Source organism: Ferrimonas sp. (assembly GCF_048263965.1).
GTDB lineage: Bacteria > Pseudomonadota > Gammaproteobacteria > Enterobacterales > Shewanellaceae > Ferrimonas.
In genome coordinates, this window is the sequence record NZ_JBLXDO010000005.1 from 112,005 (window position 1) to 168,818 (window position 56,814).

53 protein-coding genes (2 of these 53 running past the window's edge) are annotated in these 56,814 nt (G+C 59.4%); 22 read left to right on the forward strand and 31 right to left on the reverse strand.

Annotated features, from left to right (window positions below; genetic code table 11):
• Window positions 1-169, forward strand: the 3' portion of a protein-coding gene (locus ACN0RV_RS07015) for a hypothetical protein (RefSeq protein ID WP_417346838.1). The gene continues 986 nt to the left of window position 1, outside the view; the window shows 169 of its 1,155 coding nt (coding positions 987-1,155); the start codon falls outside the window, past its left edge; it ends in the stop codon at window positions 167-169.
• A gap of 5 nt (window positions 170-174) precedes the next feature.
• Here ACN0RV_RS07015 and ACN0RV_RS07020 read toward each other — a convergent pair whose 3' ends face one another.
• From ACN0RV_RS07020 to ACN0RV_RS07035, 4 genes are all read right to left on the reverse strand, one after another.
• Window positions 175-897, reverse strand: a complete 723-nt coding sequence (locus ACN0RV_RS07020; protein ID WP_417346840.1) for a hypothetical protein — start codon at window positions 895-897, stop codon at window positions 175-177.
• Window positions 898-1,074: 177 nt separating this feature from the next.
• Window positions 1,075-2,352 carry an FMN-binding protein gene (locus ACN0RV_RS07025; RefSeq protein ID WP_417346842.1) on the reverse strand — a complete coding sequence of 426 codons (1,278 nt, stop codon included), beginning with the start codon at window positions 2,350-2,352 and terminating at the stop codon, window positions 1,075-1,077.
• Between the two features lie 54 nt (window positions 2,353-2,406).
• Window positions 2,407-2,685 carry a tetrachloroethene dehalogenase gene (locus ACN0RV_RS07030; protein WP_417346844.1) on the reverse strand — a complete coding sequence of 93 codons (279 nt, stop codon included), beginning with the start codon at window positions 2,683-2,685 and terminating at the stop codon, window positions 2,407-2,409.
• A gap of 12 nt (window positions 2,686-2,697) precedes the next feature.
• The gene (locus ACN0RV_RS07035) at window positions 2,698-4,146 is read right to left on the reverse strand and encodes a reductive dehalogenase (protein ID WP_417346846.1); all 1,449 of its coding nucleotides are present in this window, start codon (window positions 4,144-4,146) and stop codon (window positions 2,698-2,700) included.
• Between the two features lie 476 nt (window positions 4,147-4,622).
• Between ACN0RV_RS07035 and ACN0RV_RS07040 the strand changes: the two genes are divergently transcribed.
• Window positions 4,623-5,558: a SphA family protein gene (locus ACN0RV_RS07040; protein WP_417346848.1), complete on the forward strand. Its 936-nt coding sequence runs from the start codon at window positions 4,623-4,625 to the stop codon at window positions 5,556-5,558.
• A 50-nt stretch (window positions 5,559-5,608) separates the two neighbouring features.
• Here the strand turns inward: ACN0RV_RS07040 and ACN0RV_RS07045 are convergent, their stop codons facing one another.
• The 8 genes from ACN0RV_RS07045 to ACN0RV_RS07080 form a co-directional block, all read right to left on the reverse strand.
• Window positions 5,609-6,505 carry a LysR family transcriptional regulator gene (locus ACN0RV_RS07045; RefSeq protein ID WP_417346850.1) on the reverse strand — a complete coding sequence of 299 codons (897 nt, stop codon included), beginning with the start codon at window positions 6,503-6,505 and terminating at the stop codon, window positions 5,609-5,611.
• Window positions 6,506-6,709: 204 nt separating this feature from the next.
• Window positions 6,710-6,892 (reverse strand): hypothetical protein, encoded by a 183-nt coding sequence (locus tag ACN0RV_RS07050; protein WP_417346852.1) that lies wholly within the window; start codon window positions 6,890-6,892, stop codon window positions 6,710-6,712.
• Window positions 6,893-6,970: 78 nt separating this feature from the next.
• Entirely contained in the window at window positions 6,971-8,359 is a 1,389-nt protein-coding gene (locus tag ACN0RV_RS07055; protein WP_417346959.1) for a DEAD/DEAH box helicase, read from the reverse strand.
• A 100-nt stretch (window positions 8,360-8,459) separates the two neighbouring features.
• On the reverse strand, window positions 8,460-8,999 hold the full coding sequence (locus tag ACN0RV_RS07060; RefSeq protein ID WP_417346853.1) for a carboxymuconolactone decarboxylase family protein: 540 nt from the start codon (window positions 8,997-8,999) through the stop codon (window positions 8,460-8,462).
• A gap of 119 nt (window positions 9,000-9,118) precedes the next feature.
• Window positions 9,119-9,679, reverse strand: coding sequence for a hypothetical protein (locus tag ACN0RV_RS07065; RefSeq protein ID WP_417346854.1), 561 nt, complete (start codon window positions 9,677-9,679; stop codon window positions 9,119-9,121).
• A 119-nt stretch (window positions 9,680-9,798) separates the two neighbouring features.
• Window positions 9,799-10,086, reverse strand: a complete 288-nt coding sequence (locus ACN0RV_RS07070; RefSeq protein ID WP_417346856.1) for a hypothetical protein — start codon at window positions 10,084-10,086, stop codon at window positions 9,799-9,801.
• A gap of 341 nt (window positions 10,087-10,427) precedes the next feature.
• Entirely contained in the window at window positions 10,428-11,651 is a 1,224-nt protein-coding gene (locus tag ACN0RV_RS07075; protein WP_417346858.1) for an NAD(P)/FAD-dependent oxidoreductase, read from the reverse strand.
• Between the two features lie 2 nt (window positions 11,652-11,653).
• Complete coding sequence (locus ACN0RV_RS07080; protein WP_417346860.1) at window positions 11,654-12,679, reverse strand: proline racemase family protein; 1,026 nt, start codon at window positions 12,677-12,679, stop codon at window positions 11,654-11,656.
• A 222-nt stretch (window positions 12,680-12,901) separates the two neighbouring features.
• Between ACN0RV_RS07080 and ACN0RV_RS07085 the strand changes: the two genes are divergently transcribed.
• The 5 genes from ACN0RV_RS07085 to ACN0RV_RS07105 all read left to right on the forward strand — a co-directional run bounded on the left by ACN0RV_RS07085 (window position 12,902) and on the right by ACN0RV_RS07105 (window position 18,403).
• Complete coding sequence (locus ACN0RV_RS07085) at window positions 12,902-13,816, forward strand: dihydrodipicolinate synthase family protein (RefSeq protein WP_417346862.1); 915 nt, start codon at window positions 12,902-12,904, stop codon at window positions 13,814-13,816.
• Between the two features lie 10 nt (window positions 13,817-13,826).
• Entirely contained in the window at window positions 13,827-14,828 is a 1,002-nt protein-coding gene (locus ACN0RV_RS07090) for a 4-hydroxyproline epimerase (protein ID WP_417346864.1), read from the forward strand.
• A gap of 15 nt (window positions 14,829-14,843) precedes the next feature.
• Complete coding sequence (locus ACN0RV_RS07095) at window positions 14,844-16,400, forward strand: aldehyde dehydrogenase (NADP(+)) (RefSeq protein ID WP_417346866.1); 1,557 nt, start codon at window positions 14,844-14,846, stop codon at window positions 16,398-16,400.
• 96 nt (window positions 16,401-16,496) lie between these two features.
• A complete protein-coding gene (locus ACN0RV_RS07100) occupies window positions 16,497-17,177 on the forward strand; it encodes a GntR family transcriptional regulator (protein ID WP_417346868.1) in 681 nt (226 codons plus the stop codon).
• A 134-nt stretch (window positions 17,178-17,311) separates the two neighbouring features.
• Window positions 17,312-18,403, forward strand: a complete 1,092-nt coding sequence (locus tag ACN0RV_RS07105) for a ketoacyl-ACP synthase III (protein ID WP_417346870.1) — start codon at window positions 17,312-17,314, stop codon at window positions 18,401-18,403.
• A 39-nt stretch (window positions 18,404-18,442) separates the two neighbouring features.
• Here the strand turns inward: ACN0RV_RS07105 and ACN0RV_RS07110 are convergent, their stop codons facing one another.
• Window positions 18,443-19,009: a hypothetical protein gene (locus ACN0RV_RS07110; protein WP_417346872.1), complete on the reverse strand. Its 567-nt coding sequence runs from the start codon at window positions 19,007-19,009 to the stop codon at window positions 18,443-18,445.
• Window positions 19,010-19,262: 253 nt separating this feature from the next.
• Here ACN0RV_RS07110 and ACN0RV_RS07115 point away from each other — a divergent pair, with 253 nt between their 5' ends.
• Entirely contained in the window at window positions 19,263-20,381 is a 1,119-nt protein-coding gene (locus ACN0RV_RS07115) for a hypothetical protein (RefSeq protein WP_417346874.1), read from the forward strand.
• Window position 20,382: 1 nt separating this feature from the next.
• On the opposite strand, the gene ACN0RV_RS07120 is transcribed toward ACN0RV_RS07115, so the two are convergent.
• Together ACN0RV_RS07120 and ACN0RV_RS07125 are read right to left on the reverse strand one after the other, a co-directional pair.
• A complete protein-coding gene (locus ACN0RV_RS07120; protein WP_417346876.1) occupies window positions 20,383-21,042 on the reverse strand; it encodes an exonuclease domain-containing protein in 660 nt (219 codons plus the stop codon).
• A complete protein-coding gene (locus tag ACN0RV_RS07125) occupies window positions 21,039-22,883 on the reverse strand; it encodes a DUF294 nucleotidyltransferase-like domain-containing protein (RefSeq protein WP_417346877.1) in 1,845 nt (614 codons plus the stop codon). The genes ACN0RV_RS07120 and ACN0RV_RS07125 overlap by 4 nt, the downstream gene beginning before the upstream one ends.
• Window positions 22,884-22,988: 105 nt before the next feature.
• Between ACN0RV_RS07125 and ACN0RV_RS07130 the strand changes: the two genes are divergently transcribed.
• Window positions 22,989-23,213 (forward strand): hypothetical protein, encoded by a 225-nt coding sequence (locus tag ACN0RV_RS07130; protein ID WP_417346879.1) that lies wholly within the window; start codon window positions 22,989-22,991, stop codon window positions 23,211-23,213.
• A gap of 92 nt (window positions 23,214-23,305) precedes the next feature.
• Here ACN0RV_RS07130 and ACN0RV_RS07135 read toward each other — a convergent pair whose 3' ends face one another.
• From ACN0RV_RS07135 to ACN0RV_RS07145, 3 genes are all read right to left on the reverse strand, one after another.
• Window positions 23,306-25,012, reverse strand: coding sequence for a sodium:solute symporter family protein (locus ACN0RV_RS07135; RefSeq protein ID WP_417346881.1), 1,707 nt, complete (start codon window positions 25,010-25,012; stop codon window positions 23,306-23,308).
• A 9-nt stretch (window positions 25,013-25,021) separates the two neighbouring features.
• The gene (locus ACN0RV_RS07140) at window positions 25,022-25,288 is read right to left on the reverse strand and encodes a DUF4212 domain-containing protein (RefSeq protein WP_028109806.1); all 267 of its coding nucleotides are present in this window, start codon (window positions 25,286-25,288) and stop codon (window positions 25,022-25,024) included.
• Between the two features lie 356 nt (window positions 25,289-25,644).
• Window positions 25,645-26,244 carry a thiol:disulfide interchange protein DsbA/DsbL gene (locus tag ACN0RV_RS07145; protein WP_417346883.1) on the reverse strand — a complete coding sequence of 200 codons (600 nt, stop codon included), beginning with the start codon at window positions 26,242-26,244 and terminating at the stop codon, window positions 25,645-25,647.
• Between the two features lie 218 nt (window positions 26,245-26,462).
• Here ACN0RV_RS07145 and ACN0RV_RS07150 point away from each other — a divergent pair, with 218 nt between their 5' ends.
• Entirely contained in the window at window positions 26,463-26,921 is a 459-nt protein-coding gene (locus tag ACN0RV_RS07150) for a hypothetical protein (RefSeq protein ID WP_417346885.1), read from the forward strand.
• On the opposite strand, the gene ACN0RV_RS07155 is transcribed toward ACN0RV_RS07150, so the two are convergent.
• The gene (locus ACN0RV_RS07155; RefSeq protein ID WP_417346887.1) at window positions 26,918-27,580 is read right to left on the reverse strand and encodes an SIMPL domain-containing protein; all 663 of its coding nucleotides are present in this window, start codon (window positions 27,578-27,580) and stop codon (window positions 26,918-26,920) included. The two genes, ACN0RV_RS07150 and ACN0RV_RS07155, sit on opposite strands and share 4 nt — an antisense overlap.
• An 83-nt stretch (window positions 27,581-27,663) precedes the next feature.
• Here ACN0RV_RS07155 and ACN0RV_RS07160 point away from each other — a divergent pair, with 83 nt between their 5' ends.
• Window positions 27,664-28,287, forward strand: a complete 624-nt coding sequence (locus tag ACN0RV_RS07160) for a helix-turn-helix transcriptional regulator (RefSeq protein ID WP_417346889.1) — start codon at window positions 27,664-27,666, stop codon at window positions 28,285-28,287.
• On the opposite strand, the gene ACN0RV_RS07165 is transcribed toward ACN0RV_RS07160, so the two are convergent.
• The 6 genes from ACN0RV_RS07165 to smc form a co-directional block, all read right to left on the reverse strand.
• Window positions 28,260-29,057, reverse strand: coding sequence for an NAD(P)H-binding protein (locus tag ACN0RV_RS07165; RefSeq protein WP_417346891.1), 798 nt, complete (start codon window positions 29,055-29,057; stop codon window positions 28,260-28,262). The two genes, ACN0RV_RS07160 and ACN0RV_RS07165, sit on opposite strands and share 28 nt — an antisense overlap.
• The gene (locus ACN0RV_RS07170; RefSeq protein WP_417346893.1) at window positions 29,057-30,307 is read right to left on the reverse strand and encodes an HD-GYP domain-containing protein; all 1,251 of its coding nucleotides are present in this window, start codon (window positions 30,305-30,307) and stop codon (window positions 29,057-29,059) included. Before ACN0RV_RS07170 ends, ACN0RV_RS07165 begins: the two co-directional genes overlap by 1 nt.
• Before the next feature lie 36 nt (window positions 30,308-30,343).
• Entirely contained in the window at window positions 30,344-30,766 is a 423-nt protein-coding gene (locus ACN0RV_RS07175; protein ID WP_417346894.1) for a DUF962 domain-containing protein, read from the reverse strand.
• A gap of 221 nt (window positions 30,767-30,987) precedes the next feature.
• Window positions 30,988-33,012: an NAD-dependent DNA ligase LigA gene (gene ligA / locus ACN0RV_RS07180; protein WP_417346896.1), complete on the reverse strand. Its 2,025-nt coding sequence runs from the start codon at window positions 33,010-33,012 to the stop codon at window positions 30,988-30,990.
• 236 nt (window positions 33,013-33,248) lie between these two features.
• Window positions 33,249-34,214 carry a cell division protein ZipA gene (zipA, locus tag ACN0RV_RS07185; protein WP_417346898.1) on the reverse strand — a complete coding sequence of 322 codons (966 nt, stop codon included), beginning with the start codon at window positions 34,212-34,214 and terminating at the stop codon, window positions 33,249-33,251.
• Between the two features lie 23 nt (window positions 34,215-34,237).
• Window positions 34,238-37,672: a chromosome segregation protein SMC gene (smc, locus tag ACN0RV_RS07190; protein WP_417346900.1), complete on the reverse strand. Its 3,435-nt coding sequence runs from the start codon at window positions 37,670-37,672 to the stop codon at window positions 34,238-34,240.
• Window positions 37,673-37,832: 160 nt separating this feature from the next.
• Between smc and cysZ the strand changes: the two genes are divergently transcribed.
• From cysZ to ACN0RV_RS07205, 3 genes are all read left to right on the forward strand, one after another.
• Window positions 37,833-38,594 carry a sulfate transporter CysZ gene (gene cysZ / locus ACN0RV_RS07195; RefSeq protein WP_417346902.1) on the forward strand — a complete coding sequence of 254 codons (762 nt, stop codon included), beginning with the start codon at window positions 37,833-37,835 and terminating at the stop codon, window positions 38,592-38,594.
• Window positions 38,595-38,687: 93 nt separating this feature from the next.
• Window positions 38,688-40,937: a carbohydrate binding family 9 domain-containing protein gene (locus ACN0RV_RS07200; RefSeq protein ID WP_417346904.1), complete on the forward strand. Its 2,250-nt coding sequence runs from the start codon at window positions 38,688-38,690 to the stop codon at window positions 40,935-40,937.
• 122 nt (window positions 40,938-41,059) lie between these two features.
• Window positions 41,060-41,572 (forward strand): GNAT family N-acetyltransferase, encoded by a 513-nt coding sequence (locus ACN0RV_RS07205; protein WP_417346906.1) that lies wholly within the window; start codon window positions 41,060-41,062, stop codon window positions 41,570-41,572.
• Here ACN0RV_RS07205 and ACN0RV_RS07210 read toward each other — a convergent pair.
• From ACN0RV_RS07210 to ACN0RV_RS07235, 6 genes are all read right to left on the reverse strand, one after another.
• Entirely contained in the window at window positions 41,560-42,129 is a 570-nt protein-coding gene (locus ACN0RV_RS07210; protein WP_417346908.1) for a hypothetical protein, read from the reverse strand. The genes ACN0RV_RS07205 and ACN0RV_RS07210 overlap by 13 nt on opposite strands.
• Before the next feature lie 74 nt (window positions 42,130-42,203).
• Window positions 42,204-43,070: a DMT family transporter gene (locus tag ACN0RV_RS07215; protein WP_417346910.1), complete on the reverse strand. Its 867-nt coding sequence runs from the start codon at window positions 43,068-43,070 to the stop codon at window positions 42,204-42,206.
• Window positions 43,067-43,522 carry a GNAT family N-acetyltransferase gene (locus tag ACN0RV_RS07220; protein ID WP_417346912.1) on the reverse strand — a complete coding sequence of 152 codons (456 nt, stop codon included), beginning with the start codon at window positions 43,520-43,522 and terminating at the stop codon, window positions 43,067-43,069. Before ACN0RV_RS07220 ends, ACN0RV_RS07215 begins: the two co-directional genes overlap by 4 nt.
• A 59-nt stretch (window positions 43,523-43,581) precedes the next feature.
• Window positions 43,582-44,160: a Crp/Fnr family transcriptional regulator gene (locus ACN0RV_RS07225; protein ID WP_417346914.1), complete on the reverse strand. Its 579-nt coding sequence runs from the start codon at window positions 44,158-44,160 to the stop codon at window positions 43,582-43,584.
• Window positions 44,157-45,395 (reverse strand): diguanylate cyclase domain-containing protein, encoded by a 1,239-nt coding sequence (locus ACN0RV_RS07230; RefSeq protein WP_417346916.1) that lies wholly within the window; start codon window positions 45,393-45,395, stop codon window positions 44,157-44,159. The genes ACN0RV_RS07225 and ACN0RV_RS07230 overlap by 4 nt, the downstream gene beginning before the upstream one ends.
• Entirely contained in the window at window positions 45,392-46,489 is a 1,098-nt protein-coding gene (locus ACN0RV_RS07235; protein WP_417346918.1) for an RDD family protein, read from the reverse strand. Before ACN0RV_RS07235 ends, ACN0RV_RS07230 begins: the two co-directional genes overlap by 4 nt.
• Before the next feature lie 217 nt (window positions 46,490-46,706).
• Here ACN0RV_RS07235 and cysK point away from each other — a divergent pair, with 217 nt between their 5' ends.
• The 8 genes from cysK to ACN0RV_RS07275 form a co-directional block, all read left to right on the forward strand.
• Window positions 46,707-47,678, forward strand: a complete 972-nt coding sequence (gene cysK, locus ACN0RV_RS07240) for a cysteine synthase A (RefSeq protein WP_417346920.1) — start codon at window positions 46,707-46,709, stop codon at window positions 47,676-47,678.
• Between the two features lie 160 nt (window positions 47,679-47,838).
• Window positions 47,839-49,341 carry a methyl-accepting chemotaxis protein gene (locus ACN0RV_RS07245; RefSeq protein WP_417346922.1) on the forward strand — a complete coding sequence of 501 codons (1,503 nt, stop codon included), beginning with the start codon at window positions 47,839-47,841 and terminating at the stop codon, window positions 49,339-49,341.
• Between the two features lie 226 nt (window positions 49,342-49,567).
• A complete protein-coding gene (locus tag ACN0RV_RS07250; RefSeq protein ID WP_417346924.1) occupies window positions 49,568-51,106 on the forward strand; it encodes a methyl-accepting chemotaxis protein in 1,539 nt (512 codons plus the stop codon).
• Window positions 51,107-51,223: 117 nt separating this feature from the next.
• Complete coding sequence (locus tag ACN0RV_RS07255; protein ID WP_417346926.1) at window positions 51,224-51,481, forward strand: HPr family phosphocarrier protein; 258 nt, start codon at window positions 51,224-51,226, stop codon at window positions 51,479-51,481.
• A gap of 23 nt (window positions 51,482-51,504) precedes the next feature.
• A complete protein-coding gene (gene ptsP / locus ACN0RV_RS07260) occupies window positions 51,505-53,196 on the forward strand; it encodes a phosphoenolpyruvate--protein phosphotransferase (protein WP_417346928.1) in 1,692 nt (563 codons plus the stop codon).
• A gap of 58 nt (window positions 53,197-53,254) precedes the next feature.
• Entirely contained in the window at window positions 53,255-53,761 is a 507-nt protein-coding gene (crr, locus tag ACN0RV_RS07265; RefSeq protein WP_028109830.1) for a PTS glucose transporter subunit IIA, read from the forward strand.
• Window positions 53,762-53,908: 147 nt separating this feature from the next.
• Window positions 53,909-55,486 carry an alkaline phosphatase gene (locus ACN0RV_RS07270; protein ID WP_417346930.1) on the forward strand — a complete coding sequence of 526 codons (1,578 nt, stop codon included), beginning with the start codon at window positions 53,909-53,911 and terminating at the stop codon, window positions 55,484-55,486.
• A 12-nt stretch (window positions 55,487-55,498) separates the two neighbouring features.
• Window positions 55,499-56,814 carry the 5' portion of an alkaline phosphatase gene (locus tag ACN0RV_RS07275; RefSeq protein WP_417346932.1) on the forward strand. The gene runs 340 nt beyond the window's last position, so only the first 1,316 of its 1,656 coding nucleotides appear in the window; its start codon is at window positions 55,499-55,501; the stop codon falls past the right edge of the window.

Below are 56,814 nucleotides of genomic sequence, written 5' to 3' on the forward strand. Positions count from 1 at the left end.
CAGCTATTACGACGATGAGTCTCTGTTTGTCGGCGCAAGCCTGAGCCACTCCCTGGCCGACGACTGGAGCCTGCTGGGCGTGATTCAGCACTTCGACGGCTGTGGCAACAGCCTGTTTGGCCAGTCGCCGGTCACCCTGTGGTACGCCCAACTGCGCTGGAGTTTCTAGGCTGGCTACACCAAGCGACAACGGGTCGCGTGCACCATCATCTGAGCGATGGTTGACGCGTCCAACACCTGCTTTAACTGCCCCACATGGTAATCAATGCCCCTGGGGGTCAGGTTCAGCTGTTCAGAGAGCTGAGCCCGCCCCTGCCCCAGCGCCAGCCCCTTCAAAATCAGGGCTGAGACCGGGTTGACGATGTTGTAGTCGATCAGCGGATTGAGCCGAGTGGCATACGCATCCTCTATCTGGCCAAACAGCTGCAGCAGCCTGGCCTCAACCCAATCCTGGCGCGACTGCAGCATCTCCACCTGAGACTGCTGCTCCAGCATCAACGTGAAGCGTGCACACAAGGGCTCGGCATCCCGACAGGGAAAGGACAACGTCACCAAGGCCGCGAGTCCGTTTTTGCTCATCTGACGCTGAACCGCCGTGGGCAACAAGCTCTCCGGCCAAACATAAACCCTCTGCTGAAACAACCCGAATAAGCCCTGACCGTCTGCAGCCAGGCAGTGGGTCTTTCTCAGCCATAGTGACATGGCCCGGTCACTGGATGCGAACAGCTGCCGGCGCTTTGCGAAGCTCTTCAGATGGCTCTGCCGGCCTTTCAGCCTGGCGCGCCACGGCTCAGGTGAGCAGATATCGTAACAGAAGCAGAGATCTGCCACCCCCAGGTCTTCGCTGGCCCCCTTCAGCAGGGTGCGCAGCTCCAATGCAAGATCGTATCGAGGCATAGATTTGTCTTCCCGCAGTTCGGCCCCCTCCCTGGAGCCACCGGCTAACCTGCCGGAGTTGATGAAACTACCAATCAGAGGCGTGATAACTGTTGCCAGAACGACAGCAGGATCACCACCAGAGTCAGGGCGAGCAGGGCCAGAGTGCCCCACTGCTCAGCCGGCCTGGCCGGTTGGTCACGCCTCGGAGCGGCGCTTTTCCGCGGTGATGGGGTTGCCATAGCCGGGCCTCCTTTGGGTGGATTGAGGTTGAGATGCGTCTCTTACTGCGATGCGCCCGCCCTTTTTGAACCGGGTCATCGCCCGGGCCCGCGCTTCAAGGCTGTAGTTGAGGAAGCGCCCCAGGGGACAGAGCAGGCGGCACCAGAAATCACTCACCAGGAAAGCGCCGAACAGGCTCAGCGGCAGTATGTACCACTGCACCCCTAAACCATCCAGGGAGAACAGCATGGAAAAGGGCTCATAGGAACCAATCGCCGGAGTCCTGGACAGGAAAATCAGCATCAAGGATAACCACAGCAAGGTGTTGGTCACCTGCTTGAGCCGCTTCTTCAGCCAGGGATGCAGTTGCAGGTTGAGTCCGCTCAAGCGATGCAGCCAGCGCTGTATCTGATGGAAGGGACAGAGTTGGCTGCAGTAGAGGTTACGCCCCATAAACAGGATCGCCCCCAGGGCACCGGCCAGCATGATGTACCACAACAGGTGCTGCTGGGGTGACGGAATGTAGCCGAGTAACAGAGAGCCCACCAGAGCCATGGAGAGGGCCGAATTGAGCCAGTAACCAATCAGCACTACAGACGCCACACCCAGTAGCTGGTTGAACCTGGCCTGGTGCTTTCTTGGTAGCCGTTTGTGCATGAAGGCAGCCACAAACAACAGAAACGCCGCCAACTCTTTGGCGCCCAGTACCAATTGCGGTTCTTGCCAGTCAGCAGGAAAACCGAATGGGTCGGCGGCAGCATGGGTGCCCTCACGAACCGCGGAGGTCAAGCCCCTGGATGTCAGGGTGGCCCCACTTAAGGCGTCGATGTCCTCTCCAAGCAGGAAATCATCATTGACCTGTTTACCGGCGAACTGCCGGTAATACTGACTCTCGTCGAACCGTGCCACATAGCCTGGGGTCTCTTTGTGCTGAAGCAGTTTTACCTCCTCCACCCGTCCCCGGTCATTGATGAGGCTGGCCACCAGCATCGGGCCACCATACCCCTGTGACTCGTTGATGCTCACCAGGTAGTGCTCACCTTTCAGAGACATCTGGTACTGGTTTGGTGTCTGCTCCTGGGGCGTTATCCCCCCCTTGGGGTAGGCCCCCTGAAGTAAGGTGGTGTAATCCGGCTGCTGCCAGATAAGCCCCAGAACAAAGGCCACCGCCAGGGAAATCCAGGCGGTGAGGCGCAGCCAGGGGATGCCTGAGGAGCGCCCTCGGGACAACGGATTAGGATTGGATCTTGTCATGGAACTCCTCGGGAAAGGGTCCCCGCAGGGCGGGGACACTGTGACTCAGACGGCTCAGGAACGTTTACCGGGTTGAATCAGGTGACGCCAACTCAGTGCCGCCACCACCAGGGTAGAGAGGCCGAAGCAGATCAGTCCCATGGCGCCGGACTGGGGTTCACCCTCGGCAAAGGATCCCCAGGACCAGCCCACACACAGCCAGGCCAGGACAAAGGTGCCCAACAGGGCCAGGTTGGCGCCGCTTCCCAGGCGATAGCGGCGACGCAGGCTGGCATAGCCCCAGATCGCTCCGGTGGTGGCCATGCCCATCAGGTACCACATTAATCCCATCATCGGTCAGTCTCCTTAAACAAAATCGCCACTAAAACCACTCTTCCAGAACTTGCGCACCGCCTCCTCATCGTTGACGTTGCCATAGCCGAACAGGATGTCCGCCTTGGTCATCAGCCCATGGACGGTACCGCCGGTAAAGGTGTTGGAGGCGTCAATCAGCCTGTGATGCCAGAAGTCAGGTTTGTTCCAGGGACAGGCCGCAATGCAGGCACCACAGTCACCGCCATTGTCTGCCCAGAATTTCAGGCACTTTTTCGGGTCACTGTAAAACTTACGCACGCCGGTATTGACGTCCCAGGTGTAGAGAGGGTCTTCACTGCCCGGATAGGTGGGCGCCATGGAGGGTTTGTCATCCATGCAGATGGCGCCGGAAGGACAGGCCTCGCCGCAGCGCTTGCAGTTCTCACAGAACTCCTGAATGCCATAGGTGCGGGGCGTGTCGTACGCCACCTCATCCAACTCCAGATCGGTGTACACCTTACAGATGCGGATTCTCGGACCCAGATTGGGGGCCACCATGGCGCCATTGCGAGAGCCCTCCCCCAGACCTGCGGCGATGCCATAGGCCACCGAATTTCCCAGGTCGTTGGTGGCACCCACCGCCTGGAAACCCAGACGACGAATGAACTTGGCCATCTGACCGGCCAGCATGGCGATGTTGCTGTACCCCTGCGCCGCAGTAGCGGACTGAGGGATGGCTGGCGCCGTGGACACCGCTTCATAATCCATGGGCACAATCATCACAATCACGCTCTTGGGCTCAAACGGGAAGTCCTCCTCCCAGGTCAGGGTCTTCTCGGTCAGCGCATGGTAGAGCGGGTTGTAGTCCCAGCGACGGTCACGCCGGCAGATCCCAACCCTGGCGGCGCCGAAAGTTCTGGCGGCGGTCTTGATGGCGGACACCTTTTCGACCGAGTCCTTAAAGGGGTACTGATGCTCATGGACATCGGACTGATCCCAGGTCAGGACGCCCTGCCCAGGAACACCGGCTTGCACCAGAGGCGCCAGAGACATGGAACCGTGCCAGCACGCTTCCTCCAGGGCAAAGTCCAACTGGGTGTAACCCACCTTGTCATTGTCGTAACGCTCTGCGCCATGCAGGAAGGTCATAAACGCTTCCCCCATGTGCATCGGCTTCTCTCCCGGTTGTATTGGGCCCAGACTCTCGATGCCAAAGTTGAGGTTTCGCTCCGGATGCGCCGCCTGCAACTTCTTACTCAGGGCATAGGTCTGGTTGACGTTCCGTTGGTCCATGGGTTTGAAATCGGCACTGATCTCATTGGGGAACTCCTGATGGACGATGCCGTCCATGCGATTCTTCACCCAGGCGCCAGCACCGGCCACCACACCGACACCGGCAACGGTACCGGCACTGAGCTTCAGCAATTGGCGGCGCCGAGCATCGACCCCCGGCGCAGCCTCTTGTGGCTGTTCAACACTTTGGTTCTCTTTCTGACTCATAGTTTTACCTTCTTTCTCAGAGTTTCCTGAAGCAGATAAAGTCGCTTTATTAAATAAATTCTAAATTTGAGCAGGAGAATAAGATATGCCAACGAATAGAATATGGGTTTGCAAATTTTGCAAACATTAAATCATGCTTGCACTCACTCATCACAATTTCAGAAAAACAGTCACGACGATCACACTTTCAACCTCGATGGAAACAAAGAGTTCACATGAGTAATAGGAATAAGTTGATTGCAAGCACATTGAGGTAGCCTTAGGATTTTACAGTCAAGATTCACTCCAAACGGGCTGTTATTGATCCTGATGAAAAGTTAACTATAGTCGTTTGCACCACCAGTCTTAAAATGGCAATTAGGCTAAGTGGCATCTTTTATATGGTTAGTCTTATTACTCTTTACAAAAACAGCTAACTGCAATGACAACAAAGGTTGATGAAACCGCTTAATTCCCAAAGCCGGAATTAACCAATTATGGATCTTAATATAAATACACAACAACAGATTCAAGCAGCATCTCTATTATTTGGGTTGGTTATTTCCACCACCCCTTACGCCGCAACCTCAGGGTCGCACTACCCCCTCGGGGGCGAAGGGGTTAAGGCCGCCTCAGCGCCACCTCCGGGAATGCACTACCGGCTGTACAACACCTGGTATAACGCCGATACCCTGACCGACAATCAGGGCAATGACTCAGGGGCAAACTTCGATCTGGAGGTGTACGCCCAGGTGCACCGCTTCATCTACGTCAGCGACTATAAGATTCTCGGCGCAGACTGGGCAATGAATGTGTTGGTGCCCATGAAGGACACCTCCATCTCGATTCAGCCAGCCGGCATCAGAGACAGCCAGTCATTCGCTCTGGGCGATGTGGTTCTGGAGCCCTTCGCCCTGTTTTGGCATGGCGAGCGTTACGATGCAGCCGTGGCATTGGCGGTTATTGCACCCAGCGGAGATTACGACGCCCATAAGCCGGCTTCACCCGGGCTGGGGTATTGGTCAGGGATGCTGAGCCTGGGCGGCACCTACTACCTGGATAAGCAACGCTCTTGGTCTATCAGCACATTAAGTCGCACACTGGTTAATTCAGACCAGGATGAGACCGATATTAAGCCGGGCGAAGAGTTTATTCTGGAAGGCGGTATAGGCAAGGAGTTTAACGTTAAACACACCTGGCTTTTTCAGCCCGGAGTTAGCTATTGTGCCTACTGGCAACTCAGCGACGACAGTAAAGATGGCCCCGGCGTGGTGGCAAACCAGAAAAAGCGCACCTTTGGCTTGGGTGCGGAATTAAATGTTTTCTACCTGCCATGGAAAGTTCAGGCCAACTTGAGATACGTGAACGAATTTGAGGCAAAAAACACACCAAAGGGCGAAAGTCTGGTGCTAACCATAACCAAATCTTTCTAATGTAACAAAATCAAAGCGGCGTCCTTCTGACGCCACTTTGACATACATTATCAGCCAATGTCTTTCATGCCATCTTTAAAGAATTCCAAAACAATTCTCACCCTCTGAGGCATATAATGCCGATTGGAGTACAGCCCCCAAGTCGTAATTGGCGTGCCATATTTGCCGTCAAACAGTATTTGAAGATCTCCGCTGTTTAATTCATCTTCGCACATGCAGGGGGCGACCCAAGCCACACCCAGGCCATCAACGGCCGCGGAGATGCAGAGTTCATTGATCTCAGAGTCAAGGGGGCCATCCACATCGATACTGTGCACCCTCCCCCCCTCGCTCCATAACCACCGCGTTGGCGGCTGTGCCCCTTTGGCACTGAGCAGGCAAGGATAGTGGACGAGCTGTCTTGGGTGAACCAGCTCAGGGTGATCTGCTATCCACGCTGGGCTGGCCATAAACTCACGACGGATCACCGCCAACTTCTGGGCTACCATGGCGCAATCCGGCGGTGTGTCGTGGCCGACAAACAGCACCAGATCTGCCTGCACTTCCATGGGATTTTGCCGACTCTGATAGGAGATGAACTTCAGCTGCAATCCAGGAAACTGCTCGTGGAACTGCTTCATCGCCGGGCGACAGACACGATTAATGAAATCCAGGGGTGCAGCAACCACAATGGCGCCCTCCGGGTTTCGCTGCAGCTTACCCACTCCGAGTTTCAACTCCTCCATCTCCGCCAGCACGCGCTTGCAGCTTTGCAGCACCTGCTCTCCGGCTTCGGTCAGTTCAAACCCTTTGGCCGTGCGCTCAAACAACTTGGTATTGAGTTGCTGTTCGATAATGGCCAGGCGCCTGCTGATCTTAGATGGGGGAATCCCCAATACCCGGGCAGCCTCACTCTGGCTGCCATACTCTACGACCGTATTGAATAGCTCAAGATCATCAATCTTCATCATTTCCCCCTGGATGCAGGCAGATGATGATCCATTCAGCGAACCGGGTCAGTGATCCAAGCCTTAAATTGATCAGCACTGTCGAAGCCAGTATGGCTGCGACGGGAACGGAGATCCCAACTGCCGAAATGGCTCGCAGATATCACAGTCTCCTGGGGTCAATACGAAAGGCAGGCGTAAGGTGGGAGACCGCCTTAAGGGCGGTCAACGCTCGGATTTAAGAATATCATTGCTTGCATGATCATCTTGAGGTTGCTCAGACGCAACGCCTGGCTCCCTCGCCTGTTTCTCATGCAGGGCTTCAATCAACTTACGGTTGTGCTCGGCGAAGTAGATATCCTCCGCCGCCTTAGCCCTGAGCCTCAGGCACTCCACAAAGTCCGCCATCTCTGCCCCCTCGCTCTCTCCTATACCTATCCATAAGGGTAGTCCAAGGGGAAGGAAGACAGGCGAACCCGAGTCAGATCAGGCGTTGCCTTGTGGCTTACGACGACGACGGCGTGGCTTGGGCGCAGCCTTGGCACCACTGCTGTCGCCCCCCTGGGGACGTTGACCGCCTGGGCGACCACCCTGAGGCTTGCGGCGCGGTGCGCGCTTAGTCTCTGGCTTTGATTCCCCTTCCTGACGAGGTTCGCCACCTTCAGTCACCGGCTGGGGCTTTTTCGGCTTCTTGGGCTTTTTCTTCTTGGGCGGACGGATTGGTTTGGAGTCCGCCAGCACGTTATGGGGTTCATGCCCTTCAAGTACCTCCCTGTCCAGGTGGCGCTGAATCAGCTGCTCGATGGCCACCAGCTGCTCATGCTCATCCTGGCAGACCAGTGAAATCGCATGACCACTGGCTCCGGCGCGGCCGGTACGACCGATGCGATGCACGTAGTCCTCAGCCACCTGGGGCAGATCGAAGTTCACCACCTGAGGCAACTGGTCGATGTCCAGGCCGCGGGCGGCGATGTCCGTGGCCACCAGTACCCGGATGGCGCCAGACTTGAAGTCCGCCAGTGCCCGGGTGCGCGCTCCCTGGCTCTTGTTGCCATGGATGGCCGCGGCGCTGATCTTAAACTCTTCCAGGTAACGGGTCAGGCGGTTGGCGCCGTGCTTGGTGCGAGTAAACACCAGCACCTGTTGCCAGTTGCCCTTGCCGATCAGCTCGGCCAGGGCCAGAGGCTTGCGCTTCTTGTCCACCGGGTGCACCACCTGCTCCACGGTTTTGGCGGCAGCGTTGCGCGGGGTGACCGAGATCTCCACCGGGTTGTGCACCAGGCCTTTTGCCAGGTCACGAATCTCATCGGAGAAGGTGGCGGAGAACAGCAGGTTTTGCCGTTTGGCCGGCAACAAAGCCAGAATCTTCTTGATGTCGCGAATAAAGCCCATGTCCAGCATACGGTCCGCTTCATCCAGAACCAGAACCTCCAGCTGATCAAAACGCACCGCATTCTGCTGATAGAGATCCAGCAGACGACCCGGGGTCGCCACCAGCATATCGACACCGCGACTGAGCGCCTTCATCTGAGGGTTGATGGAGACGCCGCCAAACACCACGGTAGAGCGCAGAGGCGTGTTCTTACCGTAGTTGTCGACACTCTCCTGCACCTGGGCGGCCAGTTCACGGGTGGGGGTCAACACCAGGGCACGGCACTTGTTGCCGCGCACTCTCTGGCCACCGAGCAGACGCTCGAGAATAGGCAGAGTAAAGCCGGCGGTCTTGCCGGTTCCGGTCTGGGCTGCGGCCATCACATCCTGGCCCTCCAGCACGGCGGGGATCGCCTGGGCCTGAATAGGAGATGGTGTCTCGTAGCCAAGGTCTTCAATGGCGTCCAGGAGGGGCTTGGAGAGGCCCAGATCGGTAAACTGCATCGGCATCTTCTGTATGAATCGGCTCACCCCTGTGGTGGCCGGGGTGCGCAGTGTACCTGAAAGCGCTTGGGTCGCCACCCTTTTTTCATGTTGCTCATGGCTAACTGTAGGGCTCAAATGCCTTATCCAGTGGCGTGTGCGCCAAATGATTGGTGTAATTGCTCATCACTTTCTGCCCAATGGCCAGCACCATATCCAACAGATTCGCCTTAGTGAATCCGGCACTGAAAAAGGCCTGAAGCTGAGCATCGCTGAGCCGGCCTCGCTCCCGAACCAGGGCCAGGGTGGTATCCCTGAGCAGCTGTAATCTGGGATCATCCAGTGGCGCACCAAGCTTCAGAGCATCGATCAGTCCCGCGTCTACCCCCATCCCATGAGCAATGGCAGTATGGGCCGGCAGACAGTAGTGGCACTCGTGGAAACCGTTGATGGTCTGCCAGACTATGGTGCGCTCCACATCATTGAAGCTGGACTCACAGAACAGCTGGTGCGTCATCTTGTAGGCCTGCAGCAGTTGTGGTGATTCCGCCATCACCGCATGCAGGTTGGGAATCATGCCAAAGTCCCTGCGAGAGTCCGTCAGCAACGACTTGCTCTTGCTGGGGGCATCGCTATCGGAATAGAGAGTAAAACTGAGCATCACACCTCCCGGGCAGATGATAAAGGGCCAACCCGAATTAAGCTGGGTGGCTGGCCCTGTGTCAGGACAGGAGCGCCATTAAAGCGAGGGCAGTCTCAAGCTCAGCCCCCCAGCGGTCATCAGTACAGGTCGATAACAAACAGGCAGTCAAATGCGATGGGATCACCTGGATTTCCGCCAAAACTGGTCATATCCACCATGCCAGACAACCTGACGGTGCCCATGGCCCCGGCAAAACGGCCACTGCCCCAAAGGATGGCGTTACCGGTTCCCGCCGCTCCTGTGATGTGAGTGATAGCCTGTCCCGACGGCGTCATGGTGTTGTGGAGAACAGGTTGAACCGAGGTATTACCCCGTGTAACCAGGGTACCTTGAGGAAGATGAAAGTAGGTGGTTCCCACCAGGGCCACCCCGGTTCCCACCGGAGTCACATTCGACAGACAATCTGTTGCAGTGCCGATGTGACGGCGGTTGTGGGCATCCATCAGCTGCACATCAAAGCAGATCGCATCATCTTCCATGCCATCACCGTCAATATCCGGAACCGTACTCTGATACATATCACCGGACCCGACCAGGTTCAGCACCAGATGATTGCCTGCCCCCTGATCTTTGGCCAAGGTTGGCAAAGTGACCACACAAAGCAACGCAGCAACAGCCGTACATAGAGAATGTTTCATGGGTTTGCTCCTTGGGTTGCGAGTCCGGATATGGACCAACAAGGAAAGTTCATCTACCGCAAGGAATGAGACTAGGTCACAGGGACTGAGCCGACCATGGAAAGTTGTAATAGAAGGCTTCAAAGTCGGCCAACAGCGAAGCTGTCAGATGGCCCTCCTCCCACCTGAATTCTCTCCCGAGGGCAATCGGTCCAAAGAAACACTGCTCTGCCATCGGCGCCAACAAAACGGTATCCACGCAGAGTCTGGGTGCAGATGCCGTCTGAGTCGCACTGCTGTCTCAGCTCCGACGCCATCTCATCCGGGCTGAGTACACCGGTACAAAGCCAGGGGCCACCGGCGATACAAAGGCGTTCTTGTCCCAGGCAGAGCAGCTGATCAATCTCGGGGGGAGCAAACAGGTTCATGACCGGCTCCAGTCTCTGAAGAAACCGATGCAGGCAGGGATAGAAAGGCAATCTTGCCTACGCATAGCAGCGATAAAGGCTTCTGACACGAGACGCTCCTTGTCCAATCAGAACTCACTTGTGAGAATAGCACCCGGCTCAAACGAACGCCCCAGATTAAGCAAAGTTAATTAAGCAATTTGAGCTGGAGAAAGTGGATTCGGGATCTGGAGCTCGCCTCTGGAGGAGCCTGGGTGAAAAGTAGGCCCACAAATGCCGCCTTGATAAAAACGTCGGCGAGGTGTCGGCAAACAACGTTGAGGCCGCCCACAAGCCAGCCTCGAGGCATAGAGTAGCACCGCTCAACTGAAGCGATCGATACGATAAGGGGAGAGATCCACCTCTGGGGAATGGCCCAGCATCAAAGCACAGACCAAACGGGCACTGGTGGCCGCCTGGGTCAGCCCCAGATGCTGATGGCCAAAGCTGAAGTACACCCTAGGTGAACTGGAGGCTGAAAGCACCGGCAAGGAGTCCGGCAAAGAGGGTCGAAAACCCATCCAGGGCTCTCCCGGTAGTCCAGTCATCTCGGGCAACAGTGCCTTGGCGTGGGGCAGCAGTATCTCGGCACGTTTTGGGTTCATCGGGGCCTGAAGTCCGGCGAACTCCACCGTGCCCGCCAGCCGGGTTCCCTGGGCCATAGGGGTGACGATGAATTTTCGTTCGGCACTGGAAACCGGGCGAGTGAGCCCACTGTCGGCCTGAACCATCAGGTGGTAGCCCCGTTCGGTATCCAGGGGGACGCGATGACCAAGCTGAACGGCCAATGGCCGGGACCAGGCACCGGCACAGACCGCCACTTTGTCCGCCTGCAACTGCCCTCCCCCTTTAAGGGTGACCACGCCACCGGCATCGAGGGATTGGGCTTCCCCCTGGACAAAATGAACTCCTTTCTTTGTCAGGGCCGCCACCAGCGCCTGACAGATGGCGAAGGGGTCGACGCTGTGGCCGGTGTCCGGGAACAGCAACCCGCCGGTCAATGAGGGCGACAGGGCAGGCTCCAGCTCCTGAAGCTGCTGGGCATCGAGCCACTCCACCCGAACCCCCGCCTGCCCAAAGTTTGCAGCCATCTGCTGCTGCTCTGCCAACTCCGTGGACTCAAACACCAGCAGGCTGCCCCGCTCACTCATCAGCGACTGCGCGCCGATGGAGGCCAGCAAGGTTCGCCAGTCCGCCATCGCCCTGTCGTTGATGGCACTCAGGGCGTGCTGGTTGCGACGGCGGCGACCAGGGGTCATGTTGACCAAAAACCTCAGCATCCACGGCAGCGCCCTGGGCAGGTACCTAAGTCGAATGCGAAACGGCCCCAGGGGATCGAGCAGCATGCTGGGGATCTGAGGCAAAAGCGCAGGATCGGCCAGGGGAAAGACCTGCTCGGTGGCAAAGTGACCGGCGTTGCCAAAGGAGGCGCCCCGGCCAGGCTCATCCCGCTCCAGTACGGTGACCTCCCTCCCCTGGCTCTGCAGCTCCCAGGCCAGGCTCAAACCGATGACACCCCCACCAATGACTAGAATCGACTCACTCATGCTCACCTCAGGAAAAAACCCTGACTAAAGGGATCGGACGGCTCCAACACGAATCGGTGAGAGCCGGTGATCCAGGCCCTGCCACTGACTCTGGGCAGCACAGACTGCTTGCCGTGGTACGCCATCGATTCGGTGGCGGTCACCGTCATCTGGCCGCCCACGATGCTCTCGATGGTCAGACTCTGACCCAGCTCCACCTCCCCCTTGGCATGAAGCAGGGCAATCCGTCCCGCCACCCCGGTTCCGGTGGGACTGCGATCCACTTCACCATCGGCGAAGACACACACATGTTTGCTGTGATGCCCAGGGGAGCAGTGTGCTGAGGTAAAGATGGTGCCGTACAGAAAGCCCAGATCCTCCTCCAGCGGATGACTGAGGCTGTGGGTCGTCATCACCGCCTGCTTAATGGCCCTGCCGTGGCGAATCAGGGCGGCGACATTGTCTGCACTGCAGTCGATACCCAGGGCATCGGCATCCACATAGGCGTAATAGGCGCCGCCAAAGCCGATGTCATACTCCACCGGCCCCAGTCCGGCCACGTCCACACAACCATTGAGGGACTCTGCCCAGGAGGGAACATTGAGGAAATCCGACTTGATCTCCCCCTGATCCTGCCAAATTCTGGCGCGAATCAGGCCTGCCGGGGCATCGATCCTGATCTCCCTGGGGGTTGAGCTTGCCTTGATGACACCACACTTTGCCGCCACCTGGGTGACCGCCAGGATGGCGTGGCCGCACATGCTGGAGTAGCCTTCGTTATGGAGAAACAGCACACCAAAGTCCGCCCCCGGGGTCACCGGTTCAGTGATCAGGCAGCCATACATGTCTGCATGGCCCCTGGGCTCATGCATCAGCAGGGTGCGATACTGGTCCAGGTGTTCGGCCAGATAACGCCGCTTCTCCAACAGGGTTCGGCCAAATATGGGCGGGTAACCACCAGTAATGATTCTCAGGGGCTCACCCTCAGTATGAGCATCCAGGGTGGTGATCCCCTCCAGGGCCAACTCCTTCGGCACGTCAAACTTCATTCCATTGCCTCCATCTCCTTAATGCAGGTTGTCCTTTGGCACCATGGAAACCATCACCAAAGGGCGCCCTGCTCTCTAAGGGTATCTTCCCCGATCCTTGCCGATTCGTTAACCTTAAAGTAACATAAATTTTGATATTGCATACAATATACATATCAGCCATGATGATTTCCAGGCTGATAGTCAGCCCTGTGTATGGAAAACAATAAGGAAAGATTCCCCATGAAGGTAACCTGGAACGGCGTCTATCCGGCGATCTCCACCCAGTTTCACGACGACGGCAGCATCAACTTTGAGTCCAATGCCCGCATGCTCAATCAACTGATTGAAGATGGCGTCGACGGCATCATCGCCCTGGGTACAGTCGGCGAAAACTGCTCCCTGAGCCCACAGGAGAAGCGGGACTTTCTCAAACACACGCTGGAGGTGGCCGCCGGCCGCATACCAGTGATCAGCGGCTGCGCCGAGACCACCACAGAGTTCGCCAAAAGCTTCGTCAAAGACGCAGAAGCCCTTGGGGTAGACGGCATCATGCTGTTGCCCGGCATGGTATATCGCGCCAACCGTGAGGAGACCCTGTATCACTATCAGCAGGTGTCCCGGGCCACCACCCTGCCTATCATGATCTACAACAACCCGGTGACCTACGGCGTGGATGTGGACCTGGAGATGACCCAGGTATTGGCCAAGGAGAGAAACATCGTCGCCATCAAGGAGTCCACCACAGACACTCGCCGCATTACCGAACTGCACAACCAGTTTGGTGACAGGTTTATTGTGTTTTGCGGTGTCGACGACATCGCCCTGGAGAGCGTTATGCTGGGTGCTACAGGCTGGATCTCCGGCTTGACCAACGTCTTTCCCAGAGAATCTGTGGCCATCATGAAACTGGCACGAGCGGGTCGCTATCAGGAGGCCAGGGAGATCTGGCGCTGGTTCCTGCCCCTGCTGCGATTGGACACCGTGCCCCACCTGGTCCAGTGCATCAAATTGGCCGAGCAGTTGGCGGGAAGAGGCAGTGAAAACGTACGGGCGCCCAGGCTGCCCCTCTCCGGCGCCGAGCGAGCGCGGGTGACTAAGGTTTATGAAGACGCCATCGCCACCCGCCCCGATCTGAGTCAATTCAATCTGGACTGAGGAGGACGCCATGTTAAAGGGAACCTTTGCCTGCATCGATGCCCATACCTGTGGCAATCCGGTGCGACTGGTGACCAGCGGCCATCCGAACCTCAAGGGCAGCACCATGAGCGAGAAGCGCCAGGATTTCCTGGCGCATCACGACTGGATTCGCCGCGCGCTGATGTTCGAGCCCAGGGGGCATGACATGATGTCTGGCGCCTTTCTCTACCCGCCCTGCTCCGGGCAGGCCGATGCCGCCATCCTCTTTATTGAGACCTCTGGCTGTCTGCCCATGTGTGGCCACGGCACCATAGGCACGGTCACGGCTGCCCTGGAAGCGGGGCTGATCACGCCCAAAATCCCGGGGCAACTGATACTGGACGTGCCTGCCGGACAGTTGCAGGTGCACTACCGGCAAAACGCTGGAAAGGTGGAATGGGTCAGGCTGATCAATGTCCCCAGCTATCTGGCCCACAGGGACATCGAACTGACGGTGCCGGGACTGGGCACCCTCACGGTGGATGTAGCCTATGGCGGCAACTACTATGTCATCGTCGAACCCCAAAGCCAGTTTCCCGGACTGCGTCACTGGAACGCCGATGAGATCCTGCGCTGGAGCCCCCTGGTACGCCAGGCCGCCAGGGAGAAGCTGAAATGCATCCACCCTCTGGATACCACTGTACAGGGGATCTCCCACGTGCTCTGGGCCGGAGACCCCCTTAATGCCGACTCCGACGGTGCCAATGCGGTTTTCTATGGCGATAAGGCCATCGACCGCTCGCCCTGCGGCACCGGTACCAGCGCCCGTATGGCCCAGCGCCACGCCAAAGGCCTGCTGGCCACCGGCGACCAGTACGTGCACGAGTCGATCATCGGCAGTCAGTTTATCGGACGGGTGGAAGCCACCACCGAAGTGGGCCCCTACCCCGCCATCCTGCCCTCGATTCAGGGCTGGGCACGGGTGACCGGCCACAACACCATTACCGTGGATGACGAAGACCCCTACGCCTTCGGCTTTCAGGTTATCTAAGGAAATTTAATCACAATGAACCAGCTATCAGGACAGCACTTGATCAACGGTCAATGGACCGGGGAGCCCGAGGCAGGATTTTCAAGCTTTGATCCCGAGCGCAATGAGCCCCTTCCCTGGCAATTTTGCGAAGCCAACACAGAGCAACTTGAGGCTGCCGTCGGCGCAGCAGAGTCAGCTTTTCTGGCTTATCGCCTGTGGCCAGCAGAGCGCCGGGCCGAACTGCTGGACGCCATGGCCGACGCCATCGACGCATTGGGCGAAACCCTGACCCACGTCGCCACCCAGGAAACCGCCCTGCCCGAGGCCCGCCTCAACGGCGAGCGGGGCCGCACCTGCGGCCAGTTGCGGCTCTTTGCCCAGTTGCTGCGAGAGCCCAGACAGCCAGCCATCATTGACCTGGCTCAGCCGGACCGACAGCCTCTTCCCAAGCCGGATATCCGGCTGGATCAGCTGCCTTTAGGGCCGGTGGCGGTATTCGGCGCCTCCAATTTCCCCCTGGCCTTCTCCGCCGTCGGCGGGGACACCGCCTCGGCATTGGCGGCCGGCTGTCCCGTGGTGGTCAAAGGCCATCCGGCACACCCGGCCACCACAGAGCTGGTGGCCAGAGCCATGCTGTCGGCCATCGAGAAAGTGGGCGCCCCCAAAGGGGTGTTCAATCTGCTTCAGGGGCGTTCACCACAACTGTCCCAGGAGCTGGTCAGGGCGCCCGAAATACAGGCCGTCGGCTTTACCGGCTCCTTCAAGGTGGGCCAGCTGCTCAGCCGAATCGCCGCCAACCGCCCACAACCCATCCCCTTCTTCGGTGAACTTGGCAGCATCAACCCACAGCTGTTGCTGCCTCAGAAACTGGCAGAGAGCGCCGAGGCACTGGCCGAGCAGCAACATGGCTCCATGATGATGGGTCAGGGGCAGTTCTGCACCAGCCCGGGACTGGTCATGATGCTCAGGGGAGAGGGCAGTGACCGTTACCTGTCCAGACTGACCAGCCTGATAGAGCAGCAAGCACCGGGAACCATGCTCACTCCGGGCATTGCCAATGCCTACCGTGAAGCGGCCCACAAGCTGGTGTCGTCCGACGGCGTTCACCTGGCTGCCCAGGGGCTACCCTGTACTCACGCCAATCAGAGCCAGGCGCTGATCGCCAGCTGCAGCGGCGACACCCTGTTGGCCAACCCGGAGCTGCTGGAGGAGGTATTTGGCCCCTGCACTCTGGTGGTGACTTTCGACCACGCCCGGCAGCTGCTGGAGGCGATACGCACCCTGCCGGGCCAGCTCACCGGATCGGTCCATGGCACCGAACAGGAGATGTGCAATGAACGGACATTGATGGTGGAACTGGCCTACCGCGTCGGTCGGCTTATTGCCAATCAGATGCCCACCGGCGTTGAGGTGTGTCATGCCATGCAGCACGGCGGCCCCTGGCCCGCCGCCACTCACAGCCAGTCCACCTCGGTAGGCGCAGAAGCGATAAAGCGCTTCACCCGCCCCATGGCCTGGCAAAACCTGCCCCAAAGCTTGTTGCCCCAGCACCTTTGTGACCAGAGCACCACACCTCAGCTGCGTTACTGACGAGGTTCACACGCAGGCCCGACAACGGGCCTGCGGCTTTTCAATCTCAGTTAAAGTAGTTACCCTATAGTCTGTGTAATCAATAAGTAAGCAACTATGAGTCAGGCCACTCCCATCGTTCACAAAACCCGAACCCAGCTGGTGGTGGAGGTTTTACGTGAAAAGATCCTCTCCGGCGACATCAAGGCCGGTGAGCCTCTGAGGCAGAGTGCGCTGGCCGAAGAGTTGAACGTCAGCCGTATCCCCATTCGAGAGGCCCTGGTGCAGCTGGAAGCTGAAGGCCTTGTAAAATTCGAAGCCCATAAGGGCGCCACCGCCACCGAGCTGTCCGTGGAACAGGCCAGTGAACTGTTCGAACTGCGTGCCCTCATTGAGCCTGACCTGCTGGCCAAGTCGATTCCCAACCTGACCCAGGCGCAACTGGACGCCGCCGAAGCGGTGCTGGTCCAACTGGAATCCGCGTTTCGGGAAGAGAACGCCATCAACATGTGGAGCGAACTCAACACCCAATTCCACTCGGCCCTCTACCTGGGTGCCAACCGCCCCCAGGCGATGGAGGTGGTCAAGAGCCTCAACACCAACTCCGACCGCTACATCCGGCTGCAATTGCTGCTGACCGGCGGCATCCCCAGGGCGGAAAACGAGCATCGTGAGCTGCTGGAACTGTGCCGTCAGGGCAAGATCCAGGAAGCGGCCACCCTTCTTACCAACCATATCCTGCATGCCAAGTCCGGCGTTGAGCGCCTGGTGCAGGAGCACGTCAATAATCAACAATAATGGACGGGGCCAAGGTGCCCCGTCGCAGTATCCTGCCTTGGGGAGGACATCCTCCTTCACCGCTGGTATGATGCTGCAATTCCGAGTGGTGGTGTGACCAGTTGACCACACCCCGTGCTTTTTGGAGAGCGTTCATGCTACATGCCCAGATTACCGGCTGGGGCAAGTGTTTGCCCCCAGCAACCCTGACCAATGACGACCTGGCCACCTTTATGGATACCTCTGACGAGTGGATCCGCAGCCGTACCGGCATCGGTCAACGCCACATCAGCCACGTCAGCACCTCAACCATGGCCACCGTCGCCGCCAAACATGCCCTGGCCGCCGCCGGCATCGAAGGCAGCGATCTGGACATGATCATCCTCGGCAGCGCCACCCCAGACACCCTGGTGCCCAACATCGCCGCCACTGTGCAGGCTGAAATCGGTGCCCAGTGTGCTGCCTTTGACATCAATGCCGCCTGCTCCGGCTTCCTCTATGCCCTGGGGCTGGCGACGGCCCAGATCCGCAGCGGCCAGTGCCGCAAAGTGCTGGTGATTGGTGCCGAGCGCCTCACCTTCCTGCTGAACTGGCTGCAGCGGGACACCGCCGTACTCTTCGGAGACGGCGCCGGTGCCGTCATTCTGGAAGCGGTAGAGAGCGAAGAGCCGACCGGCGTACTGAGCTACGCCATGAACAACGATCCCCAGGCACGGGAGATCCTCAAGGTGGACGCTTTCGGCAGCGACATGAACCGCTGGAGCGAAGACGCTACCGACTTCAAGTTCCAGTTTGAAGGCCGGGAGATCTTCAAGCGCGCCATCGCCGGCATGTCCTCCCTGGGCAAGAAGGTGCTCACCGAGAGCAATACCCCGCTGGACGCGGTCGATCTGGTGGTGCCCCACCAGGCGAACGTGCGCATCATCGATACCCTGATCGGTAAGATGGGGCTGCCAGCAGAGAAGGCGTTCATCAATATCGAGAACTACGGCAACACCTCGGCGGCCACTGTGCCCATCGCCCTGTGTGACGCCCTGGAACAGGGTCGCATCAAGCCTGGTGACACCCTGCTTTCCTGCGCCTTCGGTGCTGGTCTCACCTCCGCCGCCGCAGTGATCAAATGGGGTGACCGGGTCACTCCGGTGAACACCAGCGACGCCGAACTGCCTCCGTGCGAACAGACCGGCCTGGAGATCATCGCTCCGGCTGTGGCAGCCGCCAAGGCCCAACTGGCCGAAAAGCAGTAACTGCCTGAAACGGAAACGGCGCCAACTGGCGCCGTTTTTTTATGTGGTGTCGACCCTCGCCAAATCCCAGTAGAGGTCGCTGTGATGAAGCTTTGCCAGTGCCCGGTTGAGGCCGCCAAAAGTGTCAAAGCTGCGCTGCTCGCCGGTCAGGCAGTACCAGACAAATCGATAGCAGTTATCTCTGAGCAGGTCATACTCACGATATTGATAGAGTGTGGTCGCCGCCCTCTCCACTGAACCAGGCATCACCAGAGGCCTGTGATGACGATCCACACAGACAAACAGCTTGCGCCCGGTTCGGCCATGAATGAAGCGCCTGGGAGACACGACCCGAACCAGGCCGCTGCCGTGGAGCTCGACAATCTGGTCGCGAGCCACCCACACCCCAACATGCTCCACCGCACCATACACATGGCAGGCCACCAAGGAACCCGGCTGAGGGACTACTCTCGCCTTGCCCTCATCCCATTCACTGGGACGCAACTTAAGCTGCGGCGAACGGCTGCGTTCGTGGTAACGTCGCTGACGGGTCTTCTCGCGGCCACGCTTATAATCTGCCGCAGCCAGACCACCGGCCAGGGCCGCCAGGATCCAGGGTAAGGCCATAGGCACCTCCAAACTGCTGACTTATCTATTCTATATCCTAGCAATGAACCCCTTTAGCGCCAGAGAGGGAAACTGTTACCGAATTTATTTTAAAAAAAACTTCAAATTATCAAGAGGGTGACCATCAGCTCACAAATCTGAAAATCACTGAAACCGTATGACGAAGAATCAAACAGACGGGACTAAAGTTTCCCTGAAACAAGGGCGACAATGGCCGTCAGCAACAATCGCCCCTTAAAGGAATACGGCTCAGATGAAGCTTCCCCTGTCACAAACCACTCTTATCCTCACCTTGGCTCTTACTGGCTGTCAGAGCACTCCCAAACTGGTCGAGCAGCAACAGGCTCAAGCCCAGGCCACCGAACACTACCTCAGTGCCCAGTCCCATCTGCAGACACTGGAATCCAGGTTCGCCGAACTCAATGGCAAGGGTCTCAGCCGTTTTGCCCCGGACCAGCTCAACGAAGCCAAAGAGGCGCTGGAAGAGGCCCGAGAGGAGTTTGATGACATACGCTATACCCCGGCGGAAGCGGATGAAGGGGACGTCGAAGATATTCTTCTGGCCGTCAATCAGGCCAATACCGCCCTGGACAGCGCCAGCCTGATTCGCGACACCGCCGAAAAGGAGCTGGCCCCGACCCTGGAGATGATGCAGATCCTGCAACAACTGGAGGCCGCCTCCTTCTACCCTCGTGAGATGAAGCGGGCAGAGTCAACCCTGGCGGATATGCTGGAGGATGTGGCCGACGGCGATCTGGACGATGCCCGGGAGGAGCAGGCCGAACTGCTGCTGTTACTGCAGGCCCTGGAGGTCAAAACCGTTGAGAAACGAGAGTTGAGCGGGCTGGTCAGGCAGTTGGACCAGATGAAACGCAACCGCATGGCCAAGGTGGTCCCCATCAGCTTCCAGGGCGCCGTCGCCAGCCTGGAGCTGGCCAAATCGGTGATCGCCGCCGACCCCAGAAACACCCTCGCCATCGACCAGGCGGTCACCAAGGCGGAGTTTGAGATTGACCACAGCCGTCACATCGCCCAGCAGGTGACCCACCTGCGCGCCATGGACAGCGATGATTTTGAGGCCTTTGTACTCAGAGCCGAAGGCAGACTGCACAAAATTGCCCAGGCTCTGGACGGAGTGGACCGGCGCAACCTGGCTCAGGATGATCAGACCGATTCCGTCACCCAGGCCATTGCGGCCCTGAAGCAGGCGATGGACGCACAGCAACTGGCCCTTTCCGAGGCCGAAGCGGCGGCTGCCGTTCAGGCAAAAGCCTTAAGCGAGCCAGCCGCACCCTCTGAAGAGGCAACCGCAGAGGCCGAACCAGAAGCCATTGTGCCGGAGGAGGAAAGGGGGTCGATCTCCTCCTCCTGATTCAGGGGCCCAGTAGCTCACCCAGCCCGGGGTTGCCGCCCATGGCGGCAGCCTGGGCCAACAGCAGCTCACCGCAAGCCAGGGCATCCACCAGGGCATCATGGCCCTGATAGTAGGGCAACCCGTGACGATCCCGGCAGGCGGCCAGGGTGAGGTCCCCGGCAGACAGGGGCTTCCCCTGGCGAATCAGCCGACGCTGTTCCAGCTCCAGGGTATCCACTGCCAGCAGCGGCGCTTCAGACACCCCGCACTCTTGCAGGGCCCGACGCAAAAAGGCCAGGTCCAGCTCGGCGTTATGGCACACCAGGATCTTGCCCTGCAGCAGAGGCCAAAGCCGCTTCAGTGCATCACTCAGCGCCAGAGCTTGCTCCAGCTGACCATCGACAATGCCGTGGATGGTGGCCGAGTGGCCGACACTGCCGTTGGCTTTCACCAACTGATAGAAGGCGCGACCGCACTGGATTCGCCCAGCGTCGATGGGCACGGCGCCGATGCTGATGATCTCATCCTCCTTGGGGTTGAGACCGGTGAGCTCGAGATCCAGCGCCAGCAAGGGCAACTGGTCAAAACTGGCGCCTATATGCTCGGTGGCAGGCACCGATTCTCCGCTGCGCCAGGCCTGCCAACGCCAGCGCCACAGCTTGCTGCTGAGCAGACTCACAGCTGCTTCCCATATTTGAGCTTCACCCCATCCTGGGCCTGGCCCACCACCACAAAGGCATCCTTGAGCTGATGGCGAACCAGTTGCGACAGGGAGCGCGGCTCCAGGTAGTTGCTGGCACTCTCCCCCGCCTGCCACTGCCGCTCATGGTTATCCAGCCGCTGCTGACGAATGAACTCCAGGGCATCGGCGATGTTGAGGGCGTCCTTTCGTGTCAGCAGGCCTGCTTCCATGGCTGCCTTGAGGCGCCTGGGGGTCTCCACCTCATCGCTGCCACAAGCCAGCGCATACAACCTGCCAATGTCGTTGACTATGGCCAGTCCCCGATGCTTGAGATCCACCCCCTCCTTCTGTTCGCCATCCTTGTCCAGCACCCACTGACGGAAGAACCCCAGGGGAGGACGGCGACTGACGCTGTTGCGCGCCAGGTAGGTAAGGAAAAAGTCCGATTGACTGGCCTGCTGCACCACATAGTGCTGAAGCTGCTTGGCCAGAGCCAGATCCCCGGCGATGCCGCGAATGTCGAAGAAGATGGAGCTGTGCATCACCGCCATGGGCTCGGGCTCGAGGATCCAGCGATCAAACTGCTGCTGCCATCCCTCCATGGACTGACACCATTTGGGGTTCATCGCCATCACCTCGCCCTTGCACAGAGTCTGACCGCAGCGATCCAAGCCCAGACAGACAAACTCTGCCAGCTTGAGGAAATAGCCGCGCTCCTCCTCATCGGGCTCCCTGGAAAGCAGCAACCCATTATCCTGATCAGACCCCACCACCTGATCCATCCGCGCCTGGGAGCCAAAGGCCAGCCAGCACCAGTTGATGGGCGCCGGCCCCAGCTCCTCCTTGGCCAGGTTGATCAGCCTCTCGGTGAGGCGGTCGGAGATGGCGGTCAACAACCGCCCCACCTGCTCGGCGGAGACGTCGGCAGCCACCTGGGCCTTGACCAGATTTGGCACCCCCTCCATCACCCGCACCAGGGCGTCCAGATCCTTACAGCGGTTCAGCTGCTTGATGATCAGCGCCGGATCCGAGTCCAGCTGACGCATCAGGTCGTTACTGGTCACCAACCCCACCAGCTTGCCACTCTCCGCCACAGGCAGGTGATGGATGTTGTGGCGCGTCATCATCAACTGGGCGTCAAACCAGGTGGCCTGGGGTTCGGCGCACAGGGGGTCGGCGGTCATCACTTCGCTGACACAGGCCGACACCGCCACGCCCTTGGCCAACACCCGGTTTCTCAGGTCCCTGTCGGTCAGGATGCCAACGATCCGCCCTTGATGGGTGATGGGCAGACAGGAGATGCGGTGCTCACTCATCCTGGCGGCAGCCTCGGCGATGCTCATCTGACCCTCGCCGCTGACCACATGGTCACTCATCACCTTGGCCAGCTTCATGGAGTTGGTGTGTCTGTGACTGTCGTAGCGCTCCCCCAGGCGGATGCGCTGGCCGTGCTGACGATTGAAGAAACGCTCGAACTCCTTGTGGTGATAGCGGAGCTCATCAAACATCGCCTGAGGAACCAGATAGAGCAGACCATCCTCGATGATGTGGATGTCTGCGGCGGTGGGCTCACCAGTAAGCAGGGCTCTAAAGCCAAAGCTCTGGTGACTGTCCAGCCGGGCCAGCAGCTCCCCCTCCTTGCTGCGCAGCTCAAACACGCCACTGGCGATGAGGTATAGGCTGGGATTGGCCGGGTCGAACTCGATCATCCGGTCACGGCGACTGGCGTAGGCGATCTCGATGCTGGCGGCGCAGCGCTCCCTCGCCTCTGCGGGGAGGGTATCGAAGGGCACAGTTTCAGACAGGAACTGCACCAGGGGGGTAAGACCATGATCCATTTCGGTCTCCTAAGGCGTGTTGACCTTTATCCTTTAGTCGTAATCGGCTCGTGCCACAGATCGCTCTTTGATAATCTCAAAGCACAACTGGCAAGGAGCCCCACTATGTTAACAATAATTGAGCCGTTCTTCTTACTCGGCGGTGCCCTTCTGGTGCTGACCGCACTCAGCCTCTACAGCAAGCGTCAGAAGCATCTGCATGGCTTCTGGCAAGTGTGGGTGGGCAAGCTCAAGGATTTCACCATCCGCGAGTTCCGCTTCTATCGTATGGGCGTCCTGCTTCTGTTTATCGGCATCATTCTGCGTATCGTCAACCTCACCATCATCTGACCCTTTAAAGTCAGTTGTCATTAAATGGCTTGCCAAAAAGCAGATAAAGAAAGGGGCGGTAATACCGCCCCTTTTTCTTTACTGGCTTTGGCTTAGTGGGCCTGTGCCTTACCAGATCCTTTCGGGAAGCGAATCTGTTCAACCAGATCCTGAACATCCTGAGGCACTGCACCAGTCACCTTGCTCACCGCAAAGGCCACGATGAAGTTCACCATCATACCCAGGGTGCCGATCCCCTCAGGGGAGATACCGAACCACCAGTTGTCTGGGTTATTCCCTGCGGGGTTGATGAACTTGAAGTAGATGATGTACGCCGCGGTGAAGGTGATGCCGGAGATCATGCCGGCAATGGCACCCTCTTTGTTCATCTTCTTAGAGAAGATGCCCATGATAATGGCCGGGAAGAAGGATGACGCTGCCAGGCCGAAGGCGAACGCCACCACCTGAGCCACAAAGCCCGGCGGATTGATTCCCAGATAACCCGCCACCACAATGGCGACGGCCGCAGCCACTCGGGCGTAGGTCAACTCCTGTCTGTCCGTGATATTGGGCATCAACGACCGTTTCAACAAGTCGTGGGACACCGAGGTGGAGATCACCAACAGCAGACCCGCCGAGGTCGACAGAGCCGCAGCCACACCACCGGCAGCCACCAGAGCGATCACCCAGTTGGGCAGCTCGGCGATTTCGGGGTTGGCCAGTACCATAATGTCGCGGTCGATCTTCATCTCGTTGCGCTCATCGCCGGAGTAGAACATGCGACCATCGCCGTTCTTGTCTTCCCAACTGATGAGGCCGGTGTCGCTCCAGTTCTTCACCCAGGATGGGGCTTGCTCGCCAACGATGCCGCGGCCATCTTCACCGTTAATGGTGTTGATCATGTTTACACGGGCAAAGGAGGCTACCGCAGGGGCAGTGGTGTACAGCATGGCGATGAACACCAGGGCCCAACCGGCAGACAGACGGGCGTCACTGACCTTGGGTACGGTAAAGAAGCGCACAATCACGTGAGGCAGACCGGCAGTACCCACCATCAAGGCGGCAGTAATGAAGAACACGTCAATGGTACTCTTCGACCCGTCCGTATATTGACTGAACCCTAACTCCGTCGATAGCCCATCCAATTTATCCAATAGATACATCCCCGACCCATCATTGAGCGTCGACCCGAAGCCCAACTGAGGCAGAGGATTGTTGGTCATCATGATGGAGATGAAGACGGCCGGCACCAGGTAGGCGGTGATCAGCACGCAGAACTGGGCCACCTGGGTGTAGGTGATCCCCTTCATGCCACCCAATACCGCGTAGAAGAACACGATGGCCATACCGATGACCACACCGGTCACAATATCCACTTCCAGGAAGCGGCTGAATACCACGCCTACGCCACGCATCTGGCCTGCCACATAGGTGAAGCAGACGAAGATGGCACAGACTACCGCCACAATACGGGCCACCTGGGAGTAGTAACGGTCACCGATGAAGTCCGGCACGGTGAACTTGCCAAACTTACGCAGGTAAGGTGCCAGACACAGAGCCAGCAGTACATAACCGCCGGTCCAGCCCATCAGGTAAACACCGCCATCGTATCCCATGAAGGAGATCAGACCCGCCATGGAGATAAAGGACGCGGCTGACATCCAGTCGGCCGCGGTGGCCATACCGTTGGCCACGGGGGGAACCCCGCCCCCTGCCACGTAGAACTCGTTGGTGGAGCCGGCCTTGGCCCAGATCGCGATACCGATGTACAGCGCAAAGGTCAGGCCGACGATAATAAAGGTGAGTGTTTGCAGATCCATGTTGCTCTCCTAGTCTTCCTGAACTTTGTACTTCTTGTCCAGGGCGTTCATCTTGGCCACATAGACAAAGATCAACGCCACAAAGACGTAGATGGCCCCCTGTTGGGCAAACCAGAACCCGAGCTTAAAGCCAAATAGCTTGATGCTGTTCAAGGGCTCCACCAGCAAGATGCCAAAACCAAAGGAGACCACAAACCAGATCACCAGCAGTGACAACAGCAGCCTGAGATTTTCCTTCCAATACGCTTTGGCGGATTCGGTGCTTTCGAATGCCATAATCGCTCCCCATGTTTCCATTCTTGTAGTAGTGATCGCCCATCCAATGCGCATCCGGCCTGTGCAACTGCTTCTTGAAACACAACTTCTGACGTTGGATAGATGTGAATTGACACAGGTAGCAACGCCAGGCCGGATGCAAAGTGTGATCGGCATCTCGTCGGTTCTAACCTAGCAAGGGGAGTGGCCTGCGCCTCGTAGACCTTAGTCTAAGCTTGCGCAACACCAGACAAGGGCTGAAAATTTAACCCTTTTTAATCAATGATTTAAGCAGTGAGCCGGCAGAAGATGCCAGCCGCTAGACTTTGGTCGAACGAAGAGGGAGGAGCTGGCCGGGCAAGGCCCGGCCGAGGGAATCAGGGGTTGGTCATCAGATACTCAACCAGGGCCACATAATCGGCCAGGGTGCGCCCGGGGTTCACGATAAGGTACTTGCCGTTCACCACCACCGAGGGTACGCCGGTGATTCTGGCCAGCATGGTGCGGGAATCACCGTCCGCCAGTTTCAGTTTCAGGTCCCCACTGCCGGCGGCCTTGCGGTAATCCGCGGCGCTGACGCCGTGAGCCACGAAAAACTGCTTGAGCTCGGCATCGGTATTAATCGACTTGCCATCGCGCTGAATGAGTTCGAAAAACGCCTTATGGGTCCGCTCACTGACCCCGAGAATCTCACTGATGTAGTAACCCTTGGCAGCCAGCTTCCAGCTATCGCGATTGAAGCTCACATGGGTCTTCTCTACGTGGATCTTGTCGCCCAGGGCCAGGGTAATCTGCTTGAACGCCGGATCGAATCGGTAGCAATGCCCGCAATAGTAAGAGAAAAACTCCCTAATCACCGGGGTCTTGGACTCGGACAGGCCATCCACCACCTTGTAGTTAACCCCCTCCTTAAACTCCTGGGCCGGAACCACAAAAGCCACCGCCATCAGCGCTAACGCGAACAGTCTCGCAATCACAACGTTATCCTCTTGAAAAATTCCGGGGTGGCAACGCCTTGCCTACCCCTTTTGCCGCCTGAGCCTGTGCAGGCTGACGTTCTTGACACATGTTAACCCAGGGGCGGGTCAATCCCAAATGGTTACAAAGTAAAGGTATTTCCGTCTGGCACACCCTTTGCAGACTTAGTCCTCAGTGATTACCGCTTCCCTAAAGAGCAACAACAGAGAGGACCATTATGAACATCAGCAACAGCCATGCCCGGCTGACCCAGGGACCCCAACCCGGTCTGGACCGTATCCAGCAGGCGGCCAGCGAGCGCAAGGCGCAGATGGACCAGGAACCGGCTCAAACCAAGATCACCCAGGCCAAGGACAAGGTCGGGGCGACCAGGGACAAGGTCCAGGTTCATGCTCAGGAGTTCGACGGAGAGCTGGCCAAACTGATGGAAGCCAATGAGGCCAAAAGCCAGGCCTTTATCAAGGAAGCCCAGGGACTGATGCAGGCCCAGGGTGGCGGCACCCTAAGCCAGGTGCTTGGGGGGAGCGCAGCGGATCTGACCAAGGCCGCCGACACCCTGAAAGAGGTGGAAACCACCCTGGGGGCACGTCAACAGCAACTGCTGGACAACCCCCAGGGCCTCAATGGCGGCGACCTGCTCGGTATGCTGAACCAGGCCCATTCGGCGCTGGTTTAGTCCTGCAGCTCGACCCGAATCAGCACGGTGGCCGTCATCTCCTGGCCACCGGGTTGATAGGCTACATCCGCTTCCATCCGGCTCATGGCCATCATGGGTCTGGGCATGCCGCCGCGAGACTCCTGAATCATCAGTACCTCTCCCAACTTATTGCCGCTGACTTTAGCCAGGCGCTTGGCCTTGTCCATGGCATCGTTGAACGCGATCTCCATCAACTGCTTTTCAAACTTGCCCCCTTCGCTGGACCAGTACCTGGGCTGATCCACCTGATTGACGCCGTTTTCCAGCAACAGCGCCAGCCATTTCCCGGACTCGGCCGCATCCAGGTTCAAGCCTATGCTACGGCTCGCACGGTACCCCACCAACTCACGGGTGCGATCGTCGTAGTGATACTCAGGGGTCACCCTCAGTGAGCCGGCGTCCACACTCTGCTTGGGGATGCGATGCTCACGAAACAGCGCCAACAGCTGAGCCACCTGGGCGTCCACCTGCTCCTTGGCGCTGACCGGATCCTTGGCCACCAGTTCGACGCGGGACTCAAGGTGCACCTTGTCTACCGGCAGCTGCCCCTGGGCCTGACCGGAGACCTCCACCCAGCGACCTTCGGCCATGGCACCGAAAGGAACCGCTATTAATACCGCCATCAACCAAGCCTTCATTTCGGCCTCCTTAAATAAAGCAATAGTTTGATATAATCATGGTTCGCGTTAGGATGAACTGAAGCATCAAAGAGATAACCTCTATGTCGTCAACCCAACAACTGCTGTTGTCCCTGCTCAAGCGCCTGGGCCCCAGCCCTGTCGCCCCTCTGGCCTCTGAGCTTCAGATGACCACCATGGGCGCCAGGCAGCACCTGGAGAAGCTGGAACAGCAGCAACTGGTTGGGCACTTTGATAAGAAGCAGGGCAAAGGCCGTCCCAGCCGACATTGGCATTTGACACGCCAGGGACATCAAAGTTTCGGAGACAGGCACAATGATGTGGCAATTCAAATGATTAACAGCATCGTTTCCCTCCAGGGAGCGGATGCCATCGACCAGATCCTGGCCCATCGAAGCGAACAGCAGCTGGCCGAGTACCAAAAGAGGCTGTCAGCAACGTCCAACCTGGCGGAGAGACTGGCTCTGCTGGCGGAACTGCGTACACAGGAGGGCTACCTGGCACGAGTCGAGCCGGAGGGAGAGCAGTGGCTGCTGATCGAAGACCACTGCCCCATCTGCAGCGCGGCGGCGGCTTGCCAGGGTTTTTGCCGCAATGAACTGACCCTGTTCCAGCAACTGCTGGCGCCGGCCCGGGTGGAGCGTGAACAGCACATCCTGGCGGGCGCCCATCGCTGCTGTTACCGCATCAGCTCCGGTAAGGCGTAGAGGTTGGTGTGGCGATAACGCCAGCCCAGGGCCTGGGTGATCTTCTCCCCCACCACCCATCTAGGCTGGTGGTGCTCTGAATCAAAGCTGGGTGCCGCCAGGCCAAGACAGTTGGCACAGTGGAGATAATACGCCTCACGGCTGGGGTGATGAGGCGACGCCAGATTAAAGGTCTGCCCCCAGAGATCCGCCTCAATCAGGGCCAGGATGGCGGAGATCACATCATCCCGATGAACCAGGTTGACCGGATCCTTCGACCCCAACAAACCGCTTTTCCCGGCAAGGAACCGTCCAGGGTGACGCTCGCCGCCAACCAGGCCAGCCAGACGCAACACCGTCACCTGCTCAAACCGCGCCTGTATCTCCTGCTCAACCTTAAGCATGCGCGCCGCCCTGTTGCCACTGTCCAGGCCGGCACTTTCATCCACCCTGCCCTGAACACTGCCATAAACGCTGGTGGCACTGGTAAAGATCACCTTGGTGATGCCTGCCTCGCGAGCGGCATCAAACAGCGGGGCCAACCGCTCATGAAACGGCGCCGCATCGGGCTGACGCCCGGGGGGCAGACAGAGCACCATCAAATCACACTCAGGCAGCGATGGGAGTGACTGCTGCAGATCCAGCTGCAAAGGGGTCGCGCCGGTCTCGGCAATCGCCTGCAGACCATCGCTGCTGCGGCGGGTGGCGGTCACACTATGGCCAGCGTCAATCAGTGCAGCGGACAGGGGCAGTCCGAGCCAACCGGCTCCGACAACAAGAATATGGGACATCAGGCCCCTCCGAGGTTAAGGCTGAGATAGTCACGAATGGAGGATGGCAGCTCCGCTTCCACCAGGGGTTCCTGAACCTTAAGGTCCAGGTCCAGCAAGCTGACCACCCGTGCCTCACGGCGAGGCACATTGGGATCGTAGATGATCACCCTGGGCGATTTCTGATCCCGTTCATCGACGCCCACCACTTTGGCCACGGCATCGTTGCTGAGTCTGACCATGGAGCCGGTAGGGTACAAGCCCAGAACCTTCACCAGGCTCTGCATAAAGTCCGGATTCAGCTGACCTCGTCGGAATTTAAACAGGTAGGCCAGCGCCAGGTGAGGTGACAGACGTTTGTGGGAGCCATTGATCAGGTGGTCATACTCATTGGCCACACTGAGCAGCTGGGTCAGGGTACAGATCTCCTCCCCTTGCAGTCCCTGAGGATAACCGCTGCCATCGAGCATCTCATGATGGTTGGCCACCATCTGCTTGATGCGCTTATGACCCAGAGCCGCCCCTTTAAGCATCTCCAGAGCCATCTTCGGATGAGCATCCACATAGGCCTGCTCAGGTTTGGTCAGGGGAACGCGTTTATTCAGAATACTATGAGGAATTCGCAACTTGCCCACATCGTGGAACAACGCCGCCATCGCCATCAGGCGGATATCCGCCGGGTCGAAATCGCAGGCACGGGCAAGAATCATCGCCAGAACACAGACGTTGAGTCCATGGTAGTGCAGCCCCTTGCCATCCTGGTTGGCGGAGACCTGAAGCAGCAGCACCTGTTCGCCATAGGCCTCCATCTGCTCCTGGGCAGTGGCTATCACCGAGCTGGCTTCCGCAAACGCCCGGTCGGGGGAAGCCGCCAGATAGCCATAAGCGGCCTTAAGCTGTTCCAGGGCTTTGTTGTACTCCTGTTCGCAGCGACGCACCTGGCGATGGTAGTCGATGGTCGCCTGACGCTCCTGCTCCTGAGCGCGCAACAGCGCCAGCTCCTCTTCACTGGGCTGTGGCGGTGCCTCTGGTGCCGGCGAATTCGCCAGGGAGTCAGCATCCAGGGATTGCTGGATGAGCTGGGCAGACGCTGAGTCTGCCTGAAGGAAGACATACTTCAGACCCAGCTTGGCGATGATCGCTATCTGCTGGGGGTCCTTGATGGTAAAGCGGCTGAACAGAAACGGATGCTCCTTCCAGGAGAGGGGCAGACGAATGGACTGGCCCACCTCCAGCTTTTCAACAGGTACCCGCACTTCAGAAACCGCCATAACCCCTCTCAAACCCGCCGGTCTGCGCCCTGCGCATCAATACTGCCACCCCTGCTTGCGAAAGATGAATCCAAGCAACCAGATGGGGCCGATCAGCAGGAACTGCACATCTTTAAAGAAACTGGGCTTCTTACCTTCGACATGATGTCCATAGAACTGCCCAATCCAGGCCAGGACAAAGATCAGCACACTCAGCATCAGAATCTGGGCCAGGTTGCTGATCACCCACAGCATCAGCGCGGCGATCGCCGCCATGGCCACCGCCAGCGGACGGGACAGTCGCAGATAGAAAAGAAGCGAGCACACCACAGCGGCCAGGGCCACCCAGGGTGACAGGGACCACAGTATGCCGAGGACGCTGAAGGTGATCAGCGGCACGCAGATCCAGTGAATAGTCTTGTTGGTGGGGTTGCGGTGGCTCTCGCCATACTCCACAAACCATTGCTCTACGGATTTCATCTGAGTTCTCCCTGATCTCATGAGACAGTTCTCAGGCTAGAGGAAATACCGCTACCTTAAGCCTTCCCGGCGGCCTAACCCCCGGGCGTCGTTATCTTTTGACTACAGCTTCATCATAACCCAACTCATCCTTTGAGGTGGAGAGGTGGGGGACTCGTGGTTAACCAGCTAAACAACCAACTGTTTTACAAAGGCTATTACACTGAGTCCCCGCGCCTAAGTCAACCGCCGAGCAGTGCGATCAGGCCCTGTTCGTCCATTACTTCCACACCCAGTTGCTGGGCCTTGGTCAGTTTGGACCCCGCCTTCTCACCGGCCACCACACAGTGGGTGTTCTTGGAGACGCTGCCGCTGACCTTGGCCCCCAGGGCTTCCAGTCCCGCCTTGGCTTCGCTGCGGCTCATCTGACTGAGGGTACCGGTAAGCACCCAGGTCTGTCCCTTCAGGGGCTGAGCCGACTCATCCACCTGAGCAATCTCCGGCCAGTGAATACCGCCGCGCTCCGGGTCCACCAGGGCGGCAATCACCTCCTGGTTGTGAGGCTGGCGGAAGAACTGGTGCACGTGACGGGCGACGATCTCGCCCACATCATCCACCTCGATTAGCTCATCCACTTCAGCCGCGGCCACCGCCTCCAGGGTGCGGAAGTGCCGGGCCAGGTTGGCCGCGGTAGCCTCCCCCACCTCTCGGATCCCCAGGGAGTAGAGGAACTTGGGCAAGGTGGTCTCCCGGGCGGCCTGCAGGGCGCCGACCAGGTTCTGGGCCGATTTGGAGCCCATGCGTTCCAGCATGGTCAGGGTGGAGGCACTGAGCTTGAACAGATCTGCCGGGGTCTCCACCAGCTCTTTGTCCACCAACTGCTCGACAATCTTGTCCCCGAGGCCATCCACATCCAGCGCCTTGCGAGAGGCGAAGTGCTTGATCGCTTCCTTACGCTGAGCCTGGCAATAGAGGCCGCCGGCACAACGTGCCACCGCTTCCCCCTCCAGGCGCTCTACGGTGGAATCGCACACAGGGCAACTGTCGGGAAACTCGATGGCTTTGGCATCGTCGGGGCGACGCTCGCTGACCACGGAAACAATCTGAGGAATCACGTCGCCGGCGCGGCGAATGATGACGCTGTCCCCCACCATCACCCCGAGACGGGCGATCTCATCGGCGTTGTGGAGAGTGGCGTTGGACACCGTCACCCCGCCCACGAACACCGGCTTGAGTCTGGCCACCGGCGTGATGGCACCGGTGCGCCCCACCTGGAACTCCACCTCCTCCAGGACGGTGATCTCCTCCTGGGCCGGGAACTTGCCGGCGATGGCCCAGCGAGGCGCCCGGGCCACGAAGCCCAACTGCTGCTGCAGGGCGATGCCATTGACCTTGTTGACCACACCGTCGATCTCATAGGGCAGCTGTTCACGGCGAGCCAGGATATCCCGATAGTACGCCAGCGCCTGCTCGGCGCCGCTGACCACCTTCACCTGATCGCTCACCGGCAGTCCCCAGGCCTTTACCGCCTGCAGTTGACCGAAGTGGGTGTTCGGCAGCGGGGTGCGCTCCCCCTCCACCACGCCCAGGCTGTAGGCGTAAAAACTTAAGGGGCGGGAAGCGGTGATCTTGGAGTCCAGCTGACGCAGGCTGCCTGCCGCTGCATTACGGGGGTTCACAAAGGTTTTCTCCCCCCTGGCCCGCGCCCGCTCGTTGAAAGCATCGAAGCCGGCGGTGGGCATAAACACCTCGCCCCGTACCTCCAGCACCTCTGGATAGTCCTCTCCCTGCAGCACCAGGGGAATCGCCTTGATGGTGCGAACGTTCTCGATGATCCCCTCACCTGTGGTGCCATCACCCCGGGTGGCAGCGCTCACCAGTTGCCCCTGCTCATAGATCAGGCTCACCGCCAGGCCATCGAGCTTGGGCTCACAGCACAGCTCGATGCTCTGCTCTCCCACCAGGCCACTGACCCGCTCATAGAAGGCAAGGAACTCCTCCTCATTCATGGCGTTATCCAGCGACAGCATGGGCACCCGGTGCACCACGGGGGTGAACTTATCCAGGGCCACACCACCAACCCGGCTGGAGGGGGAGTTGGGCAGCTTCAGTTCTGGGTGCGCCTGCTCCAGGCCCTGGAGCTCGCGCATCATCCGGTCGTATTCGGCGTCGGTGATGCTGGGGTTGTCCAAGACATAGTAGGCGTGGTTGTGCTGCTCAATCTCTCGGCTGAGCGCGTCGATGCGTTGTTTGGCGTTGTCGGTCATAAATAAACAGGCCGCCCGGGGCGGCCTTTCACTCTTAGGGAACAGGGCACCCCTGCGGGGGTGGTGAAATTAGGTATACCAATTTAACTGAGTAAGTGTTCTATCTGGTGCGCCGGAGACATTGTTCCAATCAAGGCGTGAGACGCAAGTGCTAGTGGTTCTAACAGTCAGTCTCACAACGCAGAGTGGGACAATTTCAGCCAGCAGTAGTGACCAAATATTTAGTTAAGTTGGTATCAAGCCGGCTGATTTTCAAACTTCTGGATGCGGGCCATGTAACGATCTTTGCTGAAATCGTCCCACTCTTTGTGCTGATCGTTCAGCACAATGGCGCCGTGCATATCGGCCAGGGCCTGGGCGGCCCCCATCATCATGGAGAAGCCCACTGTCTCATCGCACTGGTTGGGCAGGGTCATGAACAGTGACACCCCTTGGGTTTCAAACTGCTCCATGGTATCCGGGTCAAAGGTGCCCGGATTCATCATGTTGGCCAACGAGTACATCACCGGGCCGCGACCTGCGGTGTCCTGATGACGGTGGAAGATGTTCATCTCGCCAAACTTCATGCCCAGGGTCAGGAAGTTGTGCAGCAGCTCCGCCCCTTGCAGGCTCTCGCCCTCTTTGGCCACCACGTGCATCACCAGCACATCCTCGGGCGAGGTCACCAGACCGCCCTCCGGCTCCTGAGGTTCTGGGGCCGTCACCTCTTCGGGGCTGAGCAGAGGGTCCACCACCTTGGGCTCGGGTTTCAGCTGAGGCTCAACCTTTTTGCTCTCGGGTAGCTGTGGCTGCTCTTCGATTGCCTCAGGCTCAGCCAGGGTAGGCTCTTGAATCTTGGGCTCCTCAGCCTTGGGCTCAGGTGAGATGGCGGGTTCCTGACGCGGCGCAGGTTCAGCCTTGGCCGGTGCCGGCTCGGTGAACATCTTGGGCTCAGGCTCCTTGGCCAGAGCAGGTTCCGTCGACATGATCGGCTCTTTGGGGAGCTCCGGCTCAGGCTCCTTGGTACTGATGGTTCTCACCGTCCCGACGCCATCAGGGTCAAACCCTTGTGAGTCACGGCTGGACTCGTTGTCGAGAGGCTGTAGGGGGCGCGCCTTCATCTTGCGCGGTTGCTGCCTGCGAATGGACCACAGACCGTGAGCAAGCAGACCCACGATAGACAGCAAACCAACGACAATCAAAATAATGCGAAAATCATCCATAGCGGTGAGGAACCTTGTTGTTATTACAGTTGAGCCATAGCTGCGGCTTCTTCGACGTTGACCGCCACAATGCGTGATGCCCCCGGCTCATGCATGGTCACACCGGTCAACTGGTCAGCCATCTCCATGCTGACCTTGTTGTGACTAATATAAATAAACTGTACCGTTTCCGACATCTCTTTTACCAGACGACAGAATCGGCCGACGTTGGCGTCATCCAGCGGCGCATCCACCTCATCCAACATACAGAAAGGCGCCGGGTTCAGCCTGAAAATGGCAAACACCAATGATAAAGCGGTCAGCGCCTTTTCACCACCGGAGAGCAGGTGGATGGTGGCGTTCTTCTTACCGGGCGGCCGGGCCATGATGGTGACGCCGGTCTCCAGCAGGTCATCGTCGGTGAGCGCCAGGTAGGCGCTGCCCCCGCCAAACACCTTGGGAAACAGCTCCCCGAGCCCATCGTTGACCTCGTCAAAAGTGGCTTTGAACCTCTGCCGGGTCTCCCGGTCGATCTTGCGTATGGCCGATTCCAGGGTATCCAGGGCCTCGGTCAGATCGTCGTTCTGCTCATCCAGATAGCGCTTACGCTCGGACTGCTGCTCAAACTCCTCAATGGCCGCCAGGTTGATGGCCCCCAGGCGTTTGATCCGCTCACGCACCTTGGTGAGCTCCTCCTGCCATTTGGCCACCGCCGCGTCTGCCGGCAACTGATCCAGCACCAGCTTCAGAGACACTTCGGATTCCGCCAACAGATCCAGTTGCCCCTGGGCCTGCACTCTCAGACCCTCATGCTCCATCTTCAGTTCGGTGATCACCTGAGTCAGGGCGTTGAGCCGGTCAATCTGTCCGCGGTTGGCTTCGTGAATCCTGGCAAGCTGGGCCTCCACCTCTGCCATCTGCTCATTAAGCCCGGCGATGGTCTGCTCCTGCTCGGCCCGTCGGTCCAGAGACTGCTCCAGCTCCATCTGCCACTCTGCCAGAGGCTCCAACAGCCCCTGTTGCTGCTCCCGGGTTTCCTCCAGCCTGGCACGCCACTGCTCGGCACTGCCCTGCTGCTGGCCCAATTGAGCTTCGATCCCCTGCAGGCGGGTACTGACGGTCTGGCGCTGCAGGGTCATCTGTTGCACGGCGGACTGCTGCTGAGCCACCCTGGCCCGAAGGGCATCACTCTGCCCCTTCTGGTTGTGATGGGCATCCTGAAGCCGGGTCAGGCGTTGCTGTTGCTGCTCCAGGTTCTCCTGAATCTGCTCCTGCTGCTCTTCCAGCTCCATGGACTGCTCTGCTGCCTGCTCTGTCTGCAGGGCCAGCTCCTCCAGCTGCTCCAGGGCCTGCTGACGCTGCTGGGCCTGGTGCTCCACCTGCTGAGTCAGTTTCTGCAGTTCCAGTTCCGCCTGCATCAGGGCACTGCGCTCCTGGTTACACTGACGCTCGCTCTCCTGTACCCGGGCTTCGCACTGGGCAAACTGCTGATTCACCTGCTCGAGAGATTGAGCCTTGTGGGCCAGCTCCTCCTCCAGAGACTGCTCCTGGGCCATCAGTCGGGATTCGTCATCGGTCAGGGCCAGCACAGAGCGCTGACCGCCTCCAGGCATCCGCACAAACCCCTGGCCAAGCCACTCTCCCTGGGGAGTCACCAGAGACTGATGGGGCTCCAGCTGTGGCAGCCGACGGAGCGCCAGCTCCATGCTGTCCACACAGAGTACCTGCCCCAGCCAAGGAGCCAGGTTCAGGGGGGAGTTCACCTTGGCCAGCAAGGAGTGGCCATGGGCCGAGCCAGAATCTGCCTCGGAGAGGGCCATCAGCCCTTGTGGCAACTGGGTGTCATCGGAGATCACCGCCTGCAGCCACTCTCCCAGCACCTGCTCGAGAGCGACCTGCCAACGGCTGTCTATCTGGATCTGCTGCCACACCCGTGGCAGTTCATCATAGGGGGCAGGCAGTCGCTGCTGCAGCCCGTCAATCAGGGTTCGGGTCGCGGTCAGTTCGGCCCGGGTGCTACCCAGCTGTTCCCGAACCTGCTGCAGCGCCGCCTCCGTCTCTCGCCGGTGATCGGCGCACTCCGCCGCCAGCTGCTTCTGCTCCGCCAGGTCCTCCTGACGCAACTGAAGCTGCTCACTGAGCGCCTCTTTGCGGGCATGGGCCTGTTCGAGTTGCTGCTGGCTCTGCTGGACCATCGCAGGCAGCTGGCTCTGAATTTTCGCCTGACGCTGAACCAGTTGCTCCTGTTCACGCACCACCGCGGCCTGCTGGGTGCGACAGACATCCCTTTGGCGGGTCAGATCGCTGACCTGATGCTGAGCCTGCTGCAGCTGACTCTGCTGATCGCTGCCGGATTCCAGAAGCTGCTCCAGCTCCTCCTCCAGCATCATCAGGGACTCGGCTGCCATCTCCACTTCCGGCTCCAGCATCTCAAGTTGCTCGGCCAGCTCCTCGCGCTCCTCGTGAAGCGCCTGGCGGCGCCCCTCGTCCCCATCCAACTGGGCCTGGGTGCGCCTGAGCTCCTCCTCCAGTTGCTGGTGGCGCTGGCGGCCATGGAGAATCTGCTGCTCCAGCTTGGTCACTTCACTGGTGGCCAGGTAGAGCCCTTGCTGCTGCTGGGTCAGCTGCGCCTTGATGTCGCTTTGGGACTGCTCCAGGGTCAGGATGGCGCTGATGTCCCCCTGCTGGGCCGACTGGCACTGCTGGTGCTCCGTCTCTTTCTGGTCAAGCTGGGTTTCCAGCTCAGCCATGCGGTCACTGAGCTCCCGCCAGCGCAGGGCAAACAGTTGGTTTTGTAGGGTGCGCTCATTGGCTTTGTGAGTACGGTAGCGGCGGGCGGCGTCGGCCTGACGCTGCAGGCGTTCAAGCTGGGAGCCCAGCTCACTGCGCACGTCCGCCAATCGCTCCAGGTTCTCCCTGGTGTGCTTGATGCGATTTTCCGTCTCCCGGCGGCGCTCCTTGTACTTGGAGATGCCGGCGGCTTCCTCAATGAACACCCTCAGCTCCTGAGGGCGTGATTCGATGAGGCGGGAGATCATCCCCTGCTCGATAATGGCGTAACTTCTGGGCCCCAATCCGGTGCCCATGAAGATGTCGGTGATATCCCGTCGACGGCACTTGTTGCCGTTGAGAAAGTAGCTGGACTGAGCGTCGCGGTTCACCTGACGCTTGATGGAGACTTCAGCGAAGTTGGCAAATTGACCGCCCACCCGGCCTGAGCTGTTGTCGAACACCAGCTCCACGCTGGCCACCGAGCTGGGCTGACGACTGCCGGAACCATTGAAAATCACGTCCGTCATGGCATCGCCGCGCAGATTTTTGGCACTGCTCTCCCCCAGAACCCAGCGCACTGCATCGATCACATTGGACTTGCCACAGCCGTTTGGGCCGACAATGGCGGTCATCTGCGCAGGAAAGGGCACCTTGGTGGGATCCGCAAAGGATTTAAATCCGGCCAGTTTTATCTGTTTTAGCCGCATCGGACGATTAATTTCTCAACAATTTCAACGGGATTTTTTTGATGGTCCACTCTATCAAAACCCCGGGGCTTTTGTAACAGCCAGCAACAACACCATTGTTGACCTTTTCCACATTCAGCCATCAAAATGGGGCTAACTAGCGAGTTTTTATGCAGAGTTTATGAACCGACCTATATTGCCAGCCGGCGCCAGTGGCGCCACCTACTTCATCAAGGGCTTTGAACTGATCCGCACCAAGGGGCTACGCCGCTTCGTATTGCTGCCCCTGTCGGTCAACCTGGTGCTCTTCTCCGTGGCCTTCTACTGGCTATTCCAGCAGCTCTCCCAGTGGATTGATCAACTGATGGCCTCCCTGCCCGACTGGCTAAGCTGGCTGGACTGGGCCCTGTGGCCTCTGGCGGTGGTCACCGTGCTGGTGGTGTTCTCCTTTATCTTCAGTTCGGTGATGAACTGGATTGCCGCCCCCTTCAACGGCTTGCTGGCCGAACAGGTAGAGCGGCGCCTCACCGGCAAAACGGTCAACGATGACAGCTTCACCGACGTGCTCAAGGACCTGCCCCGAGTTCTGGGCCGGGAGTGGCAGAAGTTGAAGTACTACCTGCCACGGGCACTGCTGCTGCTGATCCTCTTTGTCATTCCCGGCATCGGCCAGACCTTCGCCCCGGTAATTTGGTTTATGTTCAGCGCCTGGATGATGGCCATTCAGTACCTGGACTACCCCTTCGACAACCACAAGATTCACTTCGGGGTGATGCGCACCGCCCTGGGCGAGCGCAAAGGGCCCGCTTTCACCTTTGGTGCGGCGGTCGCCGCCTTTGCCATGATCCCCGTAGTCAACCTGGTGGTGATGCCGGTGGCCATCTGCGGTGCCACCGCCCTGTGGGTAGACCAGTACCGCAACCCGACGCTGTCGAGGCTATAACCCACAAGTAACATTTTCTTACCACAATCCCTCGAACGCAACGCCGCCCTATGTCACCATTGGGCGGCTTTTTTTTATATCGGAAACAAGACCATGCTCAAGCGCCTGGCAGCACTGACAACTCTTATAAGCTGCACCCAGTTCGCCCATGCCATCACCCTGCCCACCACATCAGGCAGCATTACCATCGACGCCAACCTGGATGACGCCCCCTGGAAGCAGGCCACCCAGGTGGAACTCACCATAGAGACCCGGCCAGGGGAAAACACCCCGGCCCCGGTGGCCACCACCGCCTGGCTCATTGCCGACGACGACACCCTCTACGTAGCCTTCCACGCCAAGGACCCCAACCCGAGTGAGATCCGTGCCAACCTCAGCGACCGAGACCGGGCCTGGGGGGATGATCTGGTGGGGATCAAGCTGGACACCTGGAATCAGGGCCGTCTCGCCTATCAGTTTTTCATCAACCCCCTCGGCGTCCAGGAAGACTCCATTGAGAATGAGCTGACCGGCCAGGAGAGTGACGCCTGGGACGGCATCTGGCACAGCGCCGGACGGCTCACCGGCGACGGCTATATCGTCGAGATCGCCCTGCCCCTGCGTCTGTTCAACTTCGATGACAGCCTGCAGGTGCAGACCTGGGGAGTGGAGTTGGTCAGGTTCTGGCCCAGGGACAAAACCTATCGTCTCTCCAACACTCAACTGGATCGCAACGTCGCCTGCACCCTGTGCCAGATGAGTGAACTCACCGGCCTGAGTGAGGCTAAGACCAGCCGGCAGCTTCAGATCACCCCGTCACTGACCCTGCGTCAGAGCGAGGAGCGAAGCAGCGAATCCAGCCCCTGGGTCTCCAGCGATGACCTGGATTTCGGCGGCGACCTGCGCTGGAACCTGACCCCGGACACCCTGCTGAACCTGACGCTCAACCCGGACTTCTCCCAGGTGGAAGCGGATGCAGGCCAGTTGGATGTGAACACCACCTTCGCCCTGTTCTTCCCGGAGAAGCGCCCCTTCTACCTGGACAACGCCGATCAGTTCGAGACCTACTCCAACCTGGTGCATACCAGAAACCTGGCCGAGCCTGAATATGGCGCCAAACTCACCGGTGCCCGGGGCGACCACAGCTTCGGCCTGCTGCAGACCCGGGACGAAAAGACCAACTTCCTGCTGCCGGGCAACCTCAGTTCCGACATCGCCAGTCTGGGCCTGGCCAGTGACAACCTCGCCCTGCGCTACCGTTATAACCACAGCGACAGCCTCTCCCTGGGCGCCATCGCCACCGGTCGGGAGGCGGACGACTACCACAACTACACCTATGGCCTGGACGGACGCTTCGATTTCAACAGCCAAACCTATGTGGAGTGGCTGCTGGTGGGCTCCGACACCCAGTACCCGGAGGATCTGGCGGATCAGACCGACGGCGAACAGGCGACACGGACTCGTCAGCTGGAGCAGAACGGCACCCACTTCCTGGGTGAGCTCAAACATGAGACCCGCAACTGGGATGCCTACGCCATCTACCGCTACACCGATGAGGAGTTCAGGGCCGACCTGGGCTTCATCGAAAGCGTCGACTCCGCCAAGACGATCCTCGGCGGCGGCTACAACTGGTACCCCAGCGACAGTTTCTTTACCAAGGTGCGCCTCAACGGCGACGTGGATGAGACTAAGAACAACGACGGGGAACGGCTGGAGCGGGAAGCGGAGTTTCGCTTCGGCGCCGAGGGGGGCTACCAGAGCTACCTGGCCCTGTGGGGGGTCACCCGGGAACGTCGTGGCCGCCGGGAGCGTCCGGAGGACCTGGTACTGGACGGCAACGCGCCGATGTTTGACGAAACCTTCGGTGGCCTCAACATCGAGTTCAAACCCCTGAGCAACCTGGAGCTGGAGTTTCACCCACTCTACGGCGATGACATCGACTTTGCCAACAACCAGCCCGCCACCCGCACACAGCTGAGCTCCTACCTCAAGTGGCAGCCCCTGTCCCACATCGTGCTGGAGGTGGATCATCTGTGGCGCGAGCTCAAGGTCGACGGCGGCACCCTGTTTACCGCCAACCTGACGGATCTTCGCCTAAACTGGCAGTTCAGTGTACGCAGCTTCCTGAGGTTATCGACCATCTTCCGCGATATCGACCGGGACCCCAGTCTCTATGAGTCTCACGAGGTGGATCCCACCACCCGGGCCCTCTCCACCGAGCTGTTGTACGCCTACAAGGTCAATCCTCAGACGGTGTTCTACGCCGGCTACGCCGATGGCCGCTTCAATGATGGCTTCGACAACGGCCTGGAGCAGCTGGAGCGCAGTGTCTTCGCCAAGTTCAGCTACGCCTGGTTGCTGTAACACCACCTTCGCCGGGTCCTGAAGGGCCCGGCCTGCTCTTTGCCCTCCCGCCGGGATGAAGCTCGCCACTAAAGCTGTTACCTTGTTGGAGTGCCGAAATTTCCTGGGATAGGAGCAACCGCATGGAGTGCCGCCTGAGAACCGCTTTAGCCAAGGATGCCGCCGCCCTGGTGACCATCCATTACGAGTCGGTACACCGAGGCGCCAGCAGCCACTATCCGGTGGAGGTACTCAAGGCCTGGTCTCCTCCGCCGGACAACCACCGCAGCGAATGGCTGCACGGCATCATCGTCAGTGACAACACTCTGGTGGAGGTCGCCGAGGATTCTGCCCGGGGCGTGGTGGGGTTTGGCATCGTACTTCTGGGCCAGAGCCGGCTGCAGGCGCTCTATATTCATCCGGACGCCGCCGGCGCAGGGATAGGTCGCCGCCTGCTCAGTCGCCTGGAGCAGCGCGCTGGCCAGGTGGGGCTCACCAGGCTCAGCCTGAATGCCTCCCTCAACGCCCATCCCTTCTATGCCGGTATGGGGTACACCACCCATGGCCCCAGCAGCCAGGCGCTGGCCGAGGAAGTGGTGATGGAGGCGTTGGCCATGGAAAAATCTCTGCTGAAGTCGCAGGCTCAGAGCCGGTAGTTCAGCCTGAGCATCTCGTAAAGCCACTCCCGCTCAATCTCGGTGGCGGTCTGGGCCAGTTCGATGCGCTCGGCGCCCTGGTCCACGGTCAAGCGGTTGCCGCTGTCGGTCTCCCTGAGGGCCAGAGTGGCCAGCTCCGCAGCCGTCAGCTCAAAGCGCTTGCGCTGGGGAAACATCTCTTTCCAGCTGGCTCGGCCGCCATGGCGCCCCAGATGGCGCATGGACGCCAGACCGGTATCGATGTGCAGTGAGGGTTTGACCAGCAGCCACTGCTCAGGGGTGGGTTTCTTGAAGCTTCTGAGCAGGGCGTAACCGGCAAAGGCGCCGCCCAGTGTCCAGCCCGCCAGCCACACCATCAGGAACAGCCCTCCTTCGCCCGCCAGCACCTCCCTGGCCGCGCTGACCCAGCCAAAGGCCCAGCCCACCATCCACACACTGAGAAACAGCGGGACAAACAGCCGGGTTGGGCCCCGACTCTCCAGGGGCATCACCACCAGCTGGTGGCCATTATGGGTGGTCAGGCGGATGTCACTGCCAATGGGTGGGTTGATACTCATCGCTCTCACTTCAAACAGATTCACAAGAGAATCCGTAATTTACCCCATGTTGGCCAGCGGTGATAGTCGGTCGGTCAAGCGGTCTTTCGCCGCAAACGCTGCCAGCCACTCTTGCCCAGGGACACCAGGGCAATGGGCAGCACAATCAGCGAAATTCCTATGGCGGTAATGCCATCGGGCACCTCTGCAAACCACAGCACGCCAAACAGGGCCACAAACAGCAGTCCTGAGTATTCCGCCAGGGCCACATCCGACGCCTGAGCCAGACGATAGGCGGCCACCGCCATGGCGTTATAGGTCAGCACGCCAAGGGCACTGGCAACAATCCACTGCACCTGCATCGCATCCAGGGGCACCCAGTTCAGCGCCGCCAGCAACGCAGCCAGGGGCAGGCAGAGCAGATTGGTCCAGAACACCGTGGCCACCGGCGATTGCCCCTTGGGCAATTTGCGCACCAGCAGGTTAAACAGTGCCAGGGTGATGGCGGTGCCACAGGCGAACAGGGCCGCCCAGTGAAACTGGGAGGGACGCAGCACCAGCAGGACGCCGGCAAACCCCAGCACAGTGGCCAGCACCCGGTTCATTGAGGGGCGCTCCCCCAGGATCCACACCGACAACGGCAACATCAGCAGCGGCGCCGCATAGAACACCGCATTGGCCGTGGCCAGGGGAAGATGGGTGACGGCCACCACCATGCAGGCGGCCCCCACCAGAATCAGGTGAGAGCGCAGCAGGGCGATGCCCCAGGGACCGGGCCCGCGGCCGGTAGGGGTCAGTTTCAGCCAGAGAGGCAGCAATACCAGAGTGGCAATCAGCTGACGGATAAACAGGTACTGAAAAGGAGGCACCTCCCCATTCAAGCACTTTACCGCCACATCGGAGAGGGCCGCCGCCAGGTTGCCGCCAATGAGCAGCCACAAGGCACGATTGCTGGAAATCACCGGGCGACCCGGCGCATATCCAAATGGGGAATGCCATCTTCCAGATACACCTCGGAAAACGCCTCGAACCCATGTTGACCATAAAAGCCCTGCAGATGCTCCTGGGCACCAATCTCGATGGACTGCCCGGGCCAGAGCCGTTCGCACTGTGCCAGCGCCTCGCTCATCAGTTGGTGACCCAGGCGACTGCCCCGCTGATTGGTCGCCACCGCCACCCGGCCGATGCTGACACCATCAAAGCTGACCCCTGCCGGCAACAGGCGGGCACAAGCCACCAGGGTATCGTCCTCATAGCCCAGCAGGTGGTACACCCCAGGCAAACGGTCCTTATTGTCCAGCTCCGGATAGGGGCAATTCTGCTCCACCACGAAGATGTCGATCCTGAGCTTTATCAGATCGTAGAGGGCGTGATTGGAAAGTTGGTCGAAAGTGAGTAACTGCCAGGTGAGCATAACAAGCCTCGGTAAATCTCTATTGGCGGCTACTTTACTGAGTTTCAGCCCGAAGGTAATTAACCTTTGTTAAGTCGGCTCTTTATCCGGCTGAGGCTGATGGGGGTGATCCCCAGGTAGGCGGCAATCTGATAGTCCGCCAGGCGCTGCAGCAGCTGGGGGTAGTGCTCGCAGAAATGGCGGTAGCGCTGCTCCGGAGTGCTGAGCAGCAACAAACGCTCCTTACGCTCCTTGAACAGCAACTGGGTCTCCAGCAGCTTGAGGTAGGCGGGGTGTCTCTGCTGACGCCACAAGGACAGCTGCTCAATGGTCAGGGCCACCAGGGTCGAGTCGGTCAGGGCCTGAAAGGCGAAGGGCAGCGGCCCACCATCGAGCAGGCTTTCATAGCCAATGACCCAGTCCCCCTCCCAGTAAAACTCCTTACTGTAGTGGCGGCCATTTTCGGTGTGGTACACCCCGTGGCACAGCCCCTCAAGCAGCAGGTGGAACTGGGCGGGCACCCTGCCCTGCTCCGACAGAGTCTCCCCCGACCCAAGCTGGCGCAGCCTGCCCGCACGGGCAAGCTGGTTGGCCTCATAGGGCGTCAGCCCCAGTTGCGCCAAGGCCTGCTCCAAAGTGGCTGTGACCTCGGGAGTCACTGATCCTCCTCCAGCAGCACCAGGTTACGTCCCGCCTCCTTGGCCTGATAGAGCACCTCATCGGCGCGGCGCAACAGCTCATCGGTGTGATCCTCCGGTGCCGCCTGACACAATCCGGCGCTGAAGCTGACCGCCAACTGCTGGTCCCCCAGATCCAGAGGCGCAGAGGTCAGCTTACGCCGCACCGCCTCAATCAGGCGCCAGGCCTGGTCGCCGTTCAGTCCCGGCATCACCACGGCAAACTCCTCGCCACCGACCCGGCCGATGACAAAGCGCTCCAGGCTCTGACTCAGCTCCTTGGCCAGGGCCTGGAGCACCCGGTCCCCCACCTGATGGCCATACTGGTCATTGATCGCCTTGAACCTGTCCACATCCAGCAGGGCCAGACTCAGACTCTGATCATTTTGCTCCGTCAGACTGCGGGCTTCCTCCAGTTGAGTCATCAGGTAACGCCGGTTGGCCACCCCGGTCAGGTAGTCAAGGTTGGCCCGTTGCCACAGCTGCTGATTGAGCTCCCACGCCTTGATCAGGTTATTGATCCGGCAATAGAACTCCTCGGCAAAAAATGGCTTACGCAGGAAGTCATTGGCTCCATACTTGATGAACTTGGCAGACACCTCCTCCTGTCCGGAGAGGCCGACGATGGAGAGTTGGTCGCCTCCGGGGCGCTCTCGCACCCGGCACACCAGTTCGACACCATTCATCACCGGCATCTCGTAGTCGGTGATCATCAGCTTGAACTCATTGGTGGCCAGCAGCATCAGGGCCGAATCGGCGCTGTCCGCCTCCACCACCTGAAACAGGTGGCGCGCCAGCAGATCCTTGACCTGTTTGCGGGCCACCTGGGAGTCGTCCACCACCAGCACCCGGTAGGCCTGATTGCGCTTAAGGCGGCTGACCAGGTTCACCGCATACTGATAGGAGAAGCGGTTCTCCTTGATGACGTAGTCCACCACCCCGAGTCCCTGAAGGCGGCTGCGCTCGCCCTCATCCATCTGGGCGGTCAACACTATGGTGGGCAACCCCTTGGCCAGGGACCATTCGATCACCTCACCATTGGGGGCATCCGGCAAACAACGGTCACACAGAGCGGCAAAGTAGCGATTGCGCTCCATCAACTCTCTGGCAGTGGCGAAATCCTTTGCCAGGTCTACTTCGATGCCCGGCTCCTGCTGAAACAGGTGCAGTAAGACCTTGGCCACAGTGGCGCTGTCTTCGACAACCAGCACTCTCATCCATTCATTTCCTTTTGACTTGTCATTATTTTCCTGCGCTCCGCCCTGGCTCGTTTTCTCGCCTTGGCGCGCAGGTCAACCACCACGGTGGATGAAATCTTATCGTGAATCCCCTGCCTGTTGGGATCCCAAAATATCTGCAGAAAGCCCATCAACCCCGTGGTCAGGCCAGCGCCGTAGCCACCGTAACGGCCAAAGGCCTCCCACAGGCTCAGGGGAGTATTGTCCAACTGAATCACCCGAATCGCCAGCAGCTTCTTTCCCAGAGTCTGACCATGGAACCAGGCGGTAAACACGGTAAAATAGACGGAGGCCCAACCCAGGCCAAGCCCGAGGTCCTCGATGATCCCTTTGACCACGCCGATGATGCTGAACCGCTCCGGCTCATCCTCCACCTCGGCCTGCTCCTTTTCCGCCTGCTTTTCCAACGCACTCCCCAGTGCATCAACCACCTCATCGGTCTTCGGTGGGGCATGCTCCAACGCAGGCAGGGCTTCTTCGGGCACCGCCTCGGTGGCCGCAGGGGGCTCAGTCCGGGTGTCGAGCCCCTCTTCGTCGTCACGCATGATATCCACGGCCACCTGCTGAGCCTGGGCTTCGGTCAGGCCATAGCGCTCCATCAGGTAATCGCTCATCTGCTGCTCGGTGGTGAATTCCTCTCCCATCACCTTAGCGGTGACATCGCCGACCACTCTGAGCACACAGCCCACATCCCCTTCGGCGCAGATGCCATCGAGCTCTACCGGCTGTTCCACCTCGACCCGGGAGTCTGGTGCCGGTGCCGAGGCATCCGGCCAGCCTTGAATGGTGGCGTTGATCATGGCGAACAGCAGCCACAGGCCGAAACCGATGAAGATGCCGGTCTGCAGCTTACCCTTGATGCGATAGCCTCGAAGACGCACCCAGCCCACCGCCAGAACGATGGCCAGCAGCAGATCGCCTGGCAGCTCGGCCAATATGGCCACCATCAGCAGATCGATGACGATGGCCAGCCCGCGTCGCCAGGGGGAGGCCAGGGGCCGGTTGAGCAGTTTGGGGGCGATATTGAAGGCGTAGGGAGTAATGATGGTGCGGGGGTCGGCGTGCTGACTCACAACAATCCTTATCTACCTGAATTCCTATGGCGAGACGTTATCACAAATAGATGGAAATCATCCATTTCCATCTCATATACACAAATATGGCATCCGTTATTCCATTCAGGAATATAGGATAACGAACCGTACCTTCCAGTCGCGCAAAACCCCGATATGCTGGCTACTATTACTGCTACCCCAGCAATATTGCGATCAAGCACGGAGCATCAACAGGATGGCTAAAATTTTTGACGACAACTCTCTCTCCATCGGTCAAACCCCACTGGTTCGCCTGAACCGGGTCACCGACGGCAATGTTCTGGCCAAGATCGAGGCCCGCAACCCAAGCTTCAGCGTGAAGTGCCGTATCGGCGCCAGCATGATCTGGGACGCTGAAAAGCGCGGCGTACTCAATAAGGAGAGCGAGATCATTGAGCCGACTTCCGGTAACACCGGTATCGCTCTGGCTTTCGTGGCCGCCTCCCGTGGCTACAAACTGACCCTGACCATGCCCGACACCATGAGCCTGGAACGTCGCAAGCTGCTCAAGGCCCTGGGGGCCAATGTGGTGCTGACCGAAGGTGCCAAGGGTATGAAGGGCGCCGTCGCCAAGGCGGAAGAGATCCGCGACAGCGATCCTGAGCGCTACGTGCTGCTGCAGCAGTTCGACAACCCCGCCAACCCGGCGATCCACGAGCAGACCACAGGTCCGGAGATCTGGGAAGACACCGACGGTGAAGTGGACGTATTCGTTGCTGGCGTGGGCACCGGCGGTACCATCACCGGCACCAGCCGCTACCTGAAGCTGAACAAGGGCAAACAGGTTCTGAGTGTGGCCGTTGAGCCCGAAGACTCGCCGGTGATTGCCCAGGCCAAGGCGGGCGAAGAGCTCAAGCCCGGCCCTCACAAGATTCAGGGCATCGGTGCCGGCTTCATCCCGGGCAACCTGGACCTGGAGATGGTGGACAAGGTGATCAGCGTGTCCAACGACGACGCCATCGCCATGGCCCGCCGCCTGATGGAAGAAGAGGGGATCCTCGCCGGCATCAGCTCCGGAGCCGCCGTGGTAGCCGTCAACAAGCTGCTGGAGGAACAGCCTGAGCTGAAAGAGAAAACCATCGTGGTTATCCTGCCCTCCTCTGCCGAACGCTACCTCTCCTCTGCTCTTTTTGCAGGTGTGTTCACAGAAGCTGAAACCCAGCAATAAAGATTCGATCGCAATTCAAAAAGGCGGCCCCCGGGCCGCCTTTTTTTGGTATTGTTAGCGCCACGTTGCGCTGAACCCCATTATCGCAACCTACGGACAAGGAAGGCCGTGGCACCCCCATGGCTAAAGAAACAACGCCTTAAGCTTGTGGAAGTAAGCTATGTTAAACACTTTACGCCGCCTCACCATCTCCCTGCGATTGTTGCTGCTGCTCGCCATGGCAGGCAGTGCCACCCTGGCCTACACCTGGTTCAGCCTCTCCCAGCAAAAGAGCGAACTCCATCAGGCCGCCGAACACTCGATCCAGCAGATGGGCCAGGCACTGAGCTCCTTGGCTTCCGGGCAGAGCGACTGGAACCAGGCACTCTCTTTGCCCCAGGAACTGAACCTGATCGCCCTCGATGACGGCGCCCTGATTCGCAGCGACAGTGAATTGAATCGTTTGCTGCCCTCCGCCAACAGCCTGGCCACGATGGCCGACGGCTCTCTGCATACCCTGGAGCGCTCCGGAGTCACCCTGTGGCTCTACCCCATAGACAGCCGGTTTTTGTTGATTGGAGACTCCCGCCGGGTCGATGCCCAGATGGCCGAGGTGATGTGGGACTATGCCATCTTCCTTACCCTGCTGGCCGGCCCGGTAATGGGGATCTTCCTGCTGTTGAACCAGTCGATCACCGCACCGCTGAAACAGGCGATCCTCACCATGGAGGAGATCGCCCGGGGTGACGGCGACCTGACCCAGAGGCTGGACGACAAGGGCCGGGATGAAGTGGCCCGTTTCTCCACCAGCTTCAACGAGTTTACCGCCAAGATTGCCGACCTCATCAAGGTGGTCAACAAGGATGTGTCCGATCTAAGTGCCAGCGCCCAGCAACTTGATACCACGGTGGCCCAATCCAACCAGACCGCCGGTGCCATGAATCAGGAAGCCCACTCGGTGGCCTCAGCGGTGACACAAATGCTGGCCGCCACCGAAGAGGTGGCAGGCAATACCGCCCAGGCCTCGGAAACCGCCGCCCAGACCCAGCAACAGGTCGGCGTGTGCCGGGATGCCATGCAGCAAAACCGACACCTGCTTCAGGAGGTCGCCGAAGGTATAGGTCAGACCGGTAACACCGCCGACACCCTGGCCCGGGACTCCGCCCAGATCGGCGGCATACTGGACACCATCCGCGGCATCGCCGATCAGACCAACCTGCTGGCCCTCAATGCCGCCATTGAGGCGGCCCGCGCCGGAGAACATGGCCGAGGCTTTGCGGTGGTGGCCGACGAGGTTCGCGCCCTGGCCAGCCGTACCCAGAGCTCCACCGATGAGATTGCCGCCATCATTGACAGCATCCAGTCCGGTGTGGCCCAGGTGACCGATTCGGCCAGCTCTGCCCAGGAGCAGTTTCAACACCTGACCAGCCAGACCGACGAAGCGGGTGACACCCTCAACCAGGTGCTGGACAGAATAGCCACCATAGGCGACATGAATATGCAGATCGCCGCGGCCACCCGTCAGCAAAGTCAGGTGACCAGCGAAATCAATCAAAACATCAATAACATTGCCGAACTTGCCGAGGCCTCCGTCAAAGCCAACGAGAGCAATGCCAACGCCAGCCAGTCGGTACAGGGGGTCACCGACGAACTGTCCCTACAGCTGAGACAGTTCAAAGTGTAACCTTCAGGGCGGGGACATCACCCCGCCCTTTTCTCCCCACAAATTCCCATCAAAACCGGCTGTGCTCCACGACGAATATTCGAAAGTTGTAATTTAGGCATTTCTTAAATTTGCCGGGTCAGCCACAAAGCCAGCAATTGGCCAATCTGGTCAGATGACCGGGGCTAGCTCCCCCATGTATACAAGCTAGTAGAAGGTAAAATAATTAATAATCAGGAAGATATACATGCTTTCACTTCTGCGCCGCCTTTCGGTGTCCCTGCGCTTATTGCTGCTTCTCTGCCTCACGGGTTTAGCCACACTGCTGTACACCTGGTTCGGATTGAGCCAACAGTACGACCAACTGCTTATGGATGCCGAGACCCGGACCCGCCAACTGGGCCAGGCGGTCGCTTCCTTAAAGCTGGAAGATAGCCAGACCCTCATCCAGGACCTGGAGCTGGGTGACAACATCAATCTGATCAAACTGAATGCCAATGGCGAACTGATCTATCAACGCACCGTGGACGATGATCTGACCCGGCTGGCTCGCTCCGTTGAGGGCAAGCAGGCGTTCAAAGTATTGGCCCGCCAGCAGGGCAGCCTGAGCGTCGAGGTCAAAGGCATGCAGTTCTGGCTGTATGGATTCAAACGCAATGACGTCACCTTTGTTCTGATGAGTGATGCCCATCAGGTAGAAGGGCTGATGACCCAGGTGCTGGTAAGCTATGGCCTGTTCCTGACCCTGCTGTCACTTCCCCTGCTCACCATGTTCGTGATGATCAATCTCTCCATTACCCGGCCCCTGCGAAAGGCAACCACCACCATGGAGGAGATCGCTCGGGGAGACGGCGACCTGACCCTGAGACTGGATGACAAAGGCCAGGATGAGGTGTCGCTGTTTTCCAGGGGGTTTAACGAATTCACCGACAAGATCGGCACCCTGATTCGCATCGTGGGCCGTGACATCCAGGGCCTGACCGCTAGCTCTGTTCAATTGGATGCCACAGTCACCCAATCCAACCAGACTGCCAGCGCCATGAACCAGGAGGCCCAATCGGTGGCCTCGGCGGTGACAGAGATGCTATCCGCCACCGAAGAGATTGCCGGAAATACCGCCCTGGCCTCCGAAACCGCCTCTCAGACCCAGCAACAGGTCGGTGTATGCCGGGATGCCATGCAACAGAACCGCCACCTGCTTCAGGAGGTGGCCGAAGGCCTGGGACAGACCGGCACCACCGCCGACACCCTGGCCCGGGACTCCGCCCAGATCGGCAGCATACTGGACACCATCCGCGGCATTGCCGAACAGACCAACCTGTTGGCCCTCAATGCCGCCATCGAAGCGGCCCGCGCCGGCGATCAGGGCCGAGGTTTTGCGGTGGTGGCCGACGAGGTTCGCGCTCTGGCCAGTCGCACCCAGAACTCCACCGACGAGATCGCCGCCATCATAGACAGCATCCAGTCCGGCGTGTCCCAGGTCACAAATTCGGCAAACTCTGCCCAGACCCAGTTTGGTCGCCTGTCAAACCAGACCAATGAGGCAGGAGAGACCCTCAATCAGGTGCTGGACAGGATCGCCACCATAGTCGATATGAACATGCAGATTGCCGCCGCCACCCGCCAGCAAAGCCAGGTGACCAACGAAATCAATCAAAACATCAACAACATCGCCGAACTTGCCGAGGCCTCCGTCAAAGCCAACGAGAGCAATGCCAACGCCAGCCAGTCGGTACAGGGGGTCACCGACGAGCTGTCGCACCAACTGCAACAGTTCAAAGTGTGACCTGTTTGAAATCACCCAGGGGGCAATATTGCCCCCTCTCACTTCGCTTGTGGATTTGTTGATTCCTGTTACCCAGAACAGTATGCTGAGGCCGTCTCACCAGCTTCAAGGCAGATCATGTATCGTCAGTCTGTAACCATTGCCGCCAAACAAGGCATCCACACCCGTCCCGCCGCCCTGCTGGTTCAGCAGGCAAAACAGTATCCCTGTGACATCGTCGTGTATTGCAATGGAAAGCAGGCCAGTGCCAAGAGCCTCTACCGACTCCAGACCCTGAGTCTGGCCCACGGTACCGAAATCGAAGTCAGCGCCAGTGGTGATCAGGCAGAACAGGCCGTCGACAGCCTATGCCGATTTATCGCCAACATGGACTAGAGAATAGAGAGGGAGGACACGGAGTGTCACACACCTTTGTCGCCCAGGTCCTCTCCGCAGGACTGGTCCGGGGAGCGCTGTATCGCTGCCACCGCCGCATCAATCCGGTGGATCACTCCAAGATTGGCTATCAGCAGATCCCGGCGGAGCTGAGTCACATCGATCAGGCGCTGGGCGCCGAGCTCGACGCCCTGAACGCCCTGCAGACCCAGGCGCTGTCCGAAACCGAACGGGAACTGGTTGAGGCAGACAGATTGATGCTCCAGGATGAGGAGCTCAAGCGGGATCTTCACCAGCATGTCACCCTGCACCATTGCAGTGCCGCCAGTGCATTTGAGCGGGTTCTCACCCCCATGGTGGACGAGATCTCCGGCATCGAAGACCCCAACCTGCAGAAACGCGCCGCCGAACTGCAGCAACTGAAGCAGCGCCTGACCCAGCACGCCCTGGGCCACCGCTGCCCGCTGCCGAAGAGTCTCTCTGCCAAACACATTCTGGTGGTGGATTACCTCTCTCCTGCCGAGTTTCTGCGTTACCCCGACATCAGCGGTCTGGTGGTCAGCCAGGCCACCTACCAGGATCACCTGGCGATCCTGGCCCGCGGCATGCAGGTTCCCCTGCTGGTGCTCTCCCCCGATGAGCTGGCTCCCCTGCCCCACGGCGCCGACATCCTGCTGGATGGCGAACAGGCCACGGTCACCGTGACCCCCTCCAGGGTACAGTCGGAAGCCTTCGACGCCCGGATGGCCAATTATCTGGAGCGCCTGCAACAGATTGAGCACGACGCCCAGTCTCCGGCACTGACCGCCGACGGTCACGAGATCACCATCGCCGCCAACGTCGCCACCCTGGCGGAGCTGCCCCAGGTGGAGCGTTACGGCTGTCAGGAGATCGGCCTGCTTCGCACCGAACTGCTGTTTATGGACAGGCTCAGTCTGCCCAACGCCGATGAGCAGTATCAGGCCTACCGCACCATTGCCGACGCCATCTCCCCCCACCCGGTCACCATCCGCCTGTTCGACTTTGGCGCCGACAAGGTGATGGAGGAGGAGAACCTGGAGGAGACCAACCCGGCCCTGGGGCACCGTGGCGTGCGCCTGGGCCTGGAGCGCCCCCACCTGCTGCTGCCTCAGCTCAGGGCCATCGCCCGCTTGAGTCAGAGTCATAAGGTAAAAATGCTGGTTCCCATGGTCAATCAGGTCGAGGAGCTGGAGATGCTGGCCAACCTCTACGATGAGGCCACCGCCGACCTGCCAACTGAGCAGAAGCGAAAGAAACCGGAGCTGGGGGTGATGATTGAAACCCCGGCATCGGTGATGAACATCGACGCCCTGGCCAGCCGGCTGGATTTTATCTCCATCGGAACCAACGATCTGACCCAGTATCTGTACGCGGCCGATCGGAACGACCCCACCATGTCCAAGCTCTACACCCCGGTGTCACCGGCGATGATTCGAGCCCTGGCCTGGGTGTGCTCACGGGCACAGGCAAACGGATTAAAAATCACCCTCTGTGGAGAAATGGCCTCAGATATTAAGGCGTTACCTCTCCTGGTCGCCCTGGGAATTGATGGCCTCTCCATGGTTCCCACCCAGAGACCCGCCATCAAGGGCGCGCTGTCGACACTCAGTCTCAGTCGCTGTCAGAAGGTGTTGGAACGTGCGCTGAGAAGTCAAACCACAAGGGAATTAACATCTATACTTAACTCGCTGTGATTCATAGCAAAAATTAGATAAGATCAACAATAACAGGGATAAAGGAAAAGAGGTGCGCATGGGATTTTTCAGCCGCATGCAACGTATGATGAAAAATACTCCCCCCACCGGCGGGATCACCGTGGTGGCTCCGGTCTCCGGAGAAGTGGTGGAGATTGAAAAGGTGCCGGACGTGGTGTTCTCGCGGAAGATCATCGGTGACGGCATCGCCATCGACCCCAGCGGCGACACCGTTTATGCCCCCATTGACGGCACCATTGGCAAGATATTCGAGTCCAACCACGCCTTCAGCATCGAATCCAACCTTGGGTTGGAGCTGTTCGTGCACTTTGGCATCGACACCGTCGAACTCAGGGGCAATGGTTTCGAACGTATCGCTCAGGAGGGACAAAAGGTCAAAGCCGGCGATCCCATCCTGAAGTTTGACCTGGACTACCTGAAAGAGCACGCCAAGAGCGTTCTGACGCCCCTGGTCATCGCCAACATGGAGGACGTGAAGGAGCTCTCCAAAGCCGATGGCGAAGCGGTTGGCGGCCAGACTCCCGCCCTGCAAGTCTTCCTTTAGATCCCGATAACCTGTTTTCTTGAAAAGACCGCGCTGCGGTCTTTTTTCATTCATGTTAGTGACATAGAGCTTTAACCTCAGCGACACAATCCACCGATAACCTGCTTCCGCTTACGTATCCAAGCATCACAACTACAGGAAGCAGTTATGAAACTTCTATGGAGCTCTCTCGCCACCGCCGTGGCCCTGTCGCTCTCTCACGCCGCACAGGCCCAGGTCCTGCCCAACTATCAGATCAGCAACCCCTGGTACCAGCAGGCCCAACAGGATCTGCAGAAAAAGCTGACCGCCGAGGATGGCACCCAGGCAAAAAACGTCATCCTGTTTGTGGGCGATGGCATGGGGATCTCTACCCTGACCGCCGCTCGAATCCTTGAGGGCCAGCAGTTGGGGCTGCTCGGCGAGGAGCACGCCCTGAGCTTCGAGACGTTCGGTTACTCCGCCCTGGTGAAGACGTACAACACCGACGCCCAGACCCCGGACTCCGCCGGCACCATGACTGCGATGATCGCCGGCGTCAAAACCGACGCCGGCGTACTCAGCGTCGACGAGGACATTGAGCGCGGTCAGTGCGGCACCGTGTCAGGCAACGAACTGACCACTGCCATCGAGCTGGCCGAGATCAAAGGCCTGGCCACCGGGGTCATCTCCACCGCACGCATTACCCACGCCACGCCAGCCGCCACCTACGCCAAATCCGCCGATCGCAACTGGGAAGACATCTCCGACATGCCCGAAGAGGCGGTGGCCGCCGGCTGCAGGGACATTGCCGACCAGTTGGTGAACTTCAAAGAGAACCTTCAGGCGCGCTTCCCCGATGCCGAGGTCGATGGCCTGGACGTGGTCATGGGCGGGGGCCGCCGCCACTTCCTGCCCAAGGAGGAAGCTTTCAACAGCAGCGATGCCCGCTCTGCCGTTGAGGGGGACCGCACCGACGACCGTGACCTGACCGCCGAATGGCAGCAGAAGTACAGTGATGGCGTCTACGTCATGGACCTGGCTGGCTTCGACGCCATCGACCCGGCCAGCACTCACCGCGTGCTGGGGCTGTTTAACGAGTCCCACATGCAGTACGAGGCGGACCGCCACAACGACATCGCCGGCGAGCCCTCCCTGAGCGAGATGACTGCCAAGGCCATCGAGATCCTGAAACAGGATGAGGACGGCTACCTGCTGGTGGTGGAGTCCGGCCGCATCGACCACGGCCACCACGCCGGCTCCGCCTCCACCGCCCTCACCGACACCATCGAACTGGCCAAGGCGGTAGAGATGGCCCAGGCCGCCGCCGGCGACGACACTCTGATCCTGGTGACCGCCGACCACAGTCACGTATTCACCATCGCCGGTTACCCCCGTCGCGGCAACCCGATCCTCGGCAAAGTCGTCGGCGTCGATGGCCAGGTGGCCATGGCCGCCGACGGCCTGCCTTACACCACCCTGGGCTACACCAACGGTCGTGGCTTTCAGGATCTCGGCACAGAAACCGATGGCGACGCCAGTTACGACCAGGAGATTGCCGCCGGTCGTCACGACCTGTCCCTGATCGACACCACCGCCTCCGGCTATCACCAGGAAGCGGTGATCCCCAAGAGCTCGGAAACCCATGCCGGCGAAGACATCAGCCTGCACGCCACCGGCCCCGGTGCTCAGTATGTTCAAGGAGTGATTGAACAGAGCCAGGTGTTCCACCTGATTGACGACGCCCTGAACCTGGTTGCCAAATAAGGAAGTAACGCAATGAAACTGACCACTCAATCCCTGCTGGCTCTGGCCATCACCGCCGCCCTGGCAGGCTGTAACTCCAGCGACAACGACACTGATGCCGTTACCCCCGAACCGTTCCGCGTATCCAAGGCGGACATCGCCACCAACACCGGCAACCCCTACTACCAGGCCGGTGAGTCCAACGTCGCCACCGCCAAGGCGCGCACCGCCGACAACCGCCGCGGCGCCGCCAAGAACGTCATCCTGTTTGTGGGTGACGGCATGGGCGTCTCCACCGTCACCGCGGCCCGCATTCTGGACGGCCAGATGAAGGGCGGCATGGGCGAAGAGAACAACCTGAGCTTCGACAGCTTCCCCTATTCCGGCCTGGTCAAGACCTACAACGTCGACGCCCAGACCCCGGACTCCGCCGGCACCATGACCGCACTGATCAGCGGCGTGAAGACCGACGTCGGCGTGATTGGCGTGGATGAGGACATCATCCGCGGCGACTACGCCACCGTCGCCGGCAACGAGCTGATGAGCGCCATCGAGATGGCGGAGATCGCCGGCATGTCCACCGGTGTGGTGTCCACCGCCCGCATCACCCACGCCACCCCGGCCGCCACCTACGCCAAGTCCGCCGACCGTAACTGGGAGGATGTGTCCGACATGCCGCAGGACGCGGTGGACGCCGGTTTCCCCGACATCGCCGATCAGCTGGTGATGTTTGAACAGTACCTGGAGGGCCGCGTCAGCGGTCTGGATGTGGACGGTCTGGAGGTGGTGATGGGCGGCGGTCGCCGTCACTTCCTGCCCAAGGATGCCTCCGCCAACAGCAGCGATGCCCGCTCCTCGGTAGAGGGTGACCGCACCGACGAGCGCAACCTGGTGAACGAGTGGCAGGCTCAGTACCCCCAGGGCAGCTATGTAATGGACAAGAACGGCTTCGATGCCATCGATGCCGCCACTGCCACCAAGGTGTTCGGCCTGTTCAACGAGTCCCACATGCAATATGAAGCGGACCGTGACAACGACATCGCCGGTGAGCCCTCCCTGACGGAGATGACCGTCAAGGCGATCGACATTCTGGACAACAACGACAAGGGCTACTTCCTGGTGGTCGAGGCGGGTCGCATCGACCACGGTCACCACGCTGGCTCCGCCTATGGCGCCCTGACCGACACCATTGAGATGTCAGAAGCGGTGGCCAAGGCGGCCGAAATGACCTCGGCTCAGGACACCCTGATCCTGGTCACCGCCGACCACAGCCACGTGTTCACCATCGCCGGCTACCCCAAGCGGGGCAACCCCATCCTGGGCAAGGTGGTCGGGGTGGACGGCGAGCA

Excerpts from the sequence above, each read along its gene's own strand:
- ACN0RV_RS07095 (WP_417346866.1), top strand. The coding sequence starts at position 14,844 with ATGAACCAGCTATCAGGACAGCACTTGATCAACGGTCAATGGACCGGG.
- ACN0RV_RS07210 (WP_417346908.1), bottom strand. The coding sequence starts at position 42,129 with ATGAGTATCAACCCACCCATTGGCAGTGACATCCGCCTGACCACCCAT.
- ACN0RV_RS07155 (WP_417346887.1), bottom strand. The coding sequence starts at position 27,580 with ATGAAGGCTTGGTTGATGGCGGTATTAATAGCGGTTCCTTTCGGTGCC.
- ACN0RV_RS07040 (WP_417346848.1), top strand. The coding sequence starts at position 4,623 with ATGGATCTTAATATAAATACACAACAACAGATTCAAGCAGCATCTCTA.
- ACN0RV_RS07125 (WP_417346877.1), bottom strand. The coding sequence starts at position 22,883 with ATGGATCATGGTCTTACCCCCCTGGTGCAGTTCCTGTCTGAAACTGTG.
- ACN0RV_RS07270 (WP_417346930.1), top strand. The coding sequence starts at position 53,909 with ATGAAACTTCTATGGAGCTCTCTCGCCACCGCCGTGGCCCTGTCGCTC.
- ACN0RV_RS07075 (WP_417346858.1), bottom strand. The coding sequence starts at position 11,651 with ATGAGTGAGTCGATTCTAGTCATTGGTGGGGGTGTCATCGGTTTGAGC.
- ACN0RV_RS07205 (WP_417346906.1), top strand. The coding sequence starts at position 41,060 with ATGGAGTGCCGCCTGAGAACCGCTTTAGCCAAGGATGCCGCCGCCCTG.
- ACN0RV_RS07025 (WP_417346842.1), bottom strand. The coding sequence starts at position 2,352 with ATGACAAGATCCAATCCTAATCCGTTGTCCCGAGGGCGCTCCTCAGGC.
- crr (WP_028109830.1), top strand. The coding sequence starts at position 53,255 with ATGGGATTTTTCAGCCGCATGCAACGTATGATGAAAAATACTCCCCCC.
- ACN0RV_RS07105 (WP_417346870.1), top strand. The coding sequence starts at position 17,312 with ATGCTACATGCCCAGATTACCGGCTGGGGCAAGTGTTTGCCCCCAGCA.
- ACN0RV_RS07170 (WP_417346893.1), bottom strand. The coding sequence starts at position 30,307 with ATGGCGGTTTCTGAAGTGCGGGTACCTGTTGAAAAGCTGGAGGTGGGC.
- ACN0RV_RS07245 (WP_417346922.1), top strand. The coding sequence starts at position 47,839 with ATGTTAAACACTTTACGCCGCCTCACCATCTCCCTGCGATTGTTGCTG.
- ACN0RV_RS07230 (WP_417346916.1), bottom strand. The coding sequence starts at position 45,395 with ATGAGAGTGCTGGTTGTCGAAGACAGCGCCACTGTGGCCAAGGTCTTA.
- ACN0RV_RS07065 (WP_417346854.1), bottom strand. The coding sequence starts at position 9,679 with ATGAAACATTCTCTATGTACGGCTGTTGCTGCGTTGCTTTGTGTGGTC.
- ACN0RV_RS07220 (WP_417346912.1), bottom strand. The coding sequence starts at position 43,522 with ATGCTCACCTGGCAGTTACTCACTTTCGACCAACTTTCCAATCACGCC.
- smc (WP_417346900.1), bottom strand. The coding sequence starts at position 37,672 with ATGCGGCTAAAACAGATAAAACTGGCCGGATTTAAATCCTTTGCGGAT.
- ACN0RV_RS07115 (WP_417346874.1), top strand. The coding sequence starts at position 19,263 with ATGAAGCTTCCCCTGTCACAAACCACTCTTATCCTCACCTTGGCTCTT.
- ACN0RV_RS07165 (WP_417346891.1), bottom strand. The coding sequence starts at position 29,057 with ATGTCCCATATTCTTGTTGTCGGAGCCGGTTGGCTCGGACTGCCCCTG.
- ACN0RV_RS07110 (WP_417346872.1), bottom strand. The coding sequence starts at position 19,009 with ATGGCCTTACCCTGGATCCTGGCGGCCCTGGCCGGTGGTCTGGCTGCG.
- ACN0RV_RS07250 (WP_417346924.1), top strand. The coding sequence starts at position 49,568 with ATGCTTTCACTTCTGCGCCGCCTTTCGGTGTCCCTGCGCTTATTGCTG.
- ACN0RV_RS07020 (WP_417346840.1), bottom strand. The coding sequence starts at position 897 with ATGCCTCGATACGATCTTGCATTGGAGCTGCGCACCCTGCTGAAGGGG.
- cysZ (WP_417346902.1), top strand. The coding sequence starts at position 37,833 with ATGAACCGACCTATATTGCCAGCCGGCGCCAGTGGCGCCACCTACTTC.
- ACN0RV_RS07135 (WP_417346881.1), bottom strand. The coding sequence starts at position 25,012 with ATGGATCTGCAAACACTCACCTTTATTATCGTCGGCCTGACCTTTGCG.
- ACN0RV_RS07100 (WP_417346868.1), top strand. The coding sequence starts at position 16,497 with ATGAGTCAGGCCACTCCCATCGTTCACAAAACCCGAACCCAGCTGGTG.
- ACN0RV_RS07140 (WP_028109806.1), bottom strand. The coding sequence starts at position 25,288 with ATGGCATTCGAAAGCACCGAATCCGCCAAAGCGTATTGGAAGGAAAAT.
- ACN0RV_RS07085 (WP_417346862.1), top strand. The coding sequence starts at position 12,902 with ATGAAGGTAACCTGGAACGGCGTCTATCCGGCGATCTCCACCCAGTTT.
- ligA (WP_417346896.1), bottom strand. The coding sequence starts at position 33,012 with ATGACCGACAACGCCAAACAACGCATCGACGCGCTCAGCCGAGAGATT.
- ACN0RV_RS07090 (WP_417346864.1), top strand. The coding sequence starts at position 13,827 with ATGTTAAAGGGAACCTTTGCCTGCATCGATGCCCATACCTGTGGCAAT.
- ACN0RV_RS07030 (WP_417346844.1), bottom strand. The coding sequence starts at position 2,685 with ATGATGGGATTAATGTGGTACCTGATGGGCATGGCCACCACCGGAGCG.
- ACN0RV_RS07050 (WP_417346852.1), bottom strand. The coding sequence starts at position 6,892 with ATGGCGGACTTTGTGGAGTGCCTGAGGCTCAGGGCTAAGGCGGCGGAG.
- ACN0RV_RS07060 (WP_417346853.1), bottom strand. The coding sequence starts at position 8,999 with ATGCTCAGTTTTACTCTCTATTCCGATAGCGATGCCCCCAGCAAGAGC.
- ACN0RV_RS07035 (WP_417346846.1), bottom strand. The coding sequence starts at position 4,146 with ATGAGTCAGAAAGAGAACCAAAGTGTTGAACAGCCACAAGAGGCTGCG.
- zipA (WP_417346898.1), bottom strand. The coding sequence starts at position 34,214 with ATGGATGATTTTCGCATTATTTTGATTGTCGTTGGTTTGCTGTCTATC.
- ACN0RV_RS07080 (WP_417346860.1), bottom strand. The coding sequence starts at position 12,679 with ATGAAGTTTGACGTGCCGAAGGAGTTGGCCCTGGAGGGGATCACCACC.
- ACN0RV_RS07045 (WP_417346850.1), bottom strand. The coding sequence starts at position 6,505 with ATGAAGATTGATGATCTTGAGCTATTCAATACGGTCGTAGAGTATGGC.
- ACN0RV_RS07175 (WP_417346894.1), bottom strand. The coding sequence starts at position 30,766 with ATGAAATCCGTAGAGCAATGGTTTGTGGAGTATGGCGAGAGCCACCGC.
- ACN0RV_RS07255 (WP_417346926.1), top strand. The coding sequence starts at position 51,224 with ATGTATCGTCAGTCTGTAACCATTGCCGCCAAACAAGGCATCCACACC.
- cysK (WP_417346920.1), top strand. The coding sequence starts at position 46,707 with ATGGCTAAAATTTTTGACGACAACTCTCTCTCCATCGGTCAAACCCCA.
- ACN0RV_RS07150 (WP_417346885.1), top strand. The coding sequence starts at position 26,463 with ATGAACATCAGCAACAGCCATGCCCGGCTGACCCAGGGACCCCAACCC.
- ACN0RV_RS07070 (WP_417346856.1), bottom strand. The coding sequence starts at position 10,086 with ATGAACCTGTTTGCTCCCCCCGAGATTGATCAGCTGCTCTGCCTGGGA.
- ACN0RV_RS07160 (WP_417346889.1), top strand. The coding sequence starts at position 27,664 with ATGTCGTCAACCCAACAACTGCTGTTGTCCCTGCTCAAGCGCCTGGGC.
- ACN0RV_RS07055 (WP_417346959.1), bottom strand. The coding sequence starts at position 8,359 with ATGCAGTTTACCGATCTGGGCCTCTCCAAGCCCCTCCTGGACGCCATT.
- ACN0RV_RS07130 (WP_417346879.1), top strand. The coding sequence starts at position 22,989 with ATGTTAACAATAATTGAGCCGTTCTTCTTACTCGGCGGTGCCCTTCTG.
- ACN0RV_RS07200 (WP_417346904.1), top strand. The coding sequence starts at position 38,688 with ATGCTCAAGCGCCTGGCAGCACTGACAACTCTTATAAGCTGCACCCAG.